Here is a 55349-nt window from a genome sequence, read left to right as displayed (position 1 = left end):
GGGCTTCGCGAAGCCATCGAGCAATACACCGCTGTCTGGTTCCCGGGGGCATGGGCGGCGTCCGCGCCGAACCGCGCCGCCAGCAGGAGCGCGTGCACGGCTCCCGCCCCGCCGACCGCGCGCGGCGGCGCTCGCACTCGCTGAGCCGCGCCCTTCCAACTCGGCAGTCCGTACTTTCTCCGCAGGAGCCCTGCCCGTGCTCACCCACCCCCTTGACCCCCTTGAGAACCTCGACCCGGCCCAGAGCGTGCAGGTCCTGCCTCGTCACCTCGCTGGCCCCGGCGCCGTTGACCCTCGCGCCGCGTGGGCCTTCCCCTTCGAGGAGGGCTGGCCGTCCGCCCAGACCGAAGCACGCACGGCCGCCGTGTTCAGCCCGTGCCGACCAGGACGTCATCGTCACCCCCGGCACCGCCACCCGGCTGACGATCACCGACCCCGTTCAAGGCCGCCAAGGTCCTCCTGCAGGCCAAAGACGACAAGACCGGCAAGCTCCTGCCCGGCGCGACCGTGAACAGCGGCACCGGCACGTCGACGCTGCTCACCCTGACCACGGGCGCCAAGGGCACGGCCTCCGGAGAACTGCCCGTGTCGAGCCGCAGGACTCAGTTCTGGGTCAAGGAAATCAAGGCCCCAGCCGGCTACGACCTCTACAAGCCGACGAAGACGTTCACTGCGGGCCCCGGCGCGCCCCGGCGCCCCGGTGACCATGACCGTCACCAACGCCAGGACAGCCACCGACCCGAAGCTCGACCCCTCAGACAAGCCGACGCACAAGCCCACCTACTCCCCGTCCAGCCCGGGCAAGCCGAGCGGTACCGGAGGAGCCACGCCCTCCGCCTCGGGCAGCGACACACCGGATCCTGACTCCTCGCCCGTGGCCGCGACCCCGGTCGGGGACTCCACGCCGACGCCGACGGGCTCCCTCGCCCACACCAGAGCCGACGCCACACCGTGGCTGATCGGCGGCGCGGCCGTGCTAATCGCAGCGGGCGGAGGCGTTCTCCTACTGGCACGCCGCAGCCGCACGGACAGTCCCACCGACGACTCCACCGAGAGCTGACCCGCCCTACACACCTCTCCACGACAGAGCCCTCGGATTCCACCGCCTGGAATCCGAGGGCTCTGTCGTCCACGAGCGCGCGTGGGCCTCGTTACGCTGTGGCAGTCATCGACCCCTCTTCGCTCTCGGCGATCCCTCCGAACTGCACCTGGGCACTTCCTACGGCGGCGTCACGTCCAGCCCCAGCGAGCCGTGGCACCCTCTTCTCCGAAGTGGTGGCATGCCCTCCGCACGGACTCGGACCTCGATTGGGTCTCCAGCAGCAGAGACCTGGTCCTGACCACCCTCGAGTACGCGCTCGCAAGCCGGGAAGTCGAACCGGGCAAACTGATTCACCATGCGGACCACGGCTGCCAATACACATCCGCGAAGCAGACAACTCGAGTCCTGCGAGCGGGAGTTGCCGCCCCCAAGGGTTCGGTCGGGGACAGTTACGACAAGGCCCTTGCGGAGAACCCGTGGTTGATCGTCAAGGCAGAGTGCATCCGCAGCCGCGTCTTCACCACCACGGCCGAGGCGAATCTCGCACTGTTCGAGTACATCGACGGCTTCTACAACTCCCGGCGCGTCCAGAAGCGGCTCGGCTACCTCAGCCCGATCGAGTTCGAGGAGAAGCACTACGCCGACCCGGCAACGGCCGAACGAACTCAACTCCGTTTGTTTCATTGACATCTCACTCAGAAGGCCTACGGTTGGGAGCGCTCCCATGACAGCCTTGCAACTGGAAGGAGTCCCCCCACATGCCCAAACAGAGTCCGTTAGCCGGGCGTTCGCGGTCGTCCCTCCGCCGGCCTCTCCAGGCGCTCGTCATGCTGTTCGCCGTGGTTGTCGGCGCACTCACCTGGTCGGCCCCCGCCCAGGCTCACGGCACCGTCGTCGGCCCCGCCTCCCGCGCGTACCAGTGCTGGAAGACGTGGGGCAGCAACCACACGAACCCGGCCATGCAGACCGAAGACCCCATGTGTTGGCAGGCCTTCCAGGCCAACGCCGACACCATGTGGAACTGGATGAGCGCGCTCCGCGACGGCCTCGGTGGCCAGTTCCAGGCGCGGACCCCCGACGGGACGCTCTGCAGCAACAACCTCTCGAGGAACGCCAGCCTGGACAAGCCCGGGCAGTGGAAGACCACCACCGTCGGCAACAACTTCTCGGTCCACCTGTACGACCAGGCGTCCCACGGTGCCGACTACTTCAAGGTCTACGTGAGCAAGCAGGGCTTCAACCCCAAGGCCCAGACCCTGGGCTGGGGCAACCTCGACTTCATCACGCAGACCGGCCGCTTCGCCCCGGCGAAGGACATCACGTTCCCCGTCCAGACCTCCGGCTACACCGGACACCACATCGTGTTCGTGATCTGGCAGGCCTCGCACCTCGACCAGGCCTACATGTGGTGCAGCGACGTGAACTTCGGCTGAGCCGGGGAGCGCCGCACACGGCACCGGCCCCTGCCGGGCGCCGGTAACCCGCCGTCCGGCTGACCGAGCTCCGTCGGGCCAGGGGACCCATTTGGTCACCTTGCCCCGACGGGGCTTCCTCCGCTCCTAACGAGCTCGTGCATGGTTGGCGGTGAGACGTCGAGGACTTCGGTGGGGCCCGGAGTTCACATCTGCTGAGCCGATGTCAGGTCTGCGGTCTGCTGGTGGGACAGCAGGCCGGCGATGGCTTGCACCGTGTCGCTCATATGCTCGCGGCGGCCGAGGTGGCGGGCCAGTGCCCGCCAGTTTTTAAGATGTGCAATGCCGTGCTCGACCCGGATACGGCGCGAGGAATGCTCCTTGCGCTGGCGCTCGTACATCTCCTCGTACCAGTCCGGGGCGTTCTTCTTGAACTTGCGGTGCGGTGGCGTCACTACACGTCCGCCGGTCTGCGCGCCGAGCCCCTGGTAACCGGCATCGGCGAGGATCTCGACCGCAGGTCCACCGGCCAGGATCCCGACCAGCCCCAACTGGCGTGCGTGGGTGATGTCCGCGCACCTCCCGGGCTTGGTCGGGCTGCACCACAGCACGCGTCCTTCGCCGTCCGTGACCACCATGGACTTGACGGGGTTCTGCTTGTTCTTCCCGGAGATGAACTTGTCCCGGTCCTTGCGCCCTTGGGCCGGACGCCGGACCCGGATCTCGGTGCCGTCGATGATGCCGGTCTTTCCGGTCCCGCCGAGATGGTCGATGACTTCGGTCAGAGTCCGCAGCCGTACGTCCGGGCTGATGGTGCACCCTCGCTCGGCGAGCAGGGGCCGCACCTCGTTGACGGCCCGGGTGATGGTCGAGCGGTCCACGCCAAACCAGCAGGCCAGCACGTCGTGGGTGGCTCCGTGACGGAGATGGACGAGAGTGGCCAACAGCCGGTCGACGAACACCAGCCGATGCTTCGCGCCGGCGCCTATGGCCCGCTTCCGCTGCCGGGAGGCAAGCCTGGTCTGGTGGCGTTGATGCCACAACGGGCCGACCTCGGCGACGAGTTCAGCGATCACATCGGCCGTCAGGCCCGTGATCCGCCGGTTGCTGATGACCAGTGCACGAGTCGAGTTCCCCACCACGCGACCATGATCAACGATCAAGAGCTCGACGTCTCACCGCCAACCATGCACGAGCTCGTAAGAGTTGTCCCGCAAATGGTCGGTGGAGCGGCGACACCAGGTTCTGAGCGGATACTCGCGAGACTCCGACGTGGCAGCTGTGGCAGCCTGCGGACAGAGCTGCGCGTTCATGCAGGCAGCCACTACGCCATCCAGTTCCACTACGCCTTGTCGGACGACGCCTGGTGCGTGGAACTGAGCGAGGCCGTCGCGGCGCCGGCCGCATGGGCTGAGATTCCCAACGCTGAGGCCCACCTGCCTGGAGCTGGCTTCTTGGTGGCGGTGATACCCGACGAGGACCCGAGCCTGGAGCCCACCGTCCCGATCCACAGCCACGACGAGCACGTCATCCTCTACGAGATCATGCGCTGGTTCATGGAGCAGGTGGCCGAGCAGGTTGAACGCTACCGCCTCGCGCTTGAGCAGGGAGCACCTGAAGCGGTGGAATGATCATGTAGTGACTGGTGTGATCACGGCGTCCGGGCCGTCCTGGATAGCCCCGTTCAGCGCACTGAGCCCGCGACAGTTCGGCAAGCTGATCACGGCGTCACGACGCGAGGGCGCGGACCCCGTTCGTAAGGGCCGACCGTGGAGCCTGCCGCTGGAGGACCGGGTCCTGCTGGTCGCTGCGTACTGGCGCACCAACCTCACGCTGCGGCAACTGGCACCGCTGCTCGGAGTATCGAAGTCGGCTGCCGATCGCATCATCGACCACCTCGGCCCCTCGCTCGCGCTCCAGCAGCGCAAGCGGTTCCGCAAGGACACTGTGCTGATCGTGGACGGCACCCTGGTGCCCACTCACGATCACACCATCGCCGAGCAGTAGAAAACTACCGATACTCGACCAACCACCAGGTCGTCATCGACGCTGACACCCGCCTGGTCGTCGCCGTCGGCCGACCGCTACCCGGCAACCGCGATGACTGCAAGGCATGGGAACTGTCCGGGGCGAAAGCCGCCGTCGGTACGACCACCGTCATCGCGGACGGCGGCTACCGAGGCACCGGGCTGGTCATCCCACACCGTCGAGAGAAAGGCCAGAGCGAACTACCGGCCTGGAAAGAGGAACACAACGCCTCTCACCGCAAGGTCCGCTGTCTCGTCGAGCACGTCTTCGCCCGCATGAAGACCTGGAAGGATCCTGCGCGACTGCCGCCTCAAGGGCGACGGTGCCCACCACGCCATGCTGGGCATCGCCCACCTGCACAACCTCGCCCTCGCCAGGTGACCGGGAAGGCGAGCTTGTCAGCCAGCACGTCGTAGATCATTCACGGGACAAGGCTTAGCCGTCCACACGACATGGCACCTCGAGGTACGGGGCAGCACTCTCCACCACCGGCATCCGTCCCCCCAACGTGATTACCTCTCCGAGTAGATTCACCGTCAGAAAGGCTGCAGCGACTGGGTTCGCTGTCAAACGCCTCGATTGGATGACGAAGGACACAGTTCGCCGGGGGCAGACAGGAAAGATCGCGGAAAGACTGGCCAACGGGCGCGAGGGCATGTCAACGTAGACGACCTTGCAAGAAACCCCAGGTCAGAGAGGTGATTGCCCGTGACCGTAGCCCCTGCGGGCCCCGGTTTCTCCACCACCGTCGAAGCCCTGCGACCGCGGGAGTGGCAGCTCGGCCCCGGTGAGCCGACCCTGGTCATGGACCAGTTCTCCGCCGAGGACTTCCACCTGATCGTCGATGATCGCGCGGACGTGCACGTCAGCTCCAAGGACGGCCGGTTCTACCTCGGATGGTTCCCGCTCGGCCGCCCCGGCACGGACGGCGAGGGATGGAAGATTGCCGTCACCGGCACCGCCAAGGTCCGCGGCTACCACCTGTCGTTCGATACCGAGACGCCGGCCGACATCGTCGCCGCGACCGTAGCGCGCGTGCTGGAGACCTCACGCTGCCTCTGACAGCGCGGACACCGACACGTAGTGCCCGCCCTGTGAGCGCTGGCCGTACCGAAGGCCGGCCCGTCCCGTTCCACTGCCCTGCTTTCCCCGCACCCCCAGGAGGTTGTCCGTGACGTCCCCGGAGATGACCGTCGGCGATCTCATCGACCTGTTGTCCGGCTGCGACCGGAGTGCTCCGGTCCGCCAGGCCATGAACCCCTTCGCCCCGATGGCGCACCGCTTGGCGCAGGTCCTGCAGTCGGTCGACGAGACCGGCCTGACCGTCGTCTACCTCGCCGAAGGACCGGACCCGGACGCACAGCTCGGCCACCTTCCGCCGGAGGTCGCCATCGAGCTGACGTGGCAGGGCCCCGTCCAGGCGCCCCCGCGCCGCCCCCGCCGCCGCGCCGGCGGCAACTAGATCCGCACCGAGCCCTTGGAGGCGCCCCTGTACCCCGACTTGCCGCCCGACTCGTCCACCCCGCGCGGCGGCCAACCCGCGTTCTGGGTCGGCCCCCGGCACCTGGCCGGTGACGATGGACGCCTCTACGACGTCGTCGCCGATGCGCTCGCCGGCCTGGGTTGGGCGAGCCTAACGATCGTCCGCGGACGGCACGAGCCGGACGAGGCGCCGGAGGACCGCCAGGTCCTGCGCAGCACCGTCCTGCACATCAGCCCCGACGCCTTGCGCTGGGCCCAGTGGGGCCTGGCGGACGAGCCGTTTCACCTGGGCGAGCTGCCGATCGCCTGGCAGATCTCCGCCCGAGCCGAGGCGAGCAGCCCGCTCGCCCAGTGGTCGGCCTACTTCACCCGTGACGTCCCCGGCGAGGCGGTGGTCGACTTCCTCGTCGCGCTCGACGCAAGCGACCAGCCTGCCGTGCCGCTCGCCGGATCCGAGCTGGTCCTTGACGCTGTCGCCGCCCACGGATGGTTCCGCGACATCGACCAACCCGAGGCGGCGGCGACGGACCCGACGTTCACCTCGCACATCAGCCTCGGCGAGGTCCCGCCCCTCATCCAGGACGCTGACCCGCGGGCCCTGTCCGCCGAGGACGACGAGACGGGACCGGCCGGATGGCAGGCGTGGGCCGAGCCCGCGCTCGGCGCACCGTGTCTGTGGGCGGCATCGTTCGCCGCCAGCGTCCCGCACGATCTCGTCGCCGCCTTCGCCGCCTCCCTCAGCTCGACCGCACCGGTTCTGCGGCGGGTACTGCCCGAGGCCACCCAGGAGCGCCTCCTGCGCGCGCCGGCCATCTAACGTTCCGCGTACAACTCTCGACGATCGCAGTCCGGCACCCTCCCAGTTGGGGGTGCCGGACTTTCTTGCTTCTCGGGTGAAGTGGCCGGTCGGTCCTCGACGCCCAGGAAGAACTGCCGCCCGTTGATGGAACGATGCAGGATGCGGCAAGGCACCCCAGTCCCGGCGCCTTTATGGTCATCGCTCTCATCGTCGCCGTGACGAGCGCGTTGTCGGTCCGTTCACGCCGCAAGCGCACGGCTGCCTTCGCGGCGCAGTGGCAGGCATTTCAGCAGCACCGAAGCTCCGGGCAGGGGCAACTCCTACAGGTGACGCGGGTCTACCAGCACGGCCGCCGTGGCTTTATAGCTGTCGCGATTTGGTGCGACACCGGGCGGCAGCAGGACGCCTGGTCTGGAACTGGCACGTTCCCGCAGGCGCGTACCTGCTCGTGAACGCCTCCAGCGGCTATGGGCCTCATAGTCATAACCCGAACGTGCTCTACGTCCTGCCCGGCCAGGTCCGAGCCTGGGTACCAGGCCAAGCCGCTCGCGCCGCTCAAGGCGTCAGCCAGTAACGCACTGCTGCCCCCGACCTGCGGTGGTCGGAGGCAGCAGCGTGACGTGCACGCAAGTCAGCTCGTTTCCGTGGCCTTGTCGAGGGCCTTGTCGAGGTGGCGGTCGACGAGGGCCGGGGAGCCGGAGACGACCAGCAGCAGGTTGCCGTCGCGGATCGCGGTCTGCTTGACCACGGTGCTCCGTCCCCCGGCGATGAACGTCAGGAGCTGGCTCCACTGCTCGTCACCGCCGACGTGGGGTGCGGGCAGCTTCTGCGAGGTCACGTCGACTGGGGTGCCACCCGCGACGACCAGATAGGTCGGCAGCCTGTCATGGCGTCGAAGATCCGGTCGATGCCGTCGGACAGCTTCTTCGCGCTGTCGCTGTACAGCTCCTCGGAGATCTCCGAGGAGCTGCCGCCGTAGGTGAAGTCCGCCTTCGCCTTGTGCGGGAAGGCGAGCGTGCCGCCAGTCGCCGCGTCGCCGCCCAGCTCGCTCAGGGCCGGGCAGCCGATGACGGTGACGTCGTCGTGCTGGGCTGGACGCTCCGGCTTGGGAAGGTAGCCGCTGCCGAGGTCGCGCGGGTCGAGCAGGCGGGACTCGAGCGCGGCCGGCTTCTGGACGGCGTCGGCCGGCTTTCCCGTACGGGAGGAGGGGGTCTGGCGCTTGGACCCGGTGGTGTCGGTGGAGCAGGCGGGCACGGCGAGGAGGGCGGCGGTGATGCCGAGTGCGGTGGTGGCGACGCGAACGCGCATGACGGAACTGACCCCTTGGTGATAGGCGACGGGTGGTCAGTGCGGGCCCGCGGGCCCGGTGGGGTCGTAGGAGTGGTGGTCAGTGCCCGAGGTGGCGCAGGCAGTCCTCGAACGTGGCGTGCGTCGCGTCCGCCGGCCCGGAGTGCCGGTTGTACCAGGCGGTGTCGATGCGGGTCTCCTGCTGCTGGTGTCCGGCCCTGCAGCGCAGCCAGATCCCACCGCGGGTGGAGAGGATGAGCCAATCCCGGTATGCGCCGCACTCGGTGCAGGCGGCCATCTCGCCGTTGAGGACGAGGGGCTGCTTCCACGGCATCATCTTGCCTTCGACCTGGTCGTGGCTCGGCACCCGCAGTTCCGGCGGGAGCAGGTCGTCCACGATGGCGGCTGGCTCGGCGGACTCCGGCTCAGGCGCCGGCACTCCGAAGCCGGGCGGGACCTGGCCCTGCAGCTGCGCGTACAGCTCAGCGAACTGCCTCTGAGCTTCGCTCGGCTCCTTGGCCCTGCGGCGTATCCGGTGAAACACCCTGGCGTCCTCCTCTACCTCGTCACCTCGTCCTGCGCGCTTCATGATCGTGCCCCACGCCCGCGGCGGTTTCAATTCACGAAGTTCACAGTTACGTTGCGCGAGGTCACTAGCCTCAACAGCGGGATCTTTCGAGATGGGGACGTGACATGGACGCTGCGGTAGTCGGACTCGTCGGGGCGATCGGCGCGGCAGCCCTTGGTGCCGTCGGAGGCTGGGGCGCGGCGCGCATAGCCGTCAAAGGGGCTACGTACCAGGCGGACAAGCAGGCATCGAGCACCTGCGAACTGTGGCTTCAACAGGTGCGACGCGATGTCTACCACGCCTTTCTGCATCCGGCTCGCGCCCTAGCGGATGAAATGGGTGCGTTCGCGTTGCGCGGCTGCACAGATACGTCGGTAACTGACGAGGAGCGATGGGAAGCCAGAGAGCGCTTCATGAACGGGATTCAGCACCTTGAGAGGAAGAGCCTGGACATGGCGGTGGAGGGAGCATCCGACGTAACTGCCGTTGCCCAGAGTGTGGTGGCCGACATGAAGGCACTGAGTAGAGTGCTCACGAGCACGATGGCTCGGGGAGGGAACGGGTTTCCGGAGGCGACGAGGCTGTATCAGCGACTCGACGCACTGACCGAGAAGGCCGGCCACATCCAAGGAGACGCTTCCCTCCGGTAATCCGGCCCTACCGTTTGCGTTAGAGACGCCTTTCTCGTACGTCCGCTACGACTGGGATGTCCCGCGAGGCAAGCGGGTTACGATCCGCAGGCGGCAGCATCCTGCTCTCGACGATGGCCACCACTCACAGTGTGTTACCCGATGCTGCCCCGTCTCGTGGGTTCTTAGGCGAGGTGGACCGGGGTGCTGGCCGGGCGGCCTCGGATGGGCTTATTGTGACGCGGCTCCGGGGCACGCCAGCGGCATCGGCGGGCAGGTCTGCTATGCGCCGCAGCCGCCACACGAGCACATCGCTGACGGAGTCCGCGGTGCCGAGTTCGCGGCGGCCGGCAACGTCGGACAGAAGGACGGCCGCGTCGTGGCCGGCGGCTTCGGCTTCCGCGATGGTCGCCGCCAGGGCGTACCAGCCGGGCTCGGCGAGGATCTGCTCGGCCAGCTCCGGCAGCGACTCGCGCAGCAGCACGGTCTGCCGCTGGAGCATCGGCCGGCTCAGACGCCGGCCACGCTGGTAGAGCACGCCTAGGGGCTGGGCGGCGGCGGCCTGATAGGCGGCGCGCAGGTGCGCGGCGGCCCGGGTAGCGGCCTCGGCCTGCTGGGCGTGTCCCTTCCTGGCGTGCCAGTGCGCGGCGGCGGTGATGAGGAAGAAAAGCATGTCGATCGCCATAGCCGTAGTGGCGCCGTCCTCGCCGCGGCCGAGGGCCGGGCCGCCCTGGACAAGGTCGCGGGCGGCATGCCGCAGGGCTCGATCGTGCCCGCGCACGGCGCGGACGTGAGAGCGCGAGGCCCGTTCGAAAGCCGTTGCAGCGTCGCGCAGTTCGCGGCGGGTGTGGGCGGCGGAGGTATTCGCGAGGGCATCCAGGACCTCGCCAGCTGCTGCGATGTGGGCGGCGGCGACCGCGTCCTCGCCGTGCTCGACGACGAGCACGGCCTGCCACACGGCCGAGGCCGTCCCGCGGCGTGCGGCGGCCGGACTGCCCGGCCCCGTACGGATCGCATCCTCCTGCCGGGCAGCCGGAACGTCCTGCGCGTCACCGGCCCAGCGCTCGCGGATGCGGGGCAGCGACAGGTCGGGGGCCAGGCGCGCGCCGGGGTAGAACACCGGCTCGCCGTCCTTGTTCAGGTCATCGGGCAGGGCGACCTTGTATCCGAGCAGATCGCCAGAGGGAGCGGCACGCTTGCGGATCAGGAGGCCGGCGGCGGCGAGCCGGTCGAAGAACTCCTCGTCGCTCCTCGCGCCGGCCACCGCCCGTCGTACGGTTTCGCGCAGTTCCTCGCGGGCGGTGCTCTGGCGACCCTGCCGCTTGGCTTTGTGGCGTTCGGCGCTGGTGGGTCGTTGGGCTGCGGTGCCGTCTCCGGGTGCGACCTGGCGTAGGCCGAGTTCCTTCTCGATGAGCCGGGCTTCTGCCTGGGCGCGGGCGCCGGAGCGGAAGTCGTCGGGGCGGTGACCGTCCTCGGTTACGAGGGTGGCGACGATATGGATGTGGTCGTCGGCGTGGCGTACGGCGGCCCAGCGGCAGCCGGGCTGTCCGTCGCCGGGGTCGATACCGGTGGCGGCGACGATGCGGCGGGCGATGCCGGCCCACTCCTCATCGGACAGGATCCGGTCGCCGGGGTCGGCGCGTACGGAGGTGTGCCACACGTGCTTGGCCGGGCGGGCGTGCTTAGCGAGGGCCATCACGGGTTGGTCGAGGAGCTGTTGGAGGTCCTTGAGGGTGGCGTTCGGGTCGCGGCCGGGGTCGGGGGACATGCCGTCGAAGGAGGCGACGAGATGGGGGTCGGTGTGGTCCTCGTACTTGCCGGTCTCATAGAGGTAGTAGAGGAGACCTCTGGTGTCTGACCCGGACGGGTTGACGCTGGGGATCATGAGCCGTGGTGCTCGATCAGCCGTGTGGCGGCTTCGTGGGCGGTGTCGGCGGCACGCCGTACGGCGGCGACGGCCGCTTCGAGCTGAGGAACGTCTGCACCGGAGTTGAGCGCCTTGACTGCCTGGTTGAGATTGCTGCCGGCCCAGCCGAGCCGGCGTCGGCTGTCGAACAGGGCTGTGATGACTTCGCGTTCGTCGGCGATCTCGGCGCTGGTGCGGTTGAGGTCGCGGGCGGCGGCGATGGCGGAGCGGGCGAGGAACCCGGCGACGGACAGATTGCACTGGGCGGCGGCGGACTTGATCAGGGCGAACTCATCATCATTGAAACGTGTGTTGGGCTGGTGTAGGCGCTTCTTCTCGGGCGACTGGCGCGGACGCTGGCGGGCGCGAGGAGCGCGCTGTCGGCGTACACGCGGTTCAGTCTGCTTCTCCTCCTGCCTTGGCTTCGATCCGCCCCCGGTCGAAGCCTCAAGGACCTGCGCCCCCCGGTGCAGGTCCTCTCCCGCCCCCGAGGGGGCGGGTTCGGCGGAAGCTACGCTTCCGCCCCAACTTGCTCGCCGCGCGAACGAGTTGGAGTCGGGATCAGGTTCCGGGGTGGTGCCGTTCTTGCGTGCGTTCGTCATCGGGATTCGGGCCTCGTGGAGTGGGTGCGCTGCTGGATGGTTGCGGCCAGCGCGAGGACATCGGCTGGGCTGGCAAGGACGCCGACCGGTCCGTCGGGGCGGTCCTGGACGAGCCACTGCCCGGTCGGCGTGAGGACGACGGCGTGTAGGAGTTGCCTGCGGACCAAGACGTCCGCCCAGGCATCGGCCTCGGCGGTGGTGGGCTCGGAAGAACGGGGTGGACGCGGAATCACGGCGTACCTCCTAAGCGGGGCGGTGGCCCGGCGTGGAGCCGAGCCACCTTTACAGGTACGGGTTTTGAACTGGGGTTTTGCCGGTTCAGCCGCACTCGGGGCAGCGCCCGACGTGGCTGTTGAGCGCGCGGGCCATCCGCTGTTTCGCCGAGGTAGCTTGCTTCGCGCTGGACTTCGCCGCCGGCCTGCCCGCGTGCCGCTCAGAGTGAGCGAGCATGAATCCGATCTCTCGCTCGTACTCCGCGCGGACGGTGTCGAACTGGTGGCAGGTCTTCATCGGGCGGTGCTCCTCGTCGTGATGTCCTCGTTCCGCAGCTCCTGGAGGACGAGGCCGAGTCGGTCGTTCCCCACACCCGTCAGGCCCTGGCGGCGGATGATTTCGCGCAGCTGCACCCGGGTGATCGCTCCGTTGCCGTCCCGTTCGAGCAGGGCGGGAACATGGGGGCGTACCTCGTGGACAAGCTGGCGCTCGGACTCGCCCAGCTCGCGTGCCGGGCGCGCAGTCTGCGGAGAGCGGGACTGGGCACGCTTCTCCTTGGTCTTCGTCCGGGACTTCCTGGCCGGCTTCTGACGGAGTGGGACCTTGTGTCCTCGGTCCTGGGTGGTCTCGGTCCCGGACTCGGTGGCGGTCGGTTCTCGGTCCTGGGTGGTCTCGGTCCCGGACTCGGTGGCGGTCGGTTCTCGGTCCTGGGTGCTCTCGGTCCCCGACTTCGCGAGGCTCGGTCCCCGATGAGAATCTGGGTCCTGAGCTGCTACTTCTCGCGCGTTGCGGTCGGTCCTCGTGGCCGCTGTGTCCCGCGCTGCGGCTTCTGGATCGGCGGTCCCCGCGCCGACCTTGGCTTCAGGGTCCGCCTCCTCGGGGACCGGTCCCCGAGGATCCATCGGTCCACGGTCCGGGACCGGCTCGTCGGAACCGTCGGGACCGGGGGCGGGGACCGGCACATTCGATGTCGGCTGTGCGGGGACCGTGGCCGCCGATGCGCTGCTGTGCGCCGGGGACCAGGGAGAAGGGAGCGGGACCGTGGCGAGCCCGAGCGCGTGTCGCCGGGCGGCGAGCTGGTCGAGCAGCTGTGCTCGCTGGAGCGGGTCGGTGCCGACCGAAGCCCTGCCGACCGCCTTCGACAGGCGTCGGGTCAGCCGCCGGCCTCGACGGCTCCGCTGCTGCTCGGGTGTGCGCTCGGCGAGGCGGGCGGCGAGGGTGACCGCACGGGCGGTGGCCCGGTCCCGGGTGATCTGTGCGGCGTCGCGGTCTCGCGCGGCGATGCCGAGGCGGGACAGGAGACGCTCGCGTGCCTCCCGGCCCAGGACCGCGATCAGTCCCCTTGAGGCGGCGCCGGGCGTGCGCAGGCGCAGTTCGATGCCCATGGCCAGGTGCCACAGCATCGCCGCCATGACTGGTCCGACGAAGGCGCGGACCGTGCCGCCGATGGGGCCGCTCTCTGCGTAGGCGGGGATCACCTGCACCGTGGTGATCACCCAGACCAGCGTGCCCGGCAGGCCGGGGGCGCCCTGGACGGCGAGGTTCTGCCGTGCCATCAGCGCGGTGGCGAACAGGGCGAGTTCGGCGGCGGCGAACATGCCGGCGCGCTCGGCGGCGCCGGCCATGTCGAGGTAGTCGGCGGCGAACCGCCACGAGGTGTCGGCGCTGTAAGCGGTGCAGCCGAGGGCGGCGACGGCGGCGACCTTGACCGCCGGGCCGCCGAGACGTTTCTGCGAGCGAGATCCCCGGCGCCGGATGGTCCAGGCGGTCAGCACGAGCGCGAGGGTGGCGGGCACGACGGCGGCGAGGAGGAGAGGGAGGTCCGAAGTAGCACCGAAGGCGAGGACGGGGTGGGTCATGCTGCCTTTCCGAAAGGGGCGTGCGTCGGGGGCGACGCTGCCGGGCGGCCTGCCGGCTGCTGCCTGCCGGGAGCTGCGGGCGCGGGGGTGCCCTTGGTCTTGGAGGTCTTCTTCCGCTTCTTCTTGGGGCCGGGTACGCCGTAGTTACGGTCGCGGTCGAGGACCTTGTTGGCGGCTTGCCGGAGCAGGTCTCGGGCGTGCTTGTGGCTGATCTGCAGGGCGGCGGCGAGCCGGTCGGGCTGCCAGCCCCGGACGTAGGCGTGGTCGATGACGACCTGCCGCTCGGCCTCGGTCAGGTGCACGTCGCGTCCCTGGAAGAAGGCGGTCACGCGCCGGTAGTCCAGGCGCTGGTGCAGTCCGTCGTGCAGCGGGCGCCGCTCGGCTTCGGTGAGGCCGCCCCAGACGCCCTCCTTGAGGACGTTCTCCAGGGCGAAGTCCAGGCACTCGCGGCGTACGGGGCACCACCCGCACAGCTCCTTCGCCTCCGCGATCTCCTCGTGGTCCCGGGGCCCGGGGAAGAACACGGCGTCGGCGTCTTCGACGTCCATGCCGTGGCACGCTGCGCGGGCGTGCCAGCTGGTGTCTGCGATGCCGCGCAGGCCGGTGGCCGGCGCGTCGTGATTGGTGATGTGGCGCAAGGCGGGTCTCCGATGTGCTGCCGCGGCGGCCCGCTAGGGCGGTGCTCAGCGGGTGCGGCGTCGGGTGCCGGCTGCGACGCGGGGCGTGCGTCGCAGCCGGTGCGGGACGTGTCGGGTGGCGGTGCAGCGGACGGGGGTGCACGCGCCGGGTGCGCCGGTCAGGCCAGGGCGGGCTGCTGGGCCTGCTCGGTGTGCTGGGCTTGCTGGGCGGTGGCGAGGTCGAGGCGGCCGGGGTGCGGGGTGACGCGCGGGGCGATTCCGCGGGCTCCGCCGTCGGGGCCGATCCTTCGGCGGCGGCATGGTTCGCCGGGCTGGGCCAGGCACCACTCGCACCGCATGCTCAGGGCATCGGGCAGCCCCTGCGCGACAGCGGCGTCACGGGCTGCGCGGGCGGGTCGGTAGGGCGCGAGGGCTGCTCGGGCGGCGGGCGGTATGCAGGAGCCGATCTCCCGCAGCCGCGCCTCCAGCTTCGGGTCGACTCCGTTACGACCGCTCGTGATTGCTCGGGCCTGCGCGGGCTGGGCGGTGCCGGCGGCGACGGCGCGGCGGGTGCCGGCCAGCTCTGCGGTCCAGGCGGCCTGGTCGTCCGGGTCGACGGACGGCGTGGGATCGGAGTGCCTCGCCAGGCGGTCGCGCCGGTAGCTCTCCCAGGGGCGGGCCACGTCCGCGGGCAGGATCTGGTACGGCGAGGTGCGGATGTGCTGGCGGGCGGCGACGCGGACGTCCCAGCCGTGCGGGGTGGCCATCGGCACGTCGCCCAGCAGCTCGTGCCACTGGGCGAGTTGGTCGCGCGCCTCGCCTTGGTCGGTGCGGATGGTGCGGGGGTCGAGTCGGCCGATGTAGGCCAGCAGGGCTGCGATTTCGCGGCGGTCCACGGTCAGCCCTCCGTTCCGGTCGGCTCGCCGAGGGCGGCAAGCAGGGCGGCGGTGTGGGCCTCCGTCCGCGTCATGCCCCCCGGTACGGCGGTGTTCTTGCCGGGCACGGCGTAGAGATTCGTTCGGCTGGGAGCGTGCTCCCGGGCGACCCAGGAGCGCCAGTCGGCAGCCCAGGCTTCCGCCGCCCTCGGACCATGGCCCGCCCGGTGTGCACGCCACTTCGCGTCGGCGGCCCGCAGGCCCTGCTCGCCGAGGCGATCGAGGTGTCCCTGCTGGCGGGCCCAGGTGTGGGTGGCGGAGTCGACCTGCCACTCGGCAGCCGGGAGGAGGGCAGCACCACTACTGCTGTACCTCCGGTTCAAATCAGGTTCACTACGGTTCTGTGTGCCGGTAGCCGGTACATCGCTGTGCCGGTGGCCGGTACGTCGCTGTGCCGGTTTCCGCCTCGACCTGCCGGTTTCCGGTACTGCCGGATTCCGGACCCTCGCGGGGGATTCCGGCACTTCACGCGGGCGGATTCCGTACCGCCGCAGAGCCGAGAGCCGGAGCTTCGCGGGGCCGACGGGCTCGTCTGCCGCCGCCGTGTCGCTGTCCTCCTGCTCCTGCTCCTGCTGGGTCTGGGCGACCGCTTCGGCGGCGAGAGGCATCCGGTAGACCGTGCTGCGCTGCGGGCCGACGAGGTCATCGAGCAGTTCCAGCTCGCCGGCCAGGAGCAGGCGCTCGACGGCTTCGCGCACCGTGGAGACCGAGGCGCGGGTGCGCTTGGCCAGGCTGGACAGCGAGGCCCAGGAGATGCACTGCTCGTCGGCCACCCGGTCGGCGATCGACAGCAGGACCAGGCGCGCGGCCCCTCGGCTGGAGCTGTGCTCCCACACCCACTCGCGGGCTTCGCTGCTCATCGGCCGCTCCAGACGAGCGGGCGGGTCCGGCTGCTCGCCGGGGCCAGGGTGGTGCGGTCCGGCTCGGGGCGCTGAGGCGCCGAGGCGGTGGTGGCTGCCGCGCAGGCCAGGCGGAAGGGCCTTTTGCGCAGGGCAGGAGGCATGCGATACTCCCCTTTGCAGTGTTGCCACGCTGACGCGCCCCTCGGAAGGACTCAGCGTGGTGATGGTGGGCAATCTCCGCCCTTGCCGGGGCGGGTATGCCGCTTAGCGTTCGGCGTCCGTGAGTTACCGCTCTCGGGCGCCGTCGCTGTTTGCGGACCTTCGCGGTCCGGTCCGTGCTCGCGGTCTCCTCACGTTCGTCGCCGCAGGCGGGCTGCCCGGGGACGACGAACATACGCACGGACCGGTGTCAAGATCCAGACTTGGTTCTTAAACTCTGTACTGGTTGCAGAGAGTTGCCGAACAGTCGTGTGCCGCAGCCGTCCGCACAGGGCCTGGCGGGGTCCGTCCTCGCGTCGAAGCGCACCGTTGCCGCGGTTGCCCCGTACGCCGAGAGCGTGCCATTGTGTCCGAATTGGAGCGGGAGTCTGCTATTCCCCGCAGCGGAAATGCGATGTGGGTGAGGTGTTTCCACGGTCGCCTCCGCGCTTTCCGATCGAAGATCAAATACGGCCTGCCAGACGTGACTTATGTCGCTGGGTGAATGTGGCTTGCGCCACGTCGCCCGGCGTACTCCTGTCGGCAGAAACGGACAGGTCGGCCTGAAACAGGCGGTACGCGCCACACGGAAACGTGCTGGTGGGGAAGAACTTTCCATACGTGTGATCGGCGCGTCAAACTGGTGTTTATGGCGGGGTAGGGTGGCTGAAGTTGCGAGGAAGCCCGCCCTGGAAAGGATCATGAAAGAGTGGCCGAAGGTCAGGTGAGCCCCAAGGGGCTCATGGATCGCCTAAACCGCCTGTTCGACACTGTGCACCCGCCCGATCGCGGCCCTTACAGCAACGCTGAAGTGGCCGAACTGATGGAGAAGCGTGGGCTGGGCAAGCTGTCGGGGCAGTACCTGTGGCTCTTGCGGACCGGGCAGCGCGACAACCCGACGAAGCGTCATCTCGAAGCGCTCGCAGGGTTCTTCGGCGTGGATCCCGCCTATTGGTTCGACGATGCTGTCGCCGAAAAGACCGTGCAGGAACTTGAGTTGCTCGCGCTGCTTCGCGATGCGAAGGTCAAGAACGTTCTTCTTCGCCTATCCGACGTCTCCGCAGACGGAAAGGATGCCGTCCTGGGGGTCGTTGAGAGCGTGCGAAAATCCGAGGGGTTGCCGCCCTCAACTGGCGCGTAAACGGCCGCAGTTCAGTAAATGATCAAGGAAAGCAATGTGGTCTGCACGTAGGCTGCGCCGGCCTGACCTCTTGGCCGAGTTGAAGCTCCCGCACGTCACCAATATCCGCGACCTCAGCGACGAGGTCTCTCGCCGCACGGGACGGACGGTGGTCCTAGAGCCCCGGGAGCAGGCGCCCTCGGTGTGCGGGGCATGTGCCGTTACAGAGAGTGCCGTCCACGTTTTCTACGACCCGTGGACCAGCGTCCTGCACCAGGACCACATCATCGCCCACGAGTTCAGCCACCTACTGCTCGGCCACCACGAGAACCGACCGGTCTCCGCGCTGGCTCCGGCCTTCATCACCAGCGTGGACCCGGCCACCGTGCAGCTGATGCTGGGGCGCACCAAGTACGACGAGGACGAGGAGCGAGACACCGAACTCCTCGCATCGCTGCTCCAGCGCCGGATCATCGACCGGTGGCTGCGCAGCGACGAGTCCTCCGGTGACGAAGTGCAGGATCGGGTGATGCACACACTGCTGCGCCGACGGGAGGCCCGGACGTGAAGGACCTGCTCCATCCGATCAGCCTTGCCGTCGCCGCGCTCGGCTTCCTCTGCCTGCTACGGGACGTGCCGACCCGACGCCGGGACCCCGCCTCCACCGCGCTGGCCGCCGTCTTCCTTCTGTCAGGGTTGTCGTTCCTGTTCTCCATCACGCCGATGTGGAACTACCTCGACCGCGTGCTCGGCACCGTCAACCTCTCCGTGCCCCTCGCGCAGGGCTGCGTGGTCGCGCTCCTGGCCTGCCAGCAAGTGGTCCTCACCTACTGGGGGTCCCCACCAGAGATCGCCCGCCGCCGGAGTCGCCGGTGGCTCGGGGTCGGCTTCGCGGTGATCGCAGGGCTCCTGGTGCTGTTCGCCCTGCTGACGCCCAACGCGCCGCACCCAATCGACTTCACGCTCTACTACGCGCACGACGACTGGTACGCCGCGTACCTCACTCTGTACGTCACGGCCTACACCATCGGCGAGGTCTTCCTCGCCCGCGCCTGCTGGCGCCTGGCCCGCCGCAGCACTCGCGGGTCCGTCCGGGTCGGCCTGTGCATCGTCACCCTCGGCGCGACCGTCACCCTCGGATACAGCGCCGTCCGCATTGGCAACGTGATCGCCGGCGCCTTCGACACCTCCCTCGCGGATTGGGAGGGCTTTGCCTGGACCTGCGGCGATGTCGGCGCCATGCTCACGCTGATCGGCTGGCTCGTGCCCACCATCAGCGACCAGGCCCAGAGCGTCCGGTACCGGATCAAGCAGTACCGCAGCTACTACGGCCTGCGCCCCCTGTGGCTGGCCTTCTACAGCGAGGCACCCGAGATCGAGCTGCCGATCGACAGGGTTGACCCGGCCCAGAGGCGCCACTTCCGCCGCATCTCGATCCGGCTCTACCGCCGAGCAGTCGAGATCCGAGACGGCCGGTTCGTGATCCGCCAGTACCTCGATGCCGCCGTCCGCGAGGCCAGCGAAGCCCGTCACCGGGCTCGAGGGCTTCACGGAAAGGATCTGTCCGCGGCCGTCACGGCGGACCAGATCCTCGCCGGAATCGCCGCCCGGGCTGAAGGCACCCGGCTGGCGCCCGACCAGCTCACCGAGTTCGCCGACTCCGAACGCCAGACCAGCGGGCCCATGGACGACATCGACGCTCTCCTCGACGTCGCGCGCCACCTGCCCCGCCAGCCCGCACGAGCCCCCCACCTTGAGCGAGTCTCCGCATGACGACCGACCTCACCCACCAGCCCGCCTGCGTCCAGCTCCAGGCCCTGGACTGCGGCGAGATCTCCAGCCGCGAACTGCTCGACCTGCATCTCGCCCAGATAGACGCCAGCCAGATCAACGCCGTCGTCACGCGAGACGACGGCGCGGCCCGAGCCGCCGCGTACGCAGCCGACGAACGCCGCGCCCGCAACGAGAGCACCGGCGTCCTCAACGGCCTTCCTCTCACGATTAAGGACAGCTTCGAGACGGCCGGCCTGCGCACTACCAGCGGCGCCGAAGACCTCGCCGACCACGTCCCCACACGCGACGCCGACGCGGTCGCCCGGCTCCGCCACCAAGGTGCCGTCATCATGGGCAAGACCAACACTCCGGCGTACTGCCAGGACCTGCACACCGACAACGCCCTGTTCGGCCCCACGCTCAACCCGCACGACCCCAAGCACACCACCGGCGGCTCCTCCGGAGGCCCCGCCGCAGCAGTCGCCGCACACCTGACCCCCGCCGACCTCGGCAGCGACCTCGCCGGCTCCCTGCGGCTCCCCGCCCACTACTGCGGCGTCTACGGCCTGCGCCCCACTCATGGACTCGTCCCAGCCCGCGGCCACATCCCCCGCCCGCCGGGATGGATCACCAGCAGCGACATGGTCACTCCCGGCCCTCTGGCCCGTCACCCCCGCGACCTCGACCTGCTCCTCGCCGCACTGACGACACCGTCACCCGACGAGAGCAACCCCTGGAGCGTCACGCTGCCCACTGCGCAGCGCCCGATCGGCCAGCTCCGCGTGGCGGTGTGGGCCGACGACGCGAGCTGCCCCGTTGACCGCAACATCGCCGATGCTGTCGCCGCCCTCGAAGGGACACTCGCCTCCGCCGGCGCCAGTGTCCACCGCACTGCGGGGTCGGTCGGCTTCGCCGAATCCCTCCGTCTCTTCGAGCAGCTCCTCCATGCCACCACGACGGCCGCCACCGACGATGCCGCCGGCGCGGCCGAACTCGCCGCCGCCCGTGACCTGCACACGGACGACCTGAGCCCACGGGCCGCCATCCTCCGCCACCGCACGCAGACACACCGCGCCTGGCTCCGCGCCAACGAGGAGCGCCTCCGGCTACAGCAGACGTGGCACCGGTTCTTCGCCGACGGTCAGTACGACGTCCTCATTACGCCCGCCGCTCCCACCGCGGCGATCCCGGCCGGGAGCCGTTCTCTCACGGTCGACGGCGTCGAACGGAGCTTCTTCGACCAGACCGGCTGGGCCAACCTCACCAGCCACGTCGGTCTGCCCAGCCTGATCATGCCTATTGCGCACGGCGTCGACGGCCTCCCGATCGGTGTGCAGTTCGTAGGACCGGCCTACTCGGACCGGACCCTGCTCGTGATGGCCGAGCACATCGCGCCTCTGCTCGGAGGGGCGGCCGAGGGCGTCATCGCACCATGGAGCGGATGACCTCTACGTCACCGTTGTAGCTGACTGCGTCTTCATCGGCGGTAGGCGGTTCGAACCGAGCGAAGAAGTCGTCCAAGGCTTCGGGAGTGAGGGTCAAGGCATTGGCGTCTCGACGCTGGTTGCGTGCGGCGAGGCGCCGCAGGAGGGCCTCCTTGGACGCTGGCAGGTAGACGAGCAGTGGGCGTCCTCCCACGGCCCGGACGGTCTTCTTCCACTCGTCGCGATCGGAACGACGCCAGAGGCCGTGGTCGAGGACGATGGACCGGCCGGCGCGCAGCAGCTCTGTAAGCTGCGCTCGTGCGATTTCGACCGCGGGTGCCTCGCGCTCGAAATATTCGTGCTCGGGGTAGTCGACGCCGTACCGGCCGTGGAGGCGGTGAACCTCCTCGTCAACGCTGAGACGGACAACGCCCCTCGCGGAGAGGGCCTGTGCAAGGTGCGTCTTGCCGGAGCCGGTGATCCCGATGAGCAGAACGGCGGTCGACGCGCTCACGATGTCGTGCTCCCTCGTGGTGCTCGTACCGGTGGGGGCGTCGGTGAGGACCCCGGCCCGGTTCCACCGCCAGAAGAACTCGTAAACCGTCTCCCAGGGCGGGAAATCCGCAGGCAGAGCCCGCCTTATGTGGAATCGAGCCGGGCTAGTAGTGCGGCCGATTGCAGAGGAAGCAGCCGTCCCAGAGCGGGAGCGCGCTGAGGACGCGGTGGCGCACGCACGAGGCCATCGCGGCCTCGTCCAGGCCGGGGAAGCCGCGTGCGGCGCTGCTGTCGGCGGGCGGGGTGCAGGACTCCACCATGGTCGTGAAGCGGTGCAGGTAGTCATGCACGCGGGGCGGGTGGTAGCCCAGCTCGCTCCAGCGATGTCCGCTTGCCGCGAGTGCTGTGGCACGCAGCACGAAGTCCTTCGCGCGGGCGCGTTCCCGCTCCGTCGCACCCCAGTCGAACTCCGCCAGGTCGAACCCGACGGCACCGCGCCCCATGACGTTCTGGTCCTGCAGGGTCAGCAGCGCCGCGAAGCGGAAGTCCCAGTCCTCGGAGGCGAGATCGGACACGGCCAGCATCAGCACGTCGATGAACACCGCGGCGGCGCCATTGGACAGGTCCAGGTCGTGGCTACCGCCGGAGAAGATGTTGCTCACCGACCTATGATGCGATCCGGCCCTCCACCTGCTTGGAGAAGACGCATGACAGATGCGAGCACCGGCAAAGTGGTCGTGAACAGGGTGATGTCCCTCGATGGGTTCATCGCCGGTCCCGGCCACACGATGGACTGGATCTTCGAGCACATGACATCGGCGACGTTCCCGGAGGTCATGGCGGCCACGGGCGCCATGCTCATCGGCCGGGGCACGTACGAGGTCGGCAAGCGCATGTCCGACGAGAACACCGACTACGACGGCGGGGCGCAGTTCGTCCTCACCCACCGCCCGCCCGACGAGCCGGACCCCAACGTCACCTTCCTCACCTGCGACATCGAGGAAGCCGTGGCCACGGCACGCCACGCCGCCGGCGACAAGAACCTGGAGATCCTCGGCGCCGACGTGGCCGCACAGAGCCTGCAGCGCGGCCTCGTCGACGAGATCCTGGTGTACGTGCTGCCGGTGCTGCTCGGCGACGGCGTCCGCTTCGCGCCGCCGGGCCTCGACCGGATCGATCTGGAACCGTTCAGCAACGTCCAGTCGGGCGGAGTCACCATGCTGCGCTTCCACGTGCGCAAGTAGGCACGGTCGCAACTAGGAGCTGCGCCTGGGCCTCGACGAGCGCCTCCAGGCACCCGTCGCCCTGGCTCCGCTGATCGATCCCAACCAGCACTCCTGCGGCACCGTCTACCCCCACGGCCACCGCGAGCTCACCCACTCCAGGTCGGTCACGAGCCGCAGCAGCCGCCCGCCGGGACCTGCTCGGCAGCCGCCCCGACCGCGGCGGGGCGCCGAGCTGGGACGGGCTGCGGCGCGGGTGCTTAGCAGCCGCCACTGTCGGCCTGAGCGGCGTTGGGGGTGTCGAACAAGCCGACGCCGCCGCAGACTCCCGAACAGGGTGTCGTCGGCATGAAGTCCTATGGTCGCGCCCCGATGTTCCTGGCGATGACCGGATACGAGCAGGTCCGCTCCGTCGCCGCGGCGATCTCCGGCGACCTCGAGTCCGCCGACCGCGTGGAACTGACCCTTCCGGAGACCGTGGGCATCTGCGCGCGCGGGCCGCGACCGGAACGTGGGACCGGTCGCGGCCCGCGCATCGTCATGACCGTCGGCTCTGTGCTCTGTAGGGCTTCCGGCTCGACGCTGCATGCGGCGATGATCCGATGAGCTTGCCGATGGCCGCGATTGTGGCGCCCCTACGCCTGGGAGATCGTATCAGTGTCTGACCTGCCTGCCCCGAGCTCGACGGGTGTCCGCATCGCTGGTGACCGCTACCAGTGGCTGGCTGCGTGGCAGGCGTGTGTCGCCGCGATGAGAGATGCGGCGCTGCGCGCGCCCAACCCGGTGGTGGCGGTCGGAGTCGAGGTCGACGATGCGGGGAACCTGGATGACGTCGTCCTGTACCGGCAGATGCCACCGCACACCTACATACAGGTCAAGTACGCCGCGGACAGCTCCACTCCGGTCAACGAGGACTACCTTCTCAAGCTCAGCGATCGCGGCGGCCCCTCGATCCTGCAGAAGATGGCGCAGGCCTGGCAGCAACTCACCAAGGGCGGCACTCAGGTCGACCTTGCGTTGCTGAGCAACCGGTCCCCGGACGCCGAAGACCCGCTGGTCTCACTGCGGGATTCCCGCACCCAGCTCCTGCTCCCGAAAGCGGCGCAGCAGGGCTCGCGGTCGAAGAAGGGACAGGCGCGCAGGCGTTGGGCCGACGCCGCAGGGCTGACCGAGGAGAGGCTGCTGGACCTGCTGAAGGTGCTGCGCTTTGACCTTGCACGCGACGTGATGCACCTGCACGAGCACTTGCAGATGCTGATGTTCGCCGCAGGACTGTGGTTCAGCGAGGAGGCCATGCACTCCGGCGCCGACTGGGTGGCCCGCCAAGTCGCCGACGGGCAGCGCCGGTTGTCCCTGGCGGACATCAGGGAAGCCATCCGGGTTCTGCACCTGGAAGCCGGCTCATCGCGTCCGGTGCTGTCCATCGCCACCCTGAAACCGGATCCCATGGCCGAGGACGCCGACTACGCATTGGACTGGGTGGACCGCTTCGAGGGAGCCTCACAATACGTGAAGCGGCGCCCGCTGGCCCCGGCAACCTGGGCGCAGCTGCAGGCGGACATCGAGGCCGCTCCGTATCGGATGCCGCCGGGCACCACCACCGTTGCCGTCACCGGCAGCCTGCGTCTGGCGCCCGCGTTCGTGGTCGGCGCCGCCTTCCGCATGGTGGCCGGCTCGGACCTCGCCGTGGCTCAACGTGACCAGCTGTGGTCATCCAGCGCACAGTACGAGACCCCGCTGACACCAGCTGTCGACGAGCATGCGCTCTATTTCGGACCGGATCTCGCCGTAGCCCTTGCGGTCGCCACCGACCCCACACAGGACGTGCTGGACTTCCTGCGCGAGCATCAAGTGCCCGTCTCCCGGCTGCTGGTCCTGCGCCCGCCCGGCGGGGCGAAGGACAACTCCATCCCGGACGCAGCGACGGCCAGCGCCCTGGCCGTCGGTATCCGGGACCTGCTGCGCCGTGCCTGCCGCGCTCACCCCGCGATCCACCTCTTTCAGGCTGCCCCCATCGGCCTGGCCCTGCTGCTGGGCAACCGGTGGAACCGGCTGCGCCCCACCACCGTGTACGAGGACGTCAACGCCCAGCAGGTGTACGAAAAGGCCTTTGTCATCGACGCATGAGGGCCCGGCAAGCCCTGGTTACGACCCCGGCGCCGCAGGCGGCGTCGTGCCGCGCGCCAGGCGTAGGTCGTGGTGGACCAGAGTGAGGCGGTCGCGGGCCGTCAGCCAGCCCAGCGCGACGGCGACCGGCAACGGGCCGTGGAAGAACAACAGCCCCTCCACCGCAGTGGTCCCGCCCAGACGCTGCGCCCACTCCTGCCGTGCTGTCTGCCAGCACTCCGACACGTAGGTGGTCACCGCGGCATAGAGAGCGGAATCGTCAGGCAGGTAGGCGTTGCCGGTGTCGACGACCACGTAGGCGCCGCACGGACCGTTCGCACGGACCGGCCCCGGCAACTGGTAGCCGGTGTGGTGTTCTGGCCCGTAGGCGACCTGACCGGTTGCCGCCACGTAACGGGCGTCGTCGACCATGGAGCCGGCCGACGCCAGACGTACGATCAGCGCGATCCGGTGACGCTGCTGTCCGGCCGCAGCGGATACCTCCACGAGCTGCGGACGGCCGTGCATGGGGGACGCCAGGAGCTCGGTGACCCGCGTGCGCTGCCGGCGAGCGAGCGCAGCCCGCAGGGAGCTCCCGAGATCGACCCCAGGGACACGGAGCGCCCGGCCTGCTGCGACAGATGCATCACGGCCAGCGACAGCTGTGCATCGTCTGCCAGGCGTCGGCCCAGAAGGAACCCGTCCTGCAGATGGGCAAGCACATACAGCGCAACCTCGGGCTCCGCTCTGCCAACGGCCCGCAGCTCCTCGATCTGTGCGTCGATGGGCCTGGCCACGAAGTCGGCCACACCTCAACGGTCCTGCGCAGAGTGCTCGCCGGGCCACAGGACTGCGCGATCGACGACCAGCGTCGTGCTGTGCGCGGCGCGGGAAGCACTCTTGAGCGCCGACACCCGCGAGGCTTGCGTGCGCTCCGCCGGATAAAGGCTGATCACCACGCCCCGAGCCCACGGGGGCGCTGCAGTACCCACCCGACCAGCACCAGGACGAGAGCGCCGGCGAAGACCACGACAAACACCCACTGCCGCGTGGTCCACTGCTCCAGAATGCTCGGCACAACACCGAGCGCGACGGCCGTGGAGACCGCCATCAGGACGGTGCCGCCGACCTCCCGGGAGAGCAGCAGCCGTCTCAGCTGCCCATGCCACCTCACACGTGCCTCCGGTCTCCAGCCGATGTCTCCTTCGCTGTATGCCCGCTGGAGATACGAGGAGCGCGTCTTTTCTCTGGTCGGCAGTGTCGTCCTCCTGCCGTCGGTCAAGGCCCGCATCGGGCCTGGCGGGCGGGCCCTTGATATGAGGCAACAGCTCGGACGGTGCCTTTCACCTGCATAAAGTACGCGGCTGCGATGCGGATGGGCGCTGCCGCAAATGATCATCTAGTCCTGGTGCAGGAGGGTTTGTCAGTGGTGGGTCTTACTGTGGTGAACGAGCAGCCATCGATGCCTGTTTGTGGCCGCCGTGCCCCGGCTGGGAGGCGGCGGCCCCGACGTGCACCCGGGCTGGACGACGCGCCCGAGGAGGCACACCGCATGGGAATCGACGACGCATTCGACGTCTTCCAGAAGACGGTCAACGAAGACATAGACAAGACCAGACTGGCCCGCGAGCGCAGAGACCTGTTCAAAAGCGCGCTGCTGAGCGAACCGGACATCCTGGAGACGTTCGGCTCAGGCTCCCTGAGCCGTAGCACGCAGCTCAGGCCCATCCACGACGTCGACGTCGTGATCGTCTACGACCCGGACGAGCACCCCGAATGGGGAAACGACGGCCCGAGCGCCCAGGACGCCCTCGAACACATCCGCACCCAGGTCAACCGGCTGCTGAGCCAGACCAACGGCACCCACGCCAACGAGGTCCGGCACACTCTCCTGCGCAATCACGCAGTCAAGTGCTTCCTGGACGACCCCGAGGACCCGGAGGCCTTCACCGTCGACGTCATGGCCGCCCTGCGCCAGGAGGACGGCTCGCTGCTCATCCCCGAAAAGCTGAACACCCGGTGGGTACCGGCCAACCCGGAGTACCTCATCGACCAAGTCGCCGACCACCAGCGGGACTGGCCGCACTTCCGGCCCCTGGTCAGAGCCCTCAAACAGTGGCGGCTCACCGCCCCGGTCGAGGGGCGCACCAAGTCTCTCGTCATGGAGGTCCTCGCCCTCGACTGTATGCCCAGGTCCGGCAACCGCTCCCAGGCACTGAAGACGTTCTTCACCGCCGCCGCGGTCCGCGTCCATGAGGGCGTGTGGGACCCGGCGGGTCTGTGCGGTCAGATCCAGCCGGACCTGGACCATGCAGGTCTGTCCGATGCCTTCGCCGACGCAGCAGACCTCGCGGAGCGGGCCTGCGTTGCTGCCGCCGAGGGAGACACCGACAGCGCGCTGCGGCTGTGGCAGAAGATCTTCGGCAACGACTTCCCGGCCCCCGCCGCACCGGCCAAGCCAGCTTCACTGATCACCGGGACACCCGCGCTCATCACCCCGCGGCCCATCAAGGACGCGCCCCAGGGATGACCACCGCACACACGCCCAACGGCCGCATGCACCAGACCTGGTGGGCGTGCGAACCGCGCCGACTGCACCGTGACCACGCGGAGATCACCGCTCAGTTCCCCGGCCTCGTCTGGAACGAGGCCGGAGCAGGGAGTTGGGAAGGCAGGCTGCCCCGCTGGCCTTTCGAGCGGCCTGAGCCCGAGCATCTCACCACCTGGATCGGCGAGGAAGGGCTCCTTCTGCGCCTGGAGTACAGCCAGGCCTATCCCATGGTGGCGCCCCGGCTCGTCCCCATGGATCCGCCGCCCGAACCGCTTGAATGGACCCAGCACCGTTGGCACGTCAACGGCGACGCCAGCCTGTGTCTCCTGCGCGATGACGTATGGACGGGCCGCGAGTCCGTTGTCGATCTGTTGCTGAAGGCCGCCGGCTGGCGGATCGAGTACGCGTTGATGAAACACCAGACGATCGAGCAGATGACCGGCAGCGGCATCGTCACCGACCATCACCTCGACCACTTTCTGGCCCAGCCCCCGCCACCCGAGGACACTACTGACCACCCTGAGCCGGACACCGGCGGACAGGACGATCCCGCGTGCTGATCCTCATCCCACAGGGCGCCGCGACCACACTCCGCGCCTCGGGCGCGTGGGGCCGACTGTCGTTGCGTATCAGCCAGCCGGACGACCTAGCTGTGGTGGGCGGCATCTCCGAGGGCGGCGGTTCCATCATTTCGGTCGACCCGCCGCCCCCCGCCCCCCGCCTGCTCGCTGGCTGCGACTCCCGTCCTACTGGCTACTGGTACCAGGCCAAGAGTGAACTGCACGCGCTCTGGTACCTCCTGCGGGCACGGCGGGGCACGTCCATGAAGCTGGACGCGTTCAAGGACGCCGTGCCCAGCGGCTTCAAGACGCCGGGCGACGGTGGCTATGTGGCCATCACCCACGCCCCCGGCGTGAAGGACGCCTTTCCCGAAAGCGGTCTGCCCGACCTTGTCGCCTGGTACGTCACCCGCGCGGGCTTCCAACCCATCGAGGCGTCGGCCGAGCCCGAAACCACCGGGATTCGGCAACTCGGCGGTCACTGGCCCGTGAAGGAACTACAGAACGCCCGCATCATGCTGGTCGGGGCGGGGAGCATCGGCTCGGCCACCGCCCATGCTCTGGCCGGTTACGGCGTCGGCCATCTCACCCTCATCGACCCCGACCGGCTCGACTGGCACAACCTCGTCCGGCACACCAGCGCCCGCCGACACATCGGCCGACACAAAGTCACCGCCCTCGCCGAGGAACTCGCCGCACTGCGCCCCGACACCACCGTCAGCCCTATGGCCCTGGACGTCATCGAGCACGCCGACCACATCCGGGCCCTCCTCGCGGACACCCACCTCGTCGTGTGCACGGCAGACGGAGTGGCCCCACGCCGCGTCACCGGCCACCTGGCCCGCCGCGCCGGCCTCACTGCAGTGCTCGCGTGCGTCCTGCAGGACGGCGCCCTCGGCGAAATCCTGCGCCTGCACCCCTGGCCCCAGCACGGCTGCCTCACCTGCAGACGCCGGAGCCTCGCCGAGGCAGGCGGCCTCGACCCCGAGCCCGCTTTGGACGCCGGGTACGGCACCGGCACCCGTCACCGGCCGATGACCGCCGTCGGCTCCGACCTTCACCTGGTGGCTCAGCTCGCGGCCAAAACCGCCGTCGCCACAGTCCTGCAACGTGCCGGACACCCCGACCAGCGACTGCCGGGGGAGCATGCGCTGCTCAGCCTTCGTCGCCAACCCGACTGGGCGCCGCCCTTCAACCTCGGCCACACCGCCGAGCTGCGCTGGCTCCCCGCCACACCACCGAGATCCGGCTGTCCCACCTGCGAAGCACCATGACCCAGCAGCCCGTCACCGCCGTGCACCTCACCGCCCCTGCCACCCGAATCGTCACCACTGAACTGCGCACGGCCGACCACACCACGGAGACCGGAGGCATCCTGCTGGGACACCACACCCACAACACCGTCACCGTCCACCACGCCGGAACCCCGGGACCGGCCGCCGTGCGCACCCCCACCTACTTCCTCCGCGGCCTGGCACACGCCCGGGCACTGGCCGAGGAGGCGTTTGCGAGCGACGGCAGCGTCTGGATCGGCGAGTGGCACACCCACCCCACCAGCCGCCCCATCCCCAGCGCTCGCGACGCCGCCACCTACAGGCAACTCCTCAACGATCCGGAGCTGGGCTTCCACAGCGTCATCGCGGTGATCTTTGCTCCCCATGCGGACGGCTGGGAGGGTGCCGTATGGGCATGCCGCCTCGGCCACATTGAGCCCGTGCACATGCAGCTCTCCAGTTCTACCGGCTAGGACACCGAAAACGGGCGGGCAGAGCAGCGACAGAGCACGTCGTCACCCTTCACCATGGCTGGCAAGCCGCGCGGCGGGGCGGCGCACAGCTGCGCGGAGTCGGTCATGGCCTGGCCGTGGGCGTTGTCGAGGAAGTTCTGCCAGTCCCGCACGTACCAGCCGGTGCGCACCAGGCGTGCCCCGCCGTTGATGATGCCGCGCACCGAGCCGGTGGCGGTCTGGAGGGCGAAGACGGCGCCGCCGCCGACCGCCAGGCTAATCCGCCCGGAGGCCAGGAGCCACAGCAGCGCCGCCCACACCGCGGTCGAGGCGATCCCGCCGGCCACTGCTCCGGCCAGCCCCATCCAGGCACCGGTGTTCGCGGCCTTCCGTTCGGCCGCGTTGACCGAGGCGGCCAGCCGCCGGTACCGGCCGATCAGGAAGGGGCCGGCCAGGCAGCCGCGCATCTCCTCACTGGACTCCTGATAGGCCATGTGCCAGCGCAGCTTGCCCAGCATCCTGCGCCGCCCGGAGGTCTCCAGCCCAGCGAGGTAGATCACGCGTGCGGAGCGCACGTAGGCGGCGGCCTGCGGCAGGCAGGCGAGGAAGAGCAGAGGCAGGAGCAGCGGGTGCAGGACGGCCAGGACGGTGGCGCCGGCCGTGAGCGTGGCGGTCGCCGCGAGAACGTCCTGCGCTTCTTCGACGAGGTCGGGGGTGACCTGGGCGCCGCGGTCGGCGATGTCGTAGGCGTCGTTGTAGCCGGGCTTGTTGTTGGCGGCCAGTTCCGCGCCGAGCGCGGCCTCGATCATCGTCAGCTCCGCGGCCCGGCCGAGCACCGGGCGCAGACGGCCGGTCAGCCAGACGACGGTGATGCCCAGCAGCGCGCGCAGGCCGGTGACGGTGGTGATCACGGCCAGCTGCGGGGCGGCGTCCCACAGCCGCTCGGTGATGTCGCCCGAGGAGACCAGCGCGGTGATCGTGCCCGTGACGGCCAGGAGGCCGAGGGCCGCGAGGACGCCGGTCCCGATCTGGCATACCAGCAGGCCGATGGTCGCGCCGCGGTCCACGCGCCAGGCCATCTGCACCGAGCGCCGCACGAGCGAGGGCAGGCGCCGCGCCATGGTGCGGGAGGTCAGCAGGGAGCCGGCCTGGAGCCTCGACTCGTCGCGGTAGAGGTATTCCTCCTCTCGAACACCGGCCTCCTGTGGTTCGTCGTCCGGCGCGGTCCCTTTCGGCGGTTGCGGCGGCTGGTCCTGCGTAATGGCCGAGGTCATCGTTCCCCCTAGGACGGTCGCTGCGGCAGAGTCGTGAGGTCTAACGACACGGCTGCGATATCGAACACACGTCATTCGGTCGTGCTGCGGAGCCTGCTATTTCCTGCATCAGGGAACCCCGCGGGCGAGGGATCCCTGGTCTTGCTTGGAGCGGCTGCGGGCAGGAAATGGCCGAAACGCCGACACCGCCAAACAGCGTGGGCAGCCTGGCGGGTCATCCCGGTCGTTGCCGGCGCGCCGCGGGTCGGCGACCGTCGCGACGCCCCCTACTAGCCGGGATCTGGTTCGGCCTGCAGCAGCCTTTCCAGCTCTGTCTCGGCGTGGCCGACCGCGCCCGTCAGAGCCTCATGGTGGTGTGCGGACAGGACGCCGGATCCCAGTCCGGCCGCGGCGATCACCGCGTTGAGCGCGTCTGCCGCCCCGTCGTCCAGGGCAGACGCGGCGACGGGGTGGTGCAGTGCGTCTCGTGCGGCGTAGGCGTCGAGTCGGGCGACGCTGACGAGGGAGTCGAGTACGCGGGCGGCATGTCGTCCGGTGCGGTCCAGTTCGAGGGCTGACAGGCCCGTCCGGGTTTGGAAAGTGGCGGTCGGTGGATCGGGGTGGGCAAGGAGCTGGACGGCTTCATCAAGGGTGCGGTCGAGGTCGGGTTCAGGGACGAGGGCGTCTGCGGGCCGGCAGTGGGCGTGGAGGAGGAGAGCGATGGCTCTCTCCCAAGGCTCCGTGAGCTGGCTGGTGTCGATCAGGTCGCGGGCCTGCTGGTCCAAGCCCTGCTCCATCAGGGCCATGATCTTGATCTGACGGCCGTCGAGAAGGCGGTTGCCAATGCCGCGGTGCTGGGCCATGGCGTCGGCGGCCTCGGTCCACCGGCCGATCCTGGCGAGCGCGCGGGCGCCGTCCACGAGCAGGGTGACGTACAGCTCCTGGCACGCCGTGCGGTGGTCCTCGTCCGTGCCGGTCAGAGCAGACAGGTCGACGGTGCGGCCGTCGATGTCGGTCTTGTTCCGATGTCGGGCAGCGTCGTTGAGGCTGTACAACAATCCGTAGGCGAGTTCGCCGTGGCCGGCGCGAGTCTGCAATCGGGAGAGGTTCACGAGCGGCATCAGCGACATGACGGCGACCCGTCCGCTGAGGCGTCCGGCGTTGGCGAAGACCTGGTGCTGGCGCCAGCACAGATCCTCGGCCAGGTCGGGCAGGCCGACATCGGAGGCGATGAGCGCGGCGTAGTTGAGGACCCCACAGGCGCGGGCCACCAGGTCATGGTGGCCCGCACCTGCGGGCGCGACGGTCAGCCCCGTGAGGTGGTTGATGCGCTCCTCCAAGGGAAGCGCGGGAGCCTTGGTGCGGCGGACCAGGGGAATGCGGCTGGCTATCGCGGGGATCACCGGCTCAGCCCGTGCGCGCCCAGTCGACGACGAGTCGGCTGTAGGGCTTGTCGACGACGAAGCGGGCGTCGTCCGTCGTCAGCCGGTCACGGGAGTCGGCGACGGCCATCCGGAAGCCCGGTTCGGGGGCGTCGTTGCCGCCGGTCGCGTCCCAGGCGCGGATCTCGCTCACGACGCGCTCGGCGAGGCCGGCGCCGCCCTCACCGTGGCCGATCACGCCGACCTCCCAGTACCGGCCCTGCTCGTCCTCGCCCTCACGGATGGTCAGGTACGCGAGCGACCCGGCGTCGAGGACGGCCATGGAGCCCCACCCGAAGTGCGGGGTGAACCCGGGGCGCTGGCCCGGCAGCCGGGATAGGCCGTTGGGCAGCACGCAGGCCAGGTACAGATACAGCCACTCCCACGCCGATCCCTGCCGGAACTTCACCCCGGTGTAGATCTTGGTCTGCCGCTGGTCGAGGACGTAGCGCAGCGCGTCGCGGTCGACGTCCTGCTCACTGAACGTCTCCAGGCGGACATTGCCCTCGCCGGCCATCGGCACCAGCGTGTACACGTCGTCGCAGACGCCCTTGCGCAGCGGGATGAAGGTGGCCATCTCGCAAGAGACGGTCCTCCACGTGTCCCCGTCGCGTTCGAAGGCGAAGCTGCGGGAGATGCTGCCGCGGATGCGCATCGGCAGGACCAGGCGCCCGCCGGGGGCGAGCTGGTCGAGGATCTTCACGGGGACGTCGCCGGCACCGACGGTGAAGATGATCCGGTCGTAGGGGGCGTGCTCGGGCAGCCCGGCCGCGCCATCGGCCATCACCGCGGTGGCATTGTCGACGCCGGCCTCGGCGAGGTGCTGGCTCGCGCCGGCGACGAGGTCCTGGTCGACGTCGAGGGTCCACACCTGCCCGGGGGAGACGATCTTGCCGAGGAGAGCGGCGTTGTATCCGGTGGCGGCTCCGGCTTCCAGGATCTTGTGACCGGGCTGGGCGCCGAGCTGTTCGAGCTGGGTGGCGACGATGGACGGCGCGGAGATGCAGGAGATCATCTCCCCGTGCTCGTCGTGCTTGATCGGGACCGCGTCCTCCTTGTACGCGCTCTCCAGGTCGACGCCGGGCAGGAAGGCGTGCCGGTCGGTGGTGCGGAAGGCGTCGATGGCCGCCTTGCTGCGCAGGTGGCCGCTGTCGACGAGCCGCTGGGCGAGGGACTCGCGCAGCTGGTGGGGGTCGGTTACGGGTGTCACGGTGGTCTCCATTCGAGGGAGGCTAGGGTCCGCAGATACGGACTTGCGGGTAGACACGTCAGCGCCTTCTCCGGTGGAGAAAGCGACGTGACGGCCGAGCCACGCGGTGGCGGCCTGCGCGTCGGCAGGCACGCCCGCGCGGTTGAACGCGAAGATCGCGTGATGGGCGATGACGCCCCGGATTCCGCGTATCAGTCGGCCGTCAGCGGCAAGCCGGCGCAGGCGGCGGCCGGCGTCCTCGAACGCGGCGACGAGCTGGACCCAGCCCGCTTCTGCGCCCGGGCGCAGAGCGGCGTCGGCGTTCATCAGCCGCCGCATCGAGGAGACGGCCCTCTCCAGCGCAGGCCCATGGGGAGGGGCGACGGGGGGCCGCAGGGCAGCCCACCGGGCCCACACGTCTCCGGCTTCGAACGGGTCCAGTCCGGCCCCGCGGATCATGGCGGACAGCAGCATCACGCTGCGCTCGCGGGCGTGGGGGTTGCCGGTCTCGGCGAGCGCGGCCGGGCTGTCGGCACAGAACACGTCGTGGGCGACGTCCATGCCCTCGGGCCCGCCGAAGGCGTGCGTCTCCGGCTCGTAGATCCCGCCGACCCAACCGGTGATGGCCTTCTTGGCGACGAGCTGGTCGAGCCGGTCGGTAACGGGCTGTTCGGTTCGCAGGCGCACGCCGGCGTCCTTGCGGAGGAAGTGGAAGCGGCGTCCGACCAGAGCGGTCGCCAGGGCGCGGGCGGCGTCGTGGCTCTGATCGGGGAAGGCCACGGAAGCGTGCCACCAGGACCTGTCCGCAGGGATCGGCAGGTTCTCGTCGTCGAAAGTCATGGGATGGAACTCCTTGCGATGCAGGGGCGGGGTCAGGTGATGAGGAGGGCGCGAGTCCAGCCGGTGGTGTCGGTGGCGTTCAGGGCGAGTTGGGCTCCGGCTCGGCCTTCCATGAATCCGGGTTTGGGAAGGTGCTCCCAGTCGGCGGACAGGCGCCGGTGCAGGTCCTGGATGATGGGGGCGAAGCGTTCGGGGCTGGCGCTGTCGGAGGCGACCGCGCGGGTCAGGGTCAGCAGGCCGGCCCAGCCGTGGCACAGGGTCGAGTCGGTGATCCGGGCGAGCCGCAGTGGGTCGGTCAGGATGGCCTCGACGGTGTCTTCGGCCGCTTGGCGCCGTGCAGGGTCGCCGAGGGCGAGCGCGGCGAGTTGTTGGGCGCGGGCGATGCCGGGTTGGCCGTAGCACCAGGACGGGCGGGCCGGTTCCGCCTTGGGAGGCTGGTCAGCGTCCAGATGCGTTGCGGTGGACCAGTAGTGGGTGCCGTGCCGGTCGAGCCAGGTCGCGAACGTGCCGACCGCCTCCAGTTGTCCGGGGACGCTGACTCCGGCGCGGAGGGCGTGGGAGAGCACGGCCAGGGGACCCGCGATGCCGTGGGCCATGCCGTTGTTGCCGTGTCCGCCGGCCATTTCCTTTCCGTCGGGGCCGACCGGCGACCACCACCCGGGCACGACCCGGCCTTCACCGCGGGCGGGGTGTGCGAGCGCAACGAGACAGGCGAGCACGTCGGGCAGGCGGGCCGCGAGCGGGCGGCGGGACAGCAGCAGGGCGGCGAGTCCGGTCAGGCCCCGGATGAGGTCCCATTCGGCGAGGTGGGGCAGCCCGCCGGTCGTCTGACGGTGGTGGGTTGCGGCGAGCTGGGCGTCCACGACGCGGTCGACGGCCGCGCGGACGTGGTCGTCAGCTCCGTGGGCGCGGGCCAGGACGAACTCCAGGGCGGGGGCGCCGTGGAACAGGCTGGCGTTGCTGCCCGTGCTCACGCCCTGGGCGGTGGCCTGGGTGAGGTGGCGCCGGGCGGTGGGCAGGTCACCGCGCTCGATGTCGAGCAGGGCCGTCCCCAGGGCGCTCTCGGACAGGTCCTGCGTGCGGGGCACGGTGGTGGTCATGGGCGCCTGGCCAGGGGAAGGACGATGCTGTGGGCCCGGCCGTCGATCCACCCGTCGGCGTCCGGAGGGGGCGCGTCGTGCAGTGTGGCGATGCCGAAGGGGCTGGCGTCCAGGTGCGCGCGCAGCAGGTCCAGGTCGACGTCGCGGGTGAGGTCGAGGGGCAGCTGCTGGTCGTCCTCGGCGAGCAGTACCCGTTCCGGCACCCGGAACCGGACTCGCCAGGCGTGGAGTTGGTCCGCCCAGTGCTGGAGTGTGGCGGTGCGGGCAGGCAGGGTACGGCTGCGGATCTTCCACCGGGCGGCGGTGAGTATGGTGCGCCGGTAGGTGAGGGCCGGGGTGAAGGGCAGGGCCCAGGCGGCGCCCCAGTCGAACCAGGTCACCTGCGGGGACGCGGCCCGGCTGATCTCGCCGAGGAAGCGGGCCATCGGCGGGGTGTAGTTGTTCCACAGGAAGTTGATCGCGGTGGGGGCCAACAGCTCCAGTCGCTTTCCCGTGGAGGATTCCACCAGTTGGGGGCGGCCGTCGGCGACGGTGACCGACAGGTCGCGGGGGAACAGGACGTTGGGGCCGGGGTGGCGGAATTCGCCGACGCTGACGATGCGGGGCAGCGCCTGTGGCGAGCGGGTGAGCAGGTCGGCCGGCACACGCCCGGCGTGGAACGAGAGCTGCGCGAGTTCCGCCTGGGGATCGACGGTGGGCAGCTGGGCGTACGTCACCTCGGTGCCGGGGAGGAGGTGCCAAAACCGTCCAGTCATCGATCCGGCCGAGCGGGAGACGGTCAGAACGCGCAGCCGGAAGTGTCCTCGGTCCAGGGCCTGAATGGAGGACGCGTGGACCTGTGCGGCCAGTTCAAGGTGGGGCGCCAAGTCTTGAGGCTTGTCTCCGGTCGCTGCTTCGAGTTCCTCGATCATCACGCCGGTCAGCGCGACGGTGCGGTCGCCTTCTGCGGCTGCGGTGCCGGCCAGCTCCAGCAGCAGGCGGTCGCGCCGGGACATCGGCCGGGGCGGTTCGCTCGCCGTGACGAACCCTGTCGGGAAACCCACGCCTAGGTCGGGGTCGGTGGCCACCTCCACCGGCACGGCGGTGTTCTCGCCGTAGTGCTCGGTGAACTGCTCGATCCACCGGCGCCAGGTCGGCGTTCCGTTCGGATGAGTGGCCAGGCGCGCAAGGAGGGTCGCCGCGGTCTCCGCCTCGGTCAGCACCTGCTCGGGCAGTCGCACGTCGGCGTCCAGCCGCAGGTCGTACGCTGCCCGCAGGGCGACTGCCTTGGTGCGCGTCGCAGGCGGTAAGACGTCGGTGGGGTCGGCGATGGTGGCGGGCGCGCGCAGCGAGGAGCGCAGCAGCTGCACCCGCAGCAGTTCGCCCAGGAGCCGGTGGCATGCCGTGTCGCTCACGGCGGGGAACTCCGCGGCCAGCTTGTCAGCCAACTGGTGATAGGTGATGGGGGATCGGGCCAGGTCAATCACGAGACGCAGCGCGGGGCTGAGGGCGAGGCGGAACTCGGCGTCGCCCTCGGACGGCACGTGGATGTGCTGGTCGCGCTGCCGGATCAGCGTGTTGACGCACACCTCCGTATCGGCCATGCGCGCGGTGTCCTTTTCCAAGACACCGAGCATCTCGTCGAGACGGACCGGGTCGGGGCGAGTGACGGCTTGGTGCTCCTCGCCGAAGCGCACGGCTGTTGCCTGGTCGAAGCTGAGCGGGGCGACGCCGGCGAACAGGCCATAGGGGGTGGAGCGGCGGGCATAGCGGATCGCGTAACGGGCCGTGGCCAGCGCCGCCCGTCGCATCCGACGCACCTTCGGCGTCCGGCCGTTGATGATGGCCTGCACCTGATCGGCCAGGTGAGGGCTCGCCTCCGACGCGGTCCGGCGAAAGTCGGTGTCGGACCACACCGCGCTCAGCCACGCGCGCCACTGCTCCACGGGCCCTGTGGACGCCGGCCAGGGCGGCATGGCGGGCTCGGTCGCGTGCACCGCGGCACGCAGTATGGCCTGTCCCGCGCCCTCGTACAGGCTAGGCCGTTGCCGTGTCATCAGCGCTCTCCCTTCTTGTTGTGGGACGGGCGGGGCGGGCCGGACGGGGAGAGCCCCCGTCCGGCCCGCGCTGCCGGGATGGCCCGGCTTACGAGGTGGTGCAGGCGCTGGGGCAGGAACTGCCGCAGGTGTCGCCCGTGCTGCACATCAGGGCCGTCTCGGTCGCCGGCGTGCCCTCGATGAAGGTGATGTCGAGCCCGAACGGGTCGTCATCGGTCTTCACGAGGTCCGCCTGCGCGGGAGCGGCCGGCCTCTCGGCCTGGATGGCGGTCATGCATGCCTCCTAGGAGTGGTGGTGCAGGATTCCGGCGCCCGGTCGGACTCCGGAGTCTGCTGCCAGACGCGATGGCCGGGCGAAGTCGCCTGCCCTGAGGCGTCTGGAGGTCGGTGTGTGGTGCCATCAGACTGCTGCGGGCTGGGCCTGCGGATGGTTCTTCGCGGCCTGGTCCAGGACCCTGGTGAAGTGCTCGGCGCGCTCGTCGCCCTCGGCCTCTTCGGCGCGGAGGTCGCCGAACCGGTTCCAGTACCGGCGGCAGACGTCGCTTTCCATCAGCTTCGACGCGTACCACGGCAGATGCCCGGCACGAACGAAGCCGAGACGATCGCGCAGGCTGAGCATGCAGATGAGCTGGTTGGCGTTCAGCAGCTGCATGTACTCCTCGACGTCCATGTCCTCCGGCGTCCAGAGCTTCGCGACGTCGGGGTTGGTGGACATCTGTGCCAGCCAGTCCAGCTGGTTCCGAGCGAGGACTGCATCGTTCCGCTCGGCCTGGTGCCGCGCGTCCTGCCTGAACCGGGCGGCTCCCACCACGGCGGTGGTGAGGGAGAGGGCAGCACCGGCGGCGAGGACGGCGGTGGTGAGCTTCATGGGTGAACGGTCCTTTCATAGGGCGGGGTTGTGTCCGAGCGTCCGGCTGGTGATGAGGCCAGGGCTCCGTTCAAGCGGCCTCCGCGAGCACGACGGCCAGGGCGTCTTCGGCGCGGTGACCTGGGGCGTATCGGCGACGCACCGTTTCCAGGGCAACGGCGATGGGCGGCAGCCCGACGGTGGCCCTTCGCTCGTCCAACGATTCCGGCGCGCGCAGCGGGCAAAGTTTGATGCCGTCGGCATGGAGGAGGAGTTGGGTTCCGTACTCCTGGTCCTGACCCTTGTTGATCAGAGCGCGGTCGTGCAGGTGAGCCCAGTGCTGGATGAGCGCATCGTCGGCCCTGACCACACGCTCCAGCAGGGTGGTGGCGGCGCGCTGGAAGTCGGGATCGTCGTCGCTGTGAAGGGCGATGCTCCAAGCGGCGCGGGCGGCGGCAGGGCCGACGAGACGGTGACCGGGCCAGTCGTGCTCGGCCAGAATGCGGCGCAGGACCTTGGTGTTGGCGTGATCGGCGTGACGTCCCTGGCCGAGTTGGACGGCATCGAGCTGGTTGCGCAGTCGTTTGGCCCGGTGCGCGGCCGACTCCGTCGCGCGGGCGATCAGCTCGCGGGCGATGTCGGGCCGCTGTGGTCCGGCGGTCGTCATGCGCTGCCCCGATCATCCGGGGCGGCCTGTGGCTGGTGGACGCGGCAGCCGATCAGCGCGCTCAACCCGGACCGGGACTCGGCGGCCAGTTCGAGACGGGCGACTCGGTCACCCCCTCGTCCTGGGTCGGATCCTTGTACATCCCAGGCCATGTCGGTGAGCCGACGCAGGAGCGCGGCGATGGGCTCGGCTTCCAGGGCGTGTCGGGCCAGGGTCTCGGTCCGTACGAGCGGGAGGTCGAGCCGGGCGGCGAAGTCGGATGCCCAGAGGGTGATCAGCCGGAGGATGTCGTCGGGCTGGCCGGGCAGGGTGTGGACGCAGCCCAGGAAGAGGCACGGGCCCTCGCCCCATCCGAGGCCGGGGTCGCGCTCGGGGATCATGCAGGCCAGCAGCTTCCCGTCCTCGAAGAGGCCGGCTGGCCTCGTCTGCGGGTCGAGGAAGAGAGCCGGGATGTCGGCTTGGGCGGGCACCGGGAGACTGCGCATGGTGAGCCAGTGCTGGCGGTCCTGCACGAGGGCGGCAGCTTCCTCGCGCTCGGCGTCCGTGTGTAGCGTGCGCACCATGTATATGGCGACCAGGGGCGCCGGTGCGAATGGTGCCGCAGCCGGTCGCTCCGCGCAGTCCGTGGGAGTCGGGGGCCTACTCATTGGCTCGCTCCGGTCCGTGTCGCGTGGGCCTGTTCGGTCGTCAGCAGCTTCCAGCCGTGGGCCAGAATCACCAGCTGGGTGGTGTCTTGTGCGCCTGTGTCGGCGAGGAGTTGGTCGAGCGCGGCGCGCAGGTCAGCCGGGGCGATCTTGGCGGCGACGGCGATGTCGCGGGCATCGCTGTGTTCAGCGACGGCTCGGAGCAGCAGCAGCTGCTCTGGGCTGAGCTCCGGTGCTGGCCTGTCTGCCGTGGGAGAGGCCACCTGCTGGGCGGTGAACAGGCGGTGCACGATCACCGAAGGCTTGCAGCGGGGCGGGCAGTGGAGGTTCTCGCGGATATCGCGGACGTACTGGCGGACGGTAACGGCCGACAGTCCGGTCTTTATTGCGATCTCTTGAGGTGTGAGGCCGTGCGCGAGGTGCTGGGCGACGCGCTTCAGGGTCGGCGTCAGGGGTGTGATCGGTGCGCTGGTCGTCACGGGCGGAGTCACGGTGTCTCTTTCTCGACTGGGATGGACAGTCACCGGGGGAGATGCCGCCGGCCCCCGCGGGGGACTGGGGCCGGCGGCAAGGGCCCGTGCGCGGCAATCTGGATTCACGGGTGCCGCGCACGGGGGCTCATGCGGCGGTGGGGTCGGGGCGGGCCCAGGCGGCTTCGGCGGCGAGGCGTTCGGACCACTCGATGTGGCCTTCGTCGAAGGCGGCATCGGCGAGGCGTATGCGCTGGACTTCGCCGGTTCCGGCCGGTGGGTAGGTGTGCTGGATGTCGCGCCACAGGCGTTGGAGGACGTAGTCGCGGTCGAGGGCGTGGGCACCGTGCAGTTCCATGGCGTCTTGGGTGGACTGCACGGCCCACTGGTGGCCGAGGTATTTGGCGTTGATCAGATCGGCGTCGCAGGGCAGGCCCTGGTCCAGGAGGTGCACGGACTGATAGGCCAGGATTCGTCCGGCGCGCAGGCGGGCCTCCATGTCGCCGATGCGGTCCCGCAGGACCGGCAGTTCGGACAGGGTGCCTCGGTAGCGGGGACGGGTCTTGAGACGAGCAGTCGTGGTGGCCACGACCGCTTCGTGGATGCCGAGGCTGACTGCGGCCAGGTTGGGGCGGCCGTACAGGATGCTGCTGCTCTGGGCCACGCTCAGCCCCTGGCCGATATCTCCGATCACGTTGTCCTCGGGGACGCGGACGTGGTCGAGGTCGAGGCGGCCGGCGGAGAAGCCGTGCAGGCCGAGGCCGGGGCGGTGGTCGGAGACGGAGAGCCCGGGGCGGTCGGCTTCGACCATGAACGCGGTCAGTGCCTGGGAGGTGCTCATTCCCGCCTGATCGGTTCGGGCGACGACGAGGTGGGCTCCTGCGAGGTGGCTGTTGCCGATGTGGATCTTGCTGCCGGTGATCAGCCACTGGTTGCCGGCGCGTTCGGCGGTGGTTTCGATGCCGCCGATGTGTCCGCCTGCCCGCGGTTCGGTCACGGCGATCGACAGCAGCAGTGAACCGTCCGCGACACGGGGCAGCCAGCGGCCCTTCTGCTCGTAGGTGGCGAAGTGCAGCAGGGCACCGACGGGGATCAGCGTGGCCTGGAGGATGGCCGCGGCAGCCGCTGAGACGCAGGCGATGCGGTGGACCAGGATCGTCTTGGCCACGTGTCCGACGCCCAGCCCGCCGAAGGCGGACGGGACGGTGACGGCGAACCAGCCCCGTGCGGCCATCAGGTCGGCGACCTTGCGTTCCACCCTGCCCGGGGCGGCCTCCATGCGTGCGGCGCGTGGCGCGATGTGCTCGGTCGCGAAGGTGTCCGCCTCGTCCCACAGCAGTTCATGGCGGGTGGTGAGGTAGGGGCGCAGCGCCGGTGGCGGTGTGGTGGGTGTGGCGGGCATGGTCGTCTCCCTCTCCCTGGGTGAAGGTCGCACGGTGGAGCGGCCGGGGATCGCCTGCGGCTTCCGGGCGGGGGTGGTGGAACGGCCTAGCGGACGGGCGCGCGGGCGATGTGCTCCATCACCTGGGCGCCGGCGTCGATGACGATGTCCCTGAGCCGTCGGGCCTGGCTCAGGGGTCGCTTCTCGGGGTCGATGACGCACACCGTGCCCAGCACGGTGCCGCTGTCGTGGATGAGCGGTGCGCCGAAGTAGGAGCGGATCCCGACCGCGTCGACCACGTGGTTGCCGCTGAAGCGCGGGCTGGCGTGCACGTCGTGCAGCGGGAGGGCCTTCTTGCGGGCCATGACCTCCGGGCACCAGCCGTGGTCGCGGCTCATGGTGCGGCCGACGATGACGTACCCGCTGTCCGCGGGCGGCTGATGCAGCCCGACGAAGGTCTGCTCCTCCAGGAAGAGATTGACGAACCCGTACAGGAACCCGGCCTGCGTGGCCATGTCGCGTGCCAGCTCGTCGAAGTCCTCGCTCGCCACGGTGGAAACGCCCAGGCGTTCCAGCAGCTCGTACCGCTGCGCCAGCTCGGTCGCCTGCTGGGCCTGCAGTCCGGTGACGGCGGCGCTGGCCGGGACGGACGGCCCGCGGGCGGCGTCCCGCAGGTTGCGGCGCGGCAAGGACAGTGCGGGTGGGGTGGTCGACGGTGCGAGGTAGGGGTCGCTGGGGTGCTGTGACATCAGGCGTCCTGGAGAGTGGTAGGGGGCGCGTGGCGAACGCGGCTCGCGGATGCGTGCTTCACGGCGTGGTCGACGAGGGTCAGCAGGACGCCGGCGACGTGGTTCGGGTCGCGGGCGTCACAGGTGACCACCGGTACTGAGGTGGGGAGTTCGAGGGCGGTACGGACCTGTTTGGGCAGGTAACGGTGCGCTCCGTCGAACTGGTTGATGGCAACGACGAAGGGCAGGCCGATGTCTTCGAAGAAGCTGACGGGAGTGAAGCTGCTTTCCAGACGGCGGGTGTCGACCAGGACGACAGCGCCGACAGCTCCCCGGGAGAGGTCGTACCAGAGGTCGACGAACCGGTCCTGGCCGGGCGTGCCGAACAGGAACAGCTCCAGGGGCACGGGCGCGTCCGGCAGGCTGAGCCGGCCGAAGTCGAAGGCGACCGTAGTGGTCTTCTTCGCCTCGATGCCCGCCAGGCTGTCCACGTCCGCGCTCGCCTCGGTCAGGTACTCCTCCGTGCTCAGCGGCGTGATCTCGCTGACAGCACCCACGGCGGTCGTCTTGCCCGCACCGAAGCCCCCGGCGATCACGATCTTCAACACGGTCGGTGCACCGGCCTGCGGGCGCGACGGAGTCCGCAGCACCACGGCCGGGTCATCCTGCCTGGGGGTAGGCGATGGCATCGGGCCACTTCCTCTTCAGGCCCGCTGAGAGGGCCGCCAGCAGTTGTGGGGTTGGGCCGTCATCCGCGTCCGGGTCGTATGCGGCGTAGGGGGAGGTGACGGGGACGACCAGGGCGTCGGCTTCCAGGAGGTCCGAGATGAGGATCTTGACGGCGGTGACGGGGCGACGGAGTCGGCCCGCCAGCTCGGTCACCGAACGCCGGCGCTCTCGGCACAGGGCGAGGATCTCCTCGCATTCCTCGGCCTGCGCCGGGCCGGGCCGCCCCGGCCCGGCGTCAAGCACGGTGTCCAGAGCGAGCAGGTGCCGCGGCTTGGTGCGCCCGCGCGTCAAGGTGTAGGTCCGCACGAACGTCGACTCGTCGGCCGCGCGGCCGTGTGTGCTCACCGGACCTCTCCGCCCGTGCCGACGCGAACGGGGATCAGCATGTAGGGGGCGAACTTCTGCACGAGGCGGCCCATCTCGAACCCGACGGTGCCCGCGTCGGCGTCCGTGGTGGCGATGACAGCGAGGATCGCGTCCACCTCACCGCGTTCGTTGCCGGGGTGGTTGTCGAAGGCCGCGCTGCGCCCGGCGCTCTGGACGAAGACCAGGCAGTCGTCTCGCTCGATGATGACCTGCCGGGCCGGCCTCTTCTTGTGGGTGGGGCCGGTGATGTTCGCCGCGAGGGAGGCAACTCCGCTGAGGGCGGCCGACAGTTCGTCCGCCCAGTCCTTGTCGACGTCGCTGTCCACCAGCCGCAGTCCGTCGCGCGACAGCAGGACGGCGTGCGTGATGCCCGGCGTCTCGGAGGCGAACTGACGCAACAGCCAGGCCATGTTGTCCCGCTGTCCGCTGGCAGTCGTCTCGGATGCGGGCGCGTCGCCGGTCACGTTGTTCCTCGCGGGGTGGGTGCTCATGGGGATCGCTCCAAAGGGGAAAGGGCCAGCGGATGTAACGGGCCACCGGGAACAGGAAGGACGGGCGAGGCTCAGGGCATGGGCTGATCAGCCGAAGAGGGGGGAGAATCGGCTTTCCCGCCAGCCTGGATGCCGTTACGGAAGGCGGCTGCAAGCCCGGGCGTCGCCCCGATCACGGGGGCCTGCTCCCGCTCGCGCGGTGGACGGAACGAGCCGGCCTGGCGTCTACGGGTGGGAAGAGCAGGCGCATCAGCAGAGTGACCTGCCCCTGCGGCTCCCGCCGCCCCTGCGGTGCCGGAGTGTGTGACCTGGCCTGCCGTCGGGGTAGTGGGAGGCGCGGCAACCTGCCGCGGCGCCGATGCTGAAGGGCGGGCTTCCTTGGGCAGCGTGCCCGCGTCGTCGACCGAGGGAATCGCTACCAGGAGCCGTGCCGGAATGACGACCAGGGCGGTGGTGCCTCCCGTCACGTTCTCCTGCAGGAGAACGGACAGCCCGTGCGACTGGGCGATCTTCGCGGCGACCAGCAAGCCGAGCTGGCCGGCGCGGACCTGCCCGCTGACGTCGACCTCGTCGGGGGCTTTGAGGAGCCGATTCATCTGTGCCCGCGTCTGCGGATGCATGGGGATGGCCCGGTCCTCGACCTCGATCGCCAGCCCGTTCGCCACCCGCTGCGCCCGCACCATCACCTTCGTCGCCGGATCGGAACATTCACAGGCGTTCTCGATCAGCTCGGCCAGCAGGTGCGTCAGGTCCGGACCCACATGGCCGGGAAGACCCAGCTCGGCGCCCACCGACCCGGCCGCGACGGCCACACGCGGATACTGCACGACCTCGGAGATCGCGCCGCGCAGCGCGGTCGTGACCGGAACCGGCCGGCGCCCGCTGCGCAGGGACTGCCCGCCCAGCACCGCCGTGCTCTCGACTTGGCGACGCATCCGCGTCACGAGATGATCGATCTCGAAGATCTTGGCCAGTAGCTCCGGGTCGTCGGTCAGCATCTCCAGCTGGCTCAGTGCCTGAAGCGCCTTCCCCACCAGGGCGTGCTCGCGCATGGCCAGACGGCGCAGCACTTCCAGAAGGACGACGGACTGGGACTCGTCGTGCACGCGTATCAGCGACGCGACGGCCTGCACCTGGAGTGCGCCCAGCGCCCTGTTGATCTCGGCGTTCGGACTGGTCGGCTGCGGCGTCTGCATGTCCGGCAGTGCTGGGCGTCCCCCGCGGCAGAGCTCGTCCGCCGACCAGTGCACCGACTTCTCGACGGCTGCCGCTGCCCCGGTGACCGCTGTCAGCGTCGCTGCCCGGGCTTCCTCCACGACTGCCTGCACGGCTCCTGCGGCCGTTCGCGCTCCACGGTCCGCCACCAGCGCGATTCCAGCCAGCCCGCAGGCGAGGCCGAGCAGGAGCCAGCCGGAACCGAAACCGGACATCGACCAGACGGTGAAGGCGGCTCCCAGCAGCGCGGCAAGCAGCAGCAGGGGCTGTGCCACGGCGCGGCGGACATGATGCAGGGTAAGCGCGTCGATCCGTGGAGGCCGGCGTCTGCGGTGGCCGGCTGAGACCGGTCGTAGGGGGAACGCACTGTCAGGCATGGGGAACCTCGTCAGTGGGGGAGGGGCGGCTAGAAGGAGCTGCGACCCTGGGTCATGTCCGGGGCACCGACGCGGTCAGACGTGGACGGCGGGACAGGCCAGTAGGCCGTCGGTGAGGAGGACATCAGACGGTTTCGTTGGTCTTGGGAAGGCAGATGCCGACGGAGTCCGGTGCGAAGCCCTCTGGCATGGGGGTGCGCGGTTCTCCGAGGGCCCTGAGGCACAGGCGATTGCCGGAGAAGCGGGTACGGGCGTGCAGCCAGCGATGGTTGTCCACGAGGTATCCCTGGCCCGGTTGGAGGCGGAGTCGGCGTTGGCAGCCCGCGACCGCCCGACGGAGGGAAGGTAGATACGAGTGGACGACCGGACTCCATCTGGCCAGGCCGTCCTGCCGCAGCCGAACCGACACCCGGCCGTCGGCGTGGACCGTGAAGACCTGGGCGGGGTGCCCTGCGCCGGCACCGAAGTACGCGGTTCTCGGCTTGGAGAGCATGACGGGTGCTTCGCGGCTGTCGGCGGACAGGCTAGCGAGGACGTCGTGCCCGTCGGCCAACAGAACATCCCCGCCTTCGGCAGCGGGGCGCAGGCAGACGAGGAGCATGAGACGAGGCGGGTTAGGGACACCAGAACGCTCGGTGTGCGCTTCCAAGTCACCGTGCCCGAGCCCGGCGAAGCCCGCGCGGTGGGCGTGGACACCGGTGTCGTGAATGGCGGTCAGCCCGTCCGGGTCGCCGTGGGGGTGTGGCGTGATGCGCATCAACCCGGTGGCGAAGCCCAAGACCGCGGCGCGGGACGTCAGCCCGTCGATGGTCACCAGGCCGGTGTCCTGCAACTGGGCGGCGACTGAACTGGCAGCGTGCGGTGCGCGAATGTCGATGTAGTGGGATGCGAAGAGCGTCGCCGGGCGAGTGAGGGCATCGCGCATCGCCGTGCTCCTTTGAATGAGGTCGGTGCAGTCAGGGTGCGAAGCCGTAGCGGGGCCGGTAAAGCGACAGATTGTCGACTCGGTCAATTCGCCCAGTCGGGCGGGAGGTTGTCCGCCACGTGCTACGTTCCGGAGACCGGGACCGCACAGCGCAGGACGAGGACCGTGATGAGCTATACGCCGCCCCTTTGGCCGGTTTCCGTGAAGGGCGTCGCCCTCGACGCACACAACCGGGTGCTCCTTCTGAAGAACGAGCGTGACGAGTGGGAGCTGCCCGGAGGGCGCCTGGAGGTGGGGAGCCCGGACGGGGCCGTACCGACCGATGACAGCCCCGAAGCGGCTCTGGAGCGGGAGATCCTGGAGGAGACCGGATGGGAAGTGAAGGCCGGGCCCCTGATCGATGGTGGTGTCTGGATCTACGAGCCGATTCCCCGCCGCAAGGTCCTGATCGTCACCTACGGCTGCACTGTCCTCACTCCCGACCGAGCCCCCGTCGTCAGCCACGAACACAAACAGCTCGGCATGTTCACCGCGGATCAAGTGCCGGCCTTGCACATGCCGGACGGTTACAAGCAGGCAGTGGCCACTTGGTACGGCCGGAAGGCTGCGGACCTGGACGACTACGAGCGGATGTAGCTGGCCATGGCCGAGCGGAAGGCTCCGGAGAACCGAAATGAATACCGCCCTGCTGTTCGGCCGTCGGCACGCCATGCGCAGTGGCACTGGGCGACGCCGCAAGCCGAAGTCATCCTGGGAGCAGGAGACCTCGCGGGCATCTTGCGCTTCTACCGCCGTGTGCACGGGCTGAACCAGACCGAACTCGGCGAACTCCTCGGATACGACAAGACCTACATCTCCGCGCTTGAACTCGGAAAGCGCAACCTCGACGACGTCGGGTCCCGTCGCCGCGTCTGTGAGTGCCTGCGGCTGCCACCGCACATCCTTGGCGTCACGGACGTGGCCGACACAGACCACCGCGCCATGCTGCAGTTCGGCGAATCCACCGTCCGGCTCGCCGAGATCGCCCGGCAGTCCGGTCATGCAGCGGAAGCAGTTTCCGAACTGTGGCCACTGGTTGCCCGCCTGGAGGCTCGCGTGGAGGACGGACATACCGAGCGCGAAGTCCTGCACCTGCTCGCCCGCGCCCGTGTGGGGCTTGGCGTAGCCCTGGGGAACGTTCTTCCAGAAGAGCGGCTGAGCACCGCAGCACACTGGACGGCCAAGAGCCTGGAGCTCGCCGAATACTTCGAAGACCCGGCGATGACTTCGTACGCGCTGCGGATGCACGGAAACGAGCTGCGGAAAGCCCGACTGCGAGGCGCGGCCGTGGAACGCCTGCGCCGCGCTGTTGCGCTTGCGCCGGACAAAGACGCACGCGCTGCCGGCCTCCCGCTCCTGGCCCGAGCGGCTGGTGCGCTGGGCAACGGGGCTCTGTTCGACCAGGTACTGCAGGAGACAGACGACCTCCTGTCCACGGTGGAGCACACCAGCCTGTTCAATCCGTTCTCTTTGCACGAGATCCGGCTGCGCGGGCTGATCGCAACTGGACGGACTCATGAGGCCATACGGCTGGTTGAGCACAGCCCGACCCCCACCACCACTGTTGCGCCACAGTGGCGGGTGATTGAGCTGGTCACTGTCGGACATGTCCAGCTGCTGGCCGACGACCGTAACGGTGCGGCGGAGTCCCTCGACATTGCTGTCCGTGAAGCGGTCGCGCAGCGGCTGCCGCACCAGCTCCAGCGCGTCATGCGAGCGTCTGCAGGCCGGCTGTCGGCGGCATACCACGCTGCGGCCCAGGCGCTGCACCGCATGCGCGGCGAGATGGCGGCCTAGCCCCATGTCGCGCCACGGGGCACCAGTTCGTGAGACCAACACCGTCAGGGTCCTTCGTCGTGTGGGGTGTGGGCTTACACAAAAGCGACCCAATTCGTGTGTCACCAGAGCAGATTTGATGCGCAGGTGATGCATCCATGTGGCATCGACGGGCATGACCTGGGTGTCTGCACCATGTGAGACGTTGAAGGGATTTTGGGGGTCCAAGTAATGGCACGCAGACGGCAGCGCCTTGCCGATCGACGGCGAGCCGTCGGCCTCACGCAGGAAGCCCTGGCTGAGAAGTTGGGTGTGGACCGCTCCACGGTTGTCCGCTGGGAGATGGGTGCCGCCTCGCCTCAGCCGTGGATGCGCCCACGTCTCGCTGATGCCCTCCAGGTCTCCGTCGCGGTGCTCGTCGACCTCTTGGGGGATGAGAACGAAGTAACGAGCGGTCGGCAAAGGGGCCATAACGCCGTCCCTTCTGACACTGTCAGAGCGGACCTGACGACGGCAGCTGACCTGCGGCACGCCTTCGACGAGCTTGCGGCCCGATACGACCAGGCGCCGTCGGCAAGCCTGCTGGCGAAGGGCGGAGAGCACCTCAGCCAGATCACCTACATGGCGCGCAGAGCCCCATATGGGCGAGTGGAGCGAGAGCTCCTGGGGCTCCAGGCTGACGCCCTCACGCTCATGGGCCAACTCGTCTGGGACGCCTCACAGCGACGGGACCACACGACGGCGCGTGGCTACTACGACGAGAGCGTCCAAGTCGCCCGGCGACTGCGTGATCACACGCTCGAAGGACGAGCCCTCCTGAGAACCTGCTACGTGGCGCTCTACGGAGCTCAGGACCCCCGGAGCGGTTTGGCCTTGGCCCTCCAAGCCGCGGACACTGCGCGATCCACCAGCCCAGCCGTGACGGGCCTCGCACTGCTGCACGCCGGTGAAGCGCACGCCATGCTCGGTGAGGCGAATGATTGTGAGAGGACCCTCGCCGAAGCACAGCGGCAGCTGGACAGAACAGATGGGATGGACGCTGCCGCCGACCTGGTGTCCTCAACTCAGTTCGGTCGCCTGGCAGGATCGTGCTATCTGTCCCTTGGGCAGCACCGACGCGCGCAAGAGGTCCTGGAGACGACGGCCGCCGAACTGCAAGATCGACGAAAGTCACGCGCGATCGTGCTTGGAAACCTTACTCTCGCCTACATCCGCCAGAGAGAGATCGACGCCGCCGTGGCTACGCTGACCGAGGCCATCACGGAGCTGGAGGACACGCGAGGAGGGGGAGGGCTGAACTTGGTTTTCCGCGCGGCGCGTGAGTTGAGATCCTGGCGTCAGGAACAGATCGTCGCCGACGTCCATGATCGGCTCTTCGCCCTCATGGCAACGACGTAAGTGTGAGGAGAACCTGGGTGCCGACGAAGCACGACGCCGCCAAGCAGCTTGTACGAACCCAGGTCTGGGATGCTCTCGACGCGGCCGGTGCGGTCTACGACGACACCGCGCACGGCCGCATCCCTAACTTCAAGGGCTCGGATCTGGCCGCTGCTCGTCTGGCGGCACTGGACGCGTGGAAGAAGTCCAGGGTCATCAAGGCCGTGCCGGACAAGGCACAGCTTCCTGTGCGGGCACGCGCTCTTGAGGAGGGCAAGCTCGTGTACATGGCGGTGCCGAAGCTGGCCACGCTCAAGCCGTTCTATCTGCTCGATCCTGCCGCGCTGGACGTCCCGCCACTTGAAGCTGCGGCGAGCCGCGTCGCGGCAACGGTCGCCCCCACCGTCGAAGTCGATGCCTTGAGGCCGGTGGATGTCGTGGTCCTGGGGAGTGTGGCGGTCAACCGCGATGGCGCTCGAATCGGTAAGGGGGCTGGTTATTCAGATCTCGAGTTTGCGCTTCTGACGGAGGCTGGACTCGTGGGTCCGAGCACGCTTGTCGTCACTACGGTCCATTCGCTCCAGGTGATCGACTCTCCGATTCCGGTCACCGACCACGACGTGAACGTCGACCTGATCATCACGCCCGAAGCAGTGATCGAGTGCACTTCACCGCGTCGCCCCAAGGGGATCTTCTGGGACCGCCTCGACGCTTCCAAGATCGCTGCCATCCCTGCTTTGCAGGCGAGGGCGAACCGCTAAGCGGGTGGATCCGAGGCTTGAGGGCCACGGCACTCGTTCGCTGCCCAGCACGCAGCAAGCAACCCCGAGTTGGACGGGACAGGCTCAGCGCGTAGATCGCGATCCCTTCGTAGTGCGGGTCTGCCGGGGCGGCGGCAGCGGCTGGCTTGGGCTTGGTGGCTGCGGCGGGCCGGCGCGTGGGGTGCCCGGTTGATCGCGATGCCACAGGAGTTCGCATACAGCCGTCGACTTGTACCCCGCGAGCTGGCTCGCCACGGCGGAAATGGTAAAAGAGGCTTGGCCAGTGCGGCGCTGCGCGCGCAACGAGTGTCATGGACTGGTCGACTCGTTCGGGGGAGCTGAGAGTCCCGAAGGGCGGGCAACATAGCCGACGATCGCCGGTTAGCCAAACCGGTGATTCTCTGGATGCTTCGTGTGTCGGTTGGGCCGGTTGCGGTCCTCAGCGGAAGCACGACGTCGGAGCAGGAAGTACTAGCGATGGACGTAAGGAACGCCAGCCCTCGGATCAGAGGAGATCAGACCTGGCAGCGGAAGGCGGCATGCGCCGTGGCGGTCGAAGTGGCGAGGGACCCTGATCTCTTCTTCCCCGAGATGGCCGCGGATGAGGAACGGATTGCTCAGGCAAAGAGGATCTGCTCGACATGCCAGGTCAGGAGGATTTGCCTGGACGCCTCTCTTGAGCAGGGTGATACGTACGGTGTGCGAGGTGGGATGACGGAGGCGGAGCGGAAGGTCGCCCGACACCGCTTTGAGCTTCGGTGTGATCCGGCAAGGGTCGCGGCTGCTCTTTTGGGGCGGGACGTGTTTCTCACCAGGGCCGAACGGCTGGCACTGATCCGGCGGGCTGCTAGGTCAGGGACCTCCACTCTACGAGTTGCCAGTGTCCTGAAGGTGTCAGAAGCGCATGCCAAGAAGCTCCTCCGCGTGGAACGACGCACGGTCGAGACGGACGGTCCTCGCCCATCCGTCACCGCACAGAACGCGCCTGAGGTCTCCAGGACATGAGCCAAACGGAGTTGGAGCACAGTGCGCGCAGGGCAGAAGTCAGGCGGTATGTTGGAGTCGATGAAGCCGCGAAGTTCCTTGGTGTGAGTCGGAGCTGGATGTATCGGGAATCCAAGCGTCATGGGGTGCCTCGCTACCACTTCGGCGGGAAGCTCAGGTTTCAGGTCACGGAACTAGCGAAGTGGGCGCAGCAGCAGCGAGTCTCCTAACAGGGGGGCCGGGACCATCCCGGCCCCCTGTTCGTTTTAGAGACCCTGGCTGATGAGCTTGGCCGCGCGACCGATCGACGCAGGCATCAGATGGCGATAGATCTTGAAGGTCATGGTGATGCTCCTGTGCCCCATCCATTCTGCGACATCTGTGATGGGGATCCCTCTGCTGAGGCAATTGGAGGCGAAGAAGTGGCGCAGGGAGTACGTGGTTAGTCTCCTGTTGATGCCCGCGCGCTTCTTGGCGGCGTTCCACTGATATTCAAGCGTCGTATGAGCCCAGTGCGGAGAGCGCTGGGTTCGAAGGAGATACCCGTCGGCGTCAGCACCGTGTACTTTCTCGTATCGCAGAAGTGACTCGCGAACGGTCCACGGCATGGGTGTCTCGCGGAACTCGCCGGGCTTACGGTGCTTGAGCGGGGCTCGCTCGCGCGTCTTTCCTTCGATCTGTTCGGTGATGCGATACACGTCGTCCGCGACCATGCGTTCCAGGTTGGCGGCATATGCCTCTCCGTTGCGGTGGCCGCATCCGGCCATGAGGTCGATGACGAGGCGGAGCCCATCACTGCCGACGGCCTTGAGGGCGTGTATCTCGTCGATTGTCGGAATGGTGATCTTGCGAGGAATGTACTCGGGCGGGATGACGCCCTTGAACGGATCCTCGCTGATTCCGCCCCGACGACGCGCATCCAGAAGTATCTTCTTCAGGGTGTCGAAGGCATTTTGCTGGGCAGCCAGGCCGACAGACCGTTCCTCCATCGACATGATGAAGTCTTCGACGACCGTCGACGTGAATGTGTTGATCCGACGTGACTCCAGGACGGGGAGGATCTGGCTGCCGAGGACCTGGTTGACCGTGCGAACGCTGCCTGCTGTGTAATGGCGCTGCCGGGTAAGCCAGGTGGCGGCGTACGTCCCAAGACTTTGCTTACCGATCTCACGCTTGAGATCAGCCTGCTGGCGCGGAGTACTGCGCTTCTCGTTGTATACCTGGTTTAGCCGATCGAGTGCCGAGTCTCGTGTCGAGTACCCGGTCTCCTCGCGCTGGCGGCCAGTGGCATCGCGATAGCGAATGGCGTAGGGGTGGGGGCAACGGGTCTGCCGAGCGCAGGCGCAACTCTTGAAGAAACTGCCCATCCCGCGTATGAGCTGGGTCGCCAACGTCCACGTCTCCTGACACTTGCTGGGAACTTGCTGACCTGAGGTTCCTCAGCATGGGCGTGACCTGCGGCCGCGCCAAACTACGCGACGTTGATCAGCATCTTCACTGGTATCTCCTAAAGGGATGAGCAGGTCGGTCCACGGCCCGCGTCTTCGCTGGTCAGAGGTGATGCCTTCGGTTGTCGATCTAGGTGACGGAAGTGATCGCGAGCGTGGGTGACGGTGTGTCAGGTGGCGTGCACCTCATGTCAGCAGTATCGACCTTGCGGATCCGGAGGTCACGTCGGGCCGCGCCCGGCCCCGCCGGGACCGCGCGGACTGACTGGCCGAAGCATGACAACCAGGCCGCCGCGCGGGCCGTGCGCACGGGCCGGTCGCCCTCCGGCCGCGGCGCCGGAGGGCGACATGCGCATGGTCTCCCTCAGCCGGCGCCCGCGGCCTGCGCGGCGACCAGCGTCTCGACCCGGCTGCGGTACGCCCCGGCCGGCTCGCCGCCGTACGCGGAGTGGACCGCCTCGGCACCGTCGCCGATCGACCACAGCACCTCGTCGGCCCGGCGCTGAAAGTCCGTCACCGCATGAGCGGCGCGCGGGTACAGCAGGTCCGGTCCACGCTGGTCGCCGCGGACTGAAGCTGCCGGGCCGTGCCCCCGCCGAGATCAAGCGGCTGTGGATCCGTCCCGACAGTCGGAGAAGCGGCTCAGCCCGCGCCCGGACCGGACCGGTGCACGGGGGCCGCTTGAGGGACCAGCGGCGCGCCCTCACCACCCGGTGCGCAGCAGGTGGTTGAGCAGCAGCGCGAGCAGTGCCTGCGCGACGAGCCAGACGCGGGGGCGGGGGAGGAACGCGCAGGCCGGGAGCAGCCACAGCGCGAAGGGCAGCCAGATGCGTTCCGTCTCCGCCTTGCTCATGCCGGACAGGTCCGCCACCAGCACGGCGAGGAGGGCGGCCGACACCAGGACGGCCAGGCGCGTCGCCGCGCTGCAGGGCCTGCCGGGCGCCGCGCGGCGGCGCCCGCCCCGGTGGCGGACCAGTACGGCGGCCGTGCGCCGCAGACCCGCCGCCGTCGCCAGGCCCGTGACGAGCACCGTGCACGCCAGGTTGGCCCACACCCAGTAGCCGTACGGGCGGACGCCGCCCGCGCCCTGGTGGTAGCGCGTCACCAGCAACCGGTAGCCCTCCCACCAGTCGAACCCGGCGGCGGTGAACGCCGCGGGGGCCACGGCGAGTCCGGCGAGCAGCGCCAGCAACAGGAGGGGACGCCGGCGGATCCCGGGCCGGCCGAGCACGAGGACCGCGGCCCCGACCAGCGCGACGAGTGTGAGGCCGTACGAGAGATAGCAGGTCAGCCCGAACAGCAACCCGGACACCCCCGCCCACCACGCGGACCGCCCGGTGACCGCCAGCGCCAGCAGCGCCACCGCCCAGGCCGCGACGGCCGCGAACCAGGCGTCGGCCGAGGTGCCCATCCACACCGCCGCCGGGGCCAGGACGAGGAAGGGGGCCGCCCGCCGGGCGAGTGCCTCGCTCGCCAGGGCCCGGACCGCGACCAGCACGGCCACACAGGCCGTCGCCCCGACGACCACGCACCACGTCCCGGCCCAGCCCCCGCCCCGCAGCCCGATCCGGTCGAGCAGCACGAAGGTGAGCGTCGCGGCCGGGGGGTGACCGACCACGTGGGCGGGCCAGTGGTCGGGGGAGTCGAGCAGGATGTGCCCGGTGAAGCCCCGCAGGGCGGCGGGGATGTCGTGGAAGCGGTCGACGACCTGGAGGTACTCGTAGCGCGTGGTGAGCCGGACGGCGACGCCCCGGTGCCAGCCGTCGATCAGGGCGAGAGAGAAGATCCACGCCGTCGACGCGGCCCAGACCAGCGGCAGCAGGGCCCGCCAGGGCAGCCGGGCCGCGAGGGAGGGGCCGTAGGACACCGCGGCGACGGCCATCAGGACGGCAGCCGGGGTGCCGGGGCCCAGATGAGGGCCCCAGGACGCCAGCAACGGCGGCCAGTCGACGAACAGGGTGCGGCTTCTTCCCTCGATGCGGCGGCCGACCAGTACCGCCGCCACCACGAGCAGCACGGCGGCTGCGGCGGCGTACAGGTCCCGGCGCGGGCCGCGGGACGGGGCGGGGGAGGGCGGGGTGCCGGCCGGGGCGGGGGAGGGCGGGGTGCGGATCACACCGGAACGCTAGGCCGCGCGGCCGGTCACCCGCCGCCGTCCGGGCCCGATGTCAGCGTTTCGTCATGGGCGCGGCACCCTGTCGGAGGCTCCTGCCGTCCTACCGTCGGCTCATGCGAGACGACCCACGCGATCCACTCCTCCCCACCTCCCCCGGCTTCTGGCGCAGCCCCCTGCGCGGCCCCTGGTTCACGTCGGTGCTGGGCCTCGTCCTGCTCGCCGGGATCACCGTGCTGTTCGTGACGGGCCTGGTCTCGTACGCGGCCTACAACCCGGACCTGTCGCCGGTGAACGACAAGACCCCCGACAAGGGGATCCTCGGCTTCTACCTCTTCGCCTGGCCGACGGACCCGCACTGGCTGTACCGGCTCACCCAGGGCGTCCACGTCACCCTGGGGGTCACGCTGATCCCCGTGCTGCTCGCCAAGCTGTGGTCGGTGGTGCCGAGGCTGTTCACGCTGCCGCCGGCCCGTTCCCTCACGCACGCGCTGGAGCGGCTGTCGCTGCTGCTGCTGGTCGGCGGCGGACTGTTCGAGTTCGTGACCGGTGTCCTCAACGTCCAGCTCGACTACGTCTTCCCGGGCTCCTTCTACCCCTTGCACTTCTACGGCGCCTGGGTGTTCTTCGCCGCGTTCGTCGCGCACGCGGTGCTGAAGACCCCCGCCGCCCTGCGCACCCTGCGGCAGCGGCGCGAGGAGCCCGGCGACCTGGTGTCCCCGCGACCCGACCGGCCGACCGTCTCCCGCCGGGGCGCCCTGTGGTTCGTCGGGGG

The 55349-nt window shown here is 69.4% G+C and carries 60 protein-coding genes and 5 pseudogenes (2 of these 65 cut by a window edge); 30 read left to right on the top strand and 35 right to left on the bottom strand.

The window, feature by feature from the left end; all coding sequences use genetic code 11:
* From ACPXCS_RS33480 to ACPXCS_RS33460, 5 genes and pseudogenes are all read left to right on the top strand, one after another.
* Nucleotides 1-144, top strand: partial view of a hypothetical protein gene (locus tag ACPXCS_RS33480; RefSeq protein WP_425950724.1) — the 3' portion only. It extends 345 nt beyond the left edge of the window; 144 of the gene's 489 nt are visible here — the last part of the coding sequence; its start codon lies beyond the left edge, outside the window; the stop codon is at nt 142-144.
* Nucleotides 145-507: 363 nt separating this feature from the next.
* Nucleotides 508-612 (top strand): annotated as a pseudogene (locus ACPXCS_RS33475) (hypothetical protein); the annotation flags it as partial.
* Between the two features lie 94 nt (nt 613-706).
* Complete coding sequence (locus ACPXCS_RS33470) at nt 707-1060, top strand: hypothetical protein (RefSeq protein ID WP_425950835.1); 354 nt, start codon at nt 707-709, stop codon at nt 1058-1060.
* Nucleotides 1061-1522: 462 nt separating this feature from the next.
* Entirely contained in the window at nt 1523-1729 is a 207-nt protein-coding gene (locus ACPXCS_RS33465; protein WP_425950725.1) for an IS3 family transposase, read from the top strand.
* Between the two features lie 140 nt (nt 1730-1869).
* Complete coding sequence (locus ACPXCS_RS33460; RefSeq protein ID WP_425950836.1) at nt 1870-2475, top strand: lytic polysaccharide monooxygenase auxiliary activity family 9 protein; 606 nt, start codon at nt 1870-1872, stop codon at nt 2473-2475.
* 185 nt (nt 2476-2660) lie between these two features.
* Here ACPXCS_RS33460 and ACPXCS_RS33455 read toward each other — a convergent pair whose 3' ends face one another.
* Complete coding sequence (locus ACPXCS_RS33455) at nt 2661-3596, bottom strand: transposase family protein (RefSeq protein ID WP_425950726.1); 936 nt, start codon at nt 3594-3596, stop codon at nt 2661-2663.
* A 6-nt stretch (nt 3597-3602) separates the two neighbouring features.
* Between ACPXCS_RS33455 and ACPXCS_RS33450 the strand changes: the two genes are divergently transcribed.
* The 5 genes and pseudogenes from ACPXCS_RS33450 to ACPXCS_RS33430 all read left to right on the top strand — a co-directional run bounded on the left by ACPXCS_RS33450 (nt 3603) and on the right by ACPXCS_RS33430 (nt 6781).
* Nucleotides 3603-4085 (top strand): hypothetical protein, encoded by a 483-nt coding sequence (locus tag ACPXCS_RS33450; RefSeq protein WP_425950727.1) that lies wholly within the window; start codon nt 3603-3605, stop codon nt 4083-4085.
* A gap of 7 nt (nt 4086-4092) precedes the next feature.
* Nucleotides 4093-4863: pseudogene (locus ACPXCS_RS33445) on the top strand (transposase).
* A 327-nt stretch (nt 4864-5190) separates the two neighbouring features.
* Nucleotides 5191-5544 (top strand): DUF317 domain-containing protein, encoded by a 354-nt coding sequence (locus tag ACPXCS_RS33440; protein ID WP_425950728.1) that lies wholly within the window; start codon nt 5191-5193, stop codon nt 5542-5544.
* Nucleotides 5545-5653: 109 nt separating this feature from the next.
* Nucleotides 5654-5944, top strand: coding sequence for a hypothetical protein (locus ACPXCS_RS33435; protein ID WP_425950729.1), 291 nt, complete (start codon nt 5654-5656; stop codon nt 5942-5944).
* Between the two features lie 15 nt (nt 5945-5959).
* On the top strand, nt 5960-6781 hold the full coding sequence (locus tag ACPXCS_RS33430) for a DUF317 domain-containing protein (protein ID WP_425950730.1): 822 nt from the start codon (nt 5960-5962) through the stop codon (nt 6779-6781).
* A 613-nt stretch (nt 6782-7394) separates the two neighbouring features.
* On the opposite strand, the pseudogene ACPXCS_RS33425 reads toward ACPXCS_RS33430, so the two are convergent.
* Nucleotides 7395-8071, bottom strand: a pseudogene (locus ACPXCS_RS33425) (hypothetical protein).
* Nucleotides 8072-8150: 79 nt separating this feature from the next.
* Nucleotides 8151-8639, bottom strand: coding sequence for a hypothetical protein (locus tag ACPXCS_RS33420; RefSeq protein ID WP_425971092.1), 489 nt, complete (start codon nt 8637-8639; stop codon nt 8151-8153).
* A gap of 104 nt (nt 8640-8743) precedes the next feature.
* On the opposite strand from ACPXCS_RS33420, the gene ACPXCS_RS33415 reads away from it, so the two are divergent.
* Complete coding sequence (locus tag ACPXCS_RS33415; protein WP_425950732.1) at nt 8744-9268, top strand: hypothetical protein; 525 nt, start codon at nt 8744-8746, stop codon at nt 9266-9268.
* A gap of 124 nt (nt 9269-9392) precedes the next feature.
* Here ACPXCS_RS33415 and ACPXCS_RS33410 read toward each other — a convergent pair whose 3' ends face one another.
* A complete protein-coding gene (locus tag ACPXCS_RS33410) occupies nt 9393-11132 on the bottom strand; it encodes a relaxase/mobilization nuclease domain-containing protein (RefSeq protein ID WP_425950733.1) in 1740 nt (579 codons plus the stop codon).
* On the bottom strand, nt 11129-11755 hold the full coding sequence (locus tag ACPXCS_RS33405) for a hypothetical protein (RefSeq protein ID WP_425950734.1): 627 nt from the start codon (nt 11753-11755) through the stop codon (nt 11129-11131). Before ACPXCS_RS33405 ends, ACPXCS_RS33410 begins: the two co-directional genes overlap by 4 nt.
* Nucleotides 11756-11775: 20 nt before the next feature.
* On the opposite strand from ACPXCS_RS33405, the gene ACPXCS_RS33400 reads away from it, so the two are divergent.
* A complete protein-coding gene (locus ACPXCS_RS33400) occupies nt 11776-11904 on the top strand; it encodes a hypothetical protein (protein WP_425950735.1) in 129 nt (42 codons plus the stop codon).
* Between the two features lie 169 nt (nt 11905-12073).
* Here ACPXCS_RS33400 and ACPXCS_RS33395 read toward each other — a convergent pair whose 3' ends face one another.
* From ACPXCS_RS33395 to ACPXCS_RS33370, 6 genes are all read right to left on the bottom strand, one after another.
* Nucleotides 12074-12265, bottom strand: a complete 192-nt coding sequence (locus ACPXCS_RS33395; RefSeq protein ID WP_425950736.1) for a hypothetical protein — start codon at nt 12263-12265, stop codon at nt 12074-12076.
* Entirely contained in the window at nt 12262-13827 is a 1566-nt protein-coding gene (locus ACPXCS_RS33390; RefSeq protein WP_425950737.1) for a hypothetical protein, read from the bottom strand. The genes ACPXCS_RS33395 and ACPXCS_RS33390 overlap by 4 nt, the downstream gene beginning before the upstream one ends.
* Entirely contained in the window at nt 13824-14465 is a 642-nt protein-coding gene (locus ACPXCS_RS33385) for a WhiB family transcriptional regulator (RefSeq protein WP_425950738.1), read from the bottom strand. The genes ACPXCS_RS33390 and ACPXCS_RS33385 overlap by 4 nt, the downstream gene beginning before the upstream one ends.
* A gap of 158 nt (nt 14466-14623) precedes the next feature.
* Nucleotides 14624-15340, bottom strand: a complete 717-nt coding sequence (locus ACPXCS_RS33380) for a zinc finger domain-containing protein (protein ID WP_425950739.1) — start codon at nt 15338-15340, stop codon at nt 14624-14626.
* A gap of 2 nt (nt 15341-15342) precedes the next feature.
* A complete protein-coding gene (locus ACPXCS_RS33375; protein WP_425950740.1) occupies nt 15343-16239 on the bottom strand; it encodes a helix-turn-helix domain-containing protein in 897 nt (298 codons plus the stop codon).
* Nucleotides 16236-16382: a hypothetical protein gene (locus ACPXCS_RS33370; protein WP_210964443.1), complete on the bottom strand. Its 147-nt coding sequence runs from the start codon at nt 16380-16382 to the stop codon at nt 16236-16238. Before ACPXCS_RS33370 ends, ACPXCS_RS33375 begins: the two co-directional genes overlap by 4 nt.
* 746 nt (nt 16383-17128) lie before the next feature.
* On the opposite strand from ACPXCS_RS33370, the gene ACPXCS_RS33365 reads away from it, so the two are divergent.
* The 4 genes from ACPXCS_RS33365 (at nt 17129) to ACPXCS_RS33350 (ending at nt 20757) form a co-directional block, all read left to right on the top strand.
* Nucleotides 17129-17560 carry an XRE family transcriptional regulator gene (locus tag ACPXCS_RS33365; protein ID WP_229872814.1) on the top strand — a complete coding sequence of 144 codons (432 nt, stop codon included), beginning with the start codon at nt 17129-17131 and terminating at the stop codon, nt 17558-17560.
* A gap of 70 nt (nt 17561-17630) precedes the next feature.
* Entirely contained in the window at nt 17631-18107 is a 477-nt protein-coding gene (locus ACPXCS_RS33360) for a hypothetical protein (RefSeq protein ID WP_425950741.1), read from the top strand.
* A complete protein-coding gene (locus ACPXCS_RS33355) occupies nt 18104-19312 on the top strand; it encodes an MAB_1171c family putative transporter (RefSeq protein ID WP_425950742.1) in 1209 nt (402 codons plus the stop codon). The genes ACPXCS_RS33360 and ACPXCS_RS33355 overlap by 4 nt, the downstream gene beginning before the upstream one ends.
* Nucleotides 19309-20757, top strand: coding sequence for an amidase family protein (locus ACPXCS_RS33350; RefSeq protein ID WP_425950743.1), 1449 nt, complete (start codon nt 19309-19311; stop codon nt 20755-20757). The genes ACPXCS_RS33355 and ACPXCS_RS33350 overlap by 4 nt, the downstream gene beginning before the upstream one ends.
* Here ACPXCS_RS33350 and ACPXCS_RS33345 read toward each other — a convergent pair.
* Both ACPXCS_RS33345 and ACPXCS_RS33340 read right to left on the bottom strand, forming a co-directional pair.
* Nucleotides 20735-21250: an AAA family ATPase gene (locus tag ACPXCS_RS33345; RefSeq protein ID WP_425950744.1), complete on the bottom strand. Its 516-nt coding sequence runs from the start codon at nt 21248-21250 to the stop codon at nt 20735-20737. The two genes, ACPXCS_RS33350 and ACPXCS_RS33345, sit on opposite strands and share 23 nt — an antisense overlap.
* A gap of 145 nt (nt 21251-21395) precedes the next feature.
* Nucleotides 21396-21893, bottom strand: a complete 498-nt coding sequence (locus ACPXCS_RS33340) for a hypothetical protein (RefSeq protein ID WP_425950745.1) — start codon at nt 21891-21893, stop codon at nt 21396-21398.
* Between the two features lie 45 nt (nt 21894-21938).
* On the opposite strand from ACPXCS_RS33340, the gene ACPXCS_RS33335 reads away from it, so the two are divergent.
* From ACPXCS_RS33335 to ACPXCS_RS33325, 3 genes and pseudogenes are all read left to right on the top strand, one after another.
* Complete coding sequence (locus tag ACPXCS_RS33335; RefSeq protein ID WP_425950746.1) at nt 21939-22475, top strand: dihydrofolate reductase family protein; 537 nt, start codon at nt 21939-21941, stop codon at nt 22473-22475.
* A 306-nt stretch (nt 22476-22781) separates the two neighbouring features.
* Nucleotides 22782-23060 (top strand): annotated as a pseudogene (locus ACPXCS_RS33330) (hypothetical protein); the annotation flags it as partial.
* A gap of 51 nt (nt 23061-23111) precedes the next feature.
* Complete coding sequence (locus tag ACPXCS_RS33325) at nt 23112-24581, top strand: SAVED domain-containing protein (protein WP_425950747.1); 1470 nt, start codon at nt 23112-23114, stop codon at nt 24579-24581.
* An 18-nt stretch (nt 24582-24599) separates the two neighbouring features.
* Here ACPXCS_RS33325 and ACPXCS_RS33320 read toward each other — a convergent pair whose 3' ends face one another.
* Both ACPXCS_RS33320 and ACPXCS_RS33315 read right to left on the bottom strand, forming a co-directional pair.
* Nucleotides 24600-25088, bottom strand: a complete 489-nt coding sequence (locus tag ACPXCS_RS33320) for a hypothetical protein (protein WP_425950748.1) — start codon at nt 25086-25088, stop codon at nt 24600-24602.
* A gap of 424 nt (nt 25089-25512) precedes the next feature.
* A complete protein-coding gene (locus ACPXCS_RS33315) occupies nt 25513-25734 on the bottom strand; it encodes a hypothetical protein (protein ID WP_425950749.1) in 222 nt (73 codons plus the stop codon).
* Between the two features lie 378 nt (nt 25735-26112).
* Here ACPXCS_RS33315 and ACPXCS_RS33310 point away from each other — a divergent pair, with 378 nt between their 5' ends.
* Genes ACPXCS_RS33310 through ACPXCS_RS33295 form a run of 4 tightly spaced genes read left to right on the top strand, consistent with a single transcriptional unit; the run spans nt 26113 to nt 29418 of the window.
* Complete coding sequence (locus ACPXCS_RS33310) at nt 26113-27090, top strand: SMODS domain-containing nucleotidyltransferase (protein WP_425950750.1); 978 nt, start codon at nt 26113-26115, stop codon at nt 27088-27090.
* The gene (locus ACPXCS_RS33305; RefSeq protein WP_425950751.1) at nt 27087-27671 is read left to right on the top strand and encodes a hypothetical protein; all 585 of its coding nucleotides are present in this window, start codon (nt 27087-27089) and stop codon (nt 27669-27671) included. Before ACPXCS_RS33310 ends, ACPXCS_RS33305 begins: the two co-directional genes overlap by 4 nt.
* Nucleotides 27665-28945, top strand: coding sequence for a HesA/MoeB/ThiF family protein (locus ACPXCS_RS33300; protein WP_425950752.1), 1281 nt, complete (start codon nt 27665-27667; stop codon nt 28943-28945). Before ACPXCS_RS33305 ends, ACPXCS_RS33300 begins: the two co-directional genes overlap by 7 nt.
* Nucleotides 28942-29418: a Mov34/MPN/PAD-1 family protein gene (locus ACPXCS_RS33295; RefSeq protein ID WP_425950753.1), complete on the top strand. Its 477-nt coding sequence runs from the start codon at nt 28942-28944 to the stop codon at nt 29416-29418. The genes ACPXCS_RS33300 and ACPXCS_RS33295 overlap by 4 nt, the downstream gene beginning before the upstream one ends.
* A 68-nt stretch (nt 29419-29486) precedes the next feature.
* Here ACPXCS_RS33295 and ACPXCS_RS33290 read toward each other — a convergent pair.
* The 17 genes and pseudogenes from ACPXCS_RS33290 to ACPXCS_RS33210 all read right to left on the bottom strand — a co-directional run.
* Nucleotides 29487-30671 (bottom strand): annotated as a pseudogene (locus tag ACPXCS_RS33290) (ABC transporter); the annotation flags it as partial.
* A gap of 269 nt (nt 30672-30940) precedes the next feature.
* Nucleotides 30941-32053: a hypothetical protein gene (locus ACPXCS_RS33285; protein WP_425950754.1), complete on the bottom strand. Its 1113-nt coding sequence runs from the start codon at nt 32051-32053 to the stop codon at nt 30941-30943.
* Nucleotides 32054-32057: 4 nt separating this feature from the next.
* Nucleotides 32058-34100, bottom strand: a complete 2043-nt coding sequence (fxlM, locus tag ACPXCS_RS33280; RefSeq protein WP_425950755.1) for a methyltransferase, FxLD system — start codon at nt 34098-34100, stop codon at nt 32058-32060.
* A gap of 32 nt (nt 34101-34132) precedes the next feature.
* Entirely contained in the window at nt 34133-35200 is a 1068-nt protein-coding gene (locus ACPXCS_RS33275; RefSeq protein WP_425950756.1) for a lanthionine synthetase C family protein, read from the bottom strand.
* Nucleotides 35197-37236 carry a lantibiotic dehydratase family protein gene (locus ACPXCS_RS33270; protein ID WP_425950757.1) on the bottom strand — a complete coding sequence of 680 codons (2040 nt, stop codon included), beginning with the start codon at nt 37234-37236 and terminating at the stop codon, nt 35197-35199. Before ACPXCS_RS33270 ends, ACPXCS_RS33275 begins: the two co-directional genes overlap by 4 nt.
* An 88-nt stretch (nt 37237-37324) precedes the next feature.
* A complete protein-coding gene (locus tag ACPXCS_RS33265; protein ID WP_107454372.1) occupies nt 37325-37510 on the bottom strand; it encodes an FxLD family lanthipeptide in 186 nt (61 codons plus the stop codon).
* A 126-nt stretch (nt 37511-37636) separates the two neighbouring features.
* Complete coding sequence (locus ACPXCS_RS33260) at nt 37637-38104, bottom strand: DUF6082 family protein (RefSeq protein WP_425950758.1); 468 nt, start codon at nt 38102-38104, stop codon at nt 37637-37639.
* Between the two features lie 70 nt (nt 38105-38174).
* Nucleotides 38175-38750 (bottom strand): DUF6624 domain-containing protein, encoded by a 576-nt coding sequence (locus tag ACPXCS_RS33255; protein ID WP_425950759.1) that lies wholly within the window; start codon nt 38748-38750, stop codon nt 38175-38177.
* Nucleotides 38747-39319 carry a hypothetical protein gene (locus tag ACPXCS_RS33250; protein WP_425950837.1) on the bottom strand — a complete coding sequence of 191 codons (573 nt, stop codon included), beginning with the start codon at nt 39317-39319 and terminating at the stop codon, nt 38747-38749. Before ACPXCS_RS33250 ends, ACPXCS_RS33255 begins: the two co-directional genes overlap by 4 nt.
* A gap of 74 nt (nt 39320-39393) precedes the next feature.
* On the bottom strand, nt 39394-39873 hold the full coding sequence (locus ACPXCS_RS33245) for a DNA-binding protein (RefSeq protein WP_425950760.1): 480 nt from the start codon (nt 39871-39873) through the stop codon (nt 39394-39396).
* A 139-nt stretch (nt 39874-40012) separates the two neighbouring features.
* Nucleotides 40013-41266: an acyl-CoA dehydrogenase family protein gene (locus ACPXCS_RS33240; protein WP_425950761.1), complete on the bottom strand. Its 1254-nt coding sequence runs from the start codon at nt 41264-41266 to the stop codon at nt 40013-40015.
* Nucleotides 41267-41352: 86 nt separating this feature from the next.
* Nucleotides 41353-41994: a GAF domain-containing protein gene (locus ACPXCS_RS33235; protein WP_425950762.1), complete on the bottom strand. Its 642-nt coding sequence runs from the start codon at nt 41992-41994 to the stop codon at nt 41353-41355.
* Nucleotides 41994-42581 carry a GTP-binding protein gene (locus ACPXCS_RS33230; RefSeq protein WP_425950763.1) on the bottom strand — a complete coding sequence of 196 codons (588 nt, stop codon included), beginning with the start codon at nt 42579-42581 and terminating at the stop codon, nt 41994-41996. The genes ACPXCS_RS33235 and ACPXCS_RS33230 overlap by 1 nt, the downstream gene beginning before the upstream one ends.
* Nucleotides 42582-42633: 52 nt before the next feature.
* On the bottom strand, nt 42634-43047 hold the full coding sequence (locus ACPXCS_RS33225; protein WP_425950764.1) for a DUF742 domain-containing protein: 414 nt from the start codon (nt 43045-43047) through the stop codon (nt 42634-42636).
* Complete coding sequence (locus tag ACPXCS_RS33220) at nt 43044-43559, bottom strand: roadblock/LC7 domain-containing protein (protein WP_425950765.1); 516 nt, start codon at nt 43557-43559, stop codon at nt 43044-43046. Before ACPXCS_RS33220 ends, ACPXCS_RS33225 begins: the two co-directional genes overlap by 4 nt.
* 71 nt (nt 43560-43630) lie before the next feature.
* Nucleotides 43631-45151, bottom strand: a complete 1521-nt coding sequence (locus ACPXCS_RS33215) for a sensor histidine kinase (RefSeq protein ID WP_425950766.1) — start codon at nt 45149-45151, stop codon at nt 43631-43633.
* Nucleotides 45152-45275: 124 nt separating this feature from the next.
* Nucleotides 45276-46076 (bottom strand): TauD/TfdA family dioxygenase, encoded by an 801-nt coding sequence (locus ACPXCS_RS33210; RefSeq protein ID WP_189722309.1) that lies wholly within the window; start codon nt 46074-46076, stop codon nt 45276-45278.
* 168 nt (nt 46077-46244) lie between these two features.
* Here ACPXCS_RS33210 and ACPXCS_RS33205 point away from each other — a divergent pair, with 168 nt between their 5' ends.
* From ACPXCS_RS33205 to ACPXCS_RS33180, 6 genes are all read left to right on the top strand, one after another.
* Nucleotides 46245-46712, top strand: coding sequence for an NUDIX hydrolase (locus ACPXCS_RS33205; RefSeq protein WP_425950767.1), 468 nt, complete (start codon nt 46245-46247; stop codon nt 46710-46712).
* A gap of 6 nt (nt 46713-46718) precedes the next feature.
* Nucleotides 46719-47912, top strand: a complete 1194-nt coding sequence (locus tag ACPXCS_RS33200; protein ID WP_425950768.1) for a helix-turn-helix domain-containing protein — start codon at nt 46719-46721, stop codon at nt 47910-47912.
* 210 nt (nt 47913-48122) lie between these two features.
* On the top strand, nt 48123-49289 hold the full coding sequence (locus tag ACPXCS_RS33195) for a helix-turn-helix transcriptional regulator (RefSeq protein ID WP_425950769.1): 1167 nt from the start codon (nt 48123-48125) through the stop codon (nt 49287-49289).
* Between the two features lie 17 nt (nt 49290-49306).
* Nucleotides 49307-50029: a 5-formyltetrahydrofolate cyclo-ligase gene (locus ACPXCS_RS33190; protein ID WP_425950770.1), complete on the top strand. Its 723-nt coding sequence runs from the start codon at nt 49307-49309 to the stop codon at nt 50027-50029.
* 405 nt (nt 50030-50434) lie between these two features.
* Nucleotides 50435-51034, top strand: coding sequence for a WhiB family transcriptional regulator (locus ACPXCS_RS33185; RefSeq protein WP_425971094.1), 600 nt, complete (start codon nt 50435-50437; stop codon nt 51032-51034).
* Complete coding sequence (locus tag ACPXCS_RS33180) at nt 51031-51243, top strand: helix-turn-helix domain-containing protein (RefSeq protein ID WP_425950772.1); 213 nt, start codon at nt 51031-51033, stop codon at nt 51241-51243. The genes ACPXCS_RS33185 and ACPXCS_RS33180 overlap by 4 nt, the downstream gene beginning before the upstream one ends.
* A 36-nt stretch (nt 51244-51279) precedes the next feature.
* Here the strand turns inward: ACPXCS_RS33180 and ACPXCS_RS33175 are convergent, their stop codons facing one another.
* The 3 genes from ACPXCS_RS33175 to ACPXCS_RS33165 form a co-directional block, all read right to left on the bottom strand.
* Nucleotides 51280-52404: a tyrosine-type recombinase/integrase gene (locus tag ACPXCS_RS33175; RefSeq protein WP_425950773.1), complete on the bottom strand. Its 1125-nt coding sequence runs from the start codon at nt 52402-52404 to the stop codon at nt 51280-51282.
* A 421-nt stretch (nt 52405-52825) separates the two neighbouring features.
* Nucleotides 52826-52978, bottom strand: coding sequence for a hypothetical protein (locus tag ACPXCS_RS33170; protein WP_425950774.1), 153 nt, complete (start codon nt 52976-52978; stop codon nt 52826-52828).
* 186 nt (nt 52979-53164) lie between these two features.
* On the bottom strand, nt 53165-54574 hold the full coding sequence (locus tag ACPXCS_RS33165; protein ID WP_425950838.1) for a hypothetical protein: 1410 nt from the start codon (nt 54572-54574) through the stop codon (nt 53165-53167).
* A 116-nt stretch (nt 54575-54690) separates the two neighbouring features.
* On the opposite strand from ACPXCS_RS33165, the gene ACPXCS_RS33160 reads away from it, so the two are divergent.
* Nucleotides 54691-55349: the 5' portion of a molybdopterin-dependent oxidoreductase gene (locus ACPXCS_RS33160; protein WP_425950775.1), read on the top strand. It continues 580 nt past the right edge of the window; the window shows 659 of its 1239 coding nt (coding positions 1-659); it begins with the start codon at nt 54691-54693; the stop codon falls past the right edge of the window.

The sequence above is a fragment of the Streptomyces sp. DT190 genome (genome assembly GCF_049846985.1).
GTDB lineage: Bacteria > Actinomycetota > Actinomycetes > Streptomycetales > Streptomycetaceae > Streptomyces.
The sequence above is the reverse complement of the archived record's forward strand: the minus strand, read 5'-3'. Positions and strand labels throughout refer to the sequence as shown.

Excerpts from the sequence above, each read along its gene's own strand:
- ACPXCS_RS33180 (WP_425950772.1), top strand. The coding sequence starts at position 51,031 with ATGAGCCAAACGGAGTTGGAGCACAGTGCGCGCAGGGCAGAAGTCAGG.
- ACPXCS_RS33375 (WP_425950740.1), bottom strand. The coding sequence starts at position 16,239 with ATGAGCAGCGAAGCCCGCGAGTGGGTGTGGGAGCACAGCTCCAGCCGA.
- ACPXCS_RS33335 (WP_425950746.1), top strand. The coding sequence starts at position 21,939 with ATGACAGATGCGAGCACCGGCAAAGTGGTCGTGAACAGGGTGATGTCC.
- ACPXCS_RS33350 (WP_425950743.1), top strand. The coding sequence starts at position 19,309 with ATGACGACCGACCTCACCCACCAGCCCGCCTGCGTCCAGCTCCAGGCC.
- ACPXCS_RS33410 (WP_425950733.1), bottom strand. The coding sequence starts at position 11,132 with ATGATCCCCAGCGTCAACCCGTCCGGGTCAGACACCAGAGGTCTCCTC.
- ACPXCS_RS33305 (WP_425950751.1), top strand. The coding sequence starts at position 27,087 with ATGACCACCGCACACACGCCCAACGGCCGCATGCACCAGACCTGGTGG.
- ACPXCS_RS33235 (WP_425950762.1), bottom strand. The coding sequence starts at position 41,994 with ATGTCACAGCACCCCAGCGACCCCTACCTCGCACCGTCGACCACCCCA.
- ACPXCS_RS33310 (WP_425950750.1), top strand. The coding sequence starts at position 26,113 with ATGGGAATCGACGACGCATTCGACGTCTTCCAGAAGACGGTCAACGAA.
- ACPXCS_RS33185 (WP_425971094.1), top strand. The coding sequence starts at position 50,435 with ATGCTTCGTGTGTCGGTTGGGCCGGTTGCGGTCCTCAGCGGAAGCACG.
- fxlM (WP_425950755.1), bottom strand. The coding sequence starts at position 34,100 with ATGACTTTCGACGACGAGAACCTGCCGATCCCTGCGGACAGGTCCTGG.
- ACPXCS_RS33420 (WP_425971092.1), bottom strand. The coding sequence starts at position 8,639 with ATGAAGCGCGCAGGACGAGGTGACGAGGTAGAGGAGGACGCCAGGGTG.
- ACPXCS_RS33210 (WP_189722309.1), bottom strand. The coding sequence starts at position 46,076 with ATGCGCGATGCCCTCACTCGCCCGGCGACGCTCTTCGCATCCCACTAC.
- ACPXCS_RS33205 (WP_425950767.1), top strand. The coding sequence starts at position 46,245 with ATGAGCTATACGCCGCCCCTTTGGCCGGTTTCCGTGAAGGGCGTCGCC.
- ACPXCS_RS33295 (WP_425950753.1), top strand. The coding sequence starts at position 28,942 with ATGACCCAGCAGCCCGTCACCGCCGTGCACCTCACCGCCCCTGCCACC.
- ACPXCS_RS33470 (WP_425950835.1), top strand. The coding sequence starts at position 707 with ATGACCGTCACCAACGCCAGGACAGCCACCGACCCGAAGCTCGACCCC.
- ACPXCS_RS33240 (WP_425950761.1), bottom strand. The coding sequence starts at position 41,266 with ATGCCCGCCACACCCACCACACCGCCACCGGCGCTGCGCCCCTACCTC.
- ACPXCS_RS33220 (WP_425950765.1), bottom strand. The coding sequence starts at position 43,559 with ATGAGCACCCACCCCGCGAGGAACAACGTGACCGGCGACGCGCCCGCA.
- ACPXCS_RS33265 (WP_107454372.1), bottom strand. The coding sequence starts at position 37,510 with ATGACCGCCATCCAGGCCGAGAGGCCGGCCGCTCCCGCGCAGGCGGAC.
- ACPXCS_RS33395 (WP_425950736.1), bottom strand. The coding sequence starts at position 12,265 with ATGAAGACCTGCCACCAGTTCGACACCGTCCGCGCGGAGTACGAGCGA.
- ACPXCS_RS33460 (WP_425950836.1), top strand. The coding sequence starts at position 1,870 with ATGCTGTTCGCCGTGGTTGTCGGCGCACTCACCTGGTCGGCCCCCGCC.
- ACPXCS_RS33405 (WP_425950734.1), bottom strand. The coding sequence starts at position 11,755 with ATGACGAACGCACGCAAGAACGGCACCACCCCGGAACCTGATCCCGAC.
- ACPXCS_RS33200 (WP_425950768.1), top strand. The coding sequence starts at position 46,719 with ATGGCCGAGCGGAAGGCTCCGGAGAACCGAAATGAATACCGCCCTGCT.
- ACPXCS_RS33255 (WP_425950759.1), bottom strand. The coding sequence starts at position 38,750 with ATGACGACCGCCGGACCACAGCGGCCCGACATCGCCCGCGAGCTGATC.
- ACPXCS_RS33195 (WP_425950769.1), top strand. The coding sequence starts at position 48,123 with ATGGCACGCAGACGGCAGCGCCTTGCCGATCGACGGCGAGCCGTCGGC.
- ACPXCS_RS33390 (WP_425950737.1), bottom strand. The coding sequence starts at position 13,827 with ATGACCCACCCCGTCCTCGCCTTCGGTGCTACTTCGGACCTCCCTCTC.
- ACPXCS_RS33260 (WP_425950758.1), bottom strand. The coding sequence starts at position 38,104 with ATGAAGCTCACCACCGCCGTCCTCGCCGCCGGTGCTGCCCTCTCCCTC.
- ACPXCS_RS33450 (WP_425950727.1), top strand. The coding sequence starts at position 3,603 with ATGATCAACGATCAAGAGCTCGACGTCTCACCGCCAACCATGCACGAG.
- ACPXCS_RS33320 (WP_425950748.1), bottom strand. The coding sequence starts at position 25,088 with ATGCACGGCCGTCCGCAGCTCGTGGAGGTATCCGCTGCGGCCGGACAG.
- ACPXCS_RS33270 (WP_425950757.1), bottom strand. The coding sequence starts at position 37,236 with ATGACACGGCAACGGCCTAGCCTGTACGAGGGCGCGGGACAGGCCATA.
- ACPXCS_RS33370 (WP_210964443.1), bottom strand. The coding sequence starts at position 16,382 with ATGCCTCCTGCCCTGCGCAAAAGGCCCTTCCGCCTGGCCTGCGCGGCA.
- ACPXCS_RS33415 (WP_425950732.1), top strand. The coding sequence starts at position 8,744 with ATGGACGCTGCGGTAGTCGGACTCGTCGGGGCGATCGGCGCGGCAGCC.
- ACPXCS_RS33215 (WP_425950766.1), bottom strand. The coding sequence starts at position 45,151 with ATGCCTGACAGTGCGTTCCCCCTACGACCGGTCTCAGCCGGCCACCGC.
- ACPXCS_RS33275 (WP_425950756.1), bottom strand. The coding sequence starts at position 35,200 with ATGACCACCACCGTGCCCCGCACGCAGGACCTGTCCGAGAGCGCCCTG.